The 47,727-nt window shown below is 60.6% G+C and carries 43 protein-coding genes and 2 pseudogenes; 31 read left to right on the top strand and 14 right to left on the bottom strand.

Translation table 11 applies throughout. The features are described from left to right. The 6 genes and pseudogenes from ACFVSJ_RS23620 to ACFVSJ_RS23595 form a co-directional block, all read right to left on the bottom strand. Window positions 1-185 (bottom strand): annotated as a pseudogene (locus ACFVSJ_RS23620) (glucose-6-phosphate isomerase); the annotation flags it as partial. 91 nt (window positions 186-276) lie between these two features. Further along, the gene (locus ACFVSJ_RS23615) at window positions 277-618 is read right to left on the bottom strand and encodes a hypothetical protein (RefSeq protein WP_387439553.1); all 342 of its coding nucleotides are present in this window, start codon (window positions 616-618) and stop codon (window positions 277-279) included. Window positions 619-759: 141 nt separating this feature from the next. Then, window positions 760-1,977 carry an MFS transporter gene (locus ACFVSJ_RS23610; protein ID WP_387439552.1) on the bottom strand — a complete coding sequence of 406 codons (1,218 nt, stop codon included), beginning with the start codon at window positions 1,975-1,977 and terminating at the stop codon, window positions 760-762. A gap of 313 nt (window positions 1,978-2,290) precedes the next feature. Next, window positions 2,291-3,058 (bottom strand): SDR family NAD(P)-dependent oxidoreductase, encoded by a 768-nt coding sequence (locus tag ACFVSJ_RS23605; RefSeq protein ID WP_387439551.1) that lies wholly within the window; start codon window positions 3,056-3,058, stop codon window positions 2,291-2,293. Continuing rightward, complete coding sequence (locus ACFVSJ_RS23600) at window positions 3,055-4,842, bottom strand: NAD(P)-binding protein (protein ID WP_387439550.1); 1,788 nt, start codon at window positions 4,840-4,842, stop codon at window positions 3,055-3,057. The genes ACFVSJ_RS23605 and ACFVSJ_RS23600 overlap by 4 nt, the downstream gene beginning before the upstream one ends. Further along, window positions 4,835-5,773, bottom strand: coding sequence for a dihydrodipicolinate synthase family protein (locus ACFVSJ_RS23595; RefSeq protein WP_387439549.1), 939 nt, complete (start codon window positions 5,771-5,773; stop codon window positions 4,835-4,837). Before ACFVSJ_RS23595 ends, ACFVSJ_RS23600 begins: the two co-directional genes overlap by 8 nt. Before the next feature lie 108 nt (window positions 5,774-5,881). Here ACFVSJ_RS23595 and ACFVSJ_RS23590 point away from each other — a divergent pair, with 108 nt between their 5' ends. Continuing rightward, complete coding sequence (locus ACFVSJ_RS23590) at window positions 5,882-6,751, top strand: LysR family transcriptional regulator (RefSeq protein ID WP_387439548.1); 870 nt, start codon at window positions 5,882-5,884, stop codon at window positions 6,749-6,751. 49 nt (window positions 6,752-6,800) lie between these two features. Here the strand turns inward: ACFVSJ_RS23590 and ACFVSJ_RS23585 are convergent, their stop codons facing one another. Continuing rightward, complete coding sequence (locus tag ACFVSJ_RS23585; protein ID WP_387439547.1) at window positions 6,801-7,100, bottom strand: YciI family protein; 300 nt, start codon at window positions 7,098-7,100, stop codon at window positions 6,801-6,803. Window positions 7,101-7,406: 306 nt separating this feature from the next. Here ACFVSJ_RS23585 and ACFVSJ_RS23580 point away from each other — a divergent pair, with 306 nt between their 5' ends. The 10 genes from ACFVSJ_RS23580 to ACFVSJ_RS23535 all read left to right on the top strand — a co-directional run bounded on the left by ACFVSJ_RS23580 (window position 7,407) and on the right by ACFVSJ_RS23535 (window position 18,947). After that, on the top strand, window positions 7,407-8,864 hold the full coding sequence (locus tag ACFVSJ_RS23580) for an aldehyde dehydrogenase family protein (RefSeq protein ID WP_387439546.1): 1,458 nt from the start codon (window positions 7,407-7,409) through the stop codon (window positions 8,862-8,864). 89 nt (window positions 8,865-8,953) lie between these two features. Further along, window positions 8,954-9,301 (top strand): cupin domain-containing protein, encoded by a 348-nt coding sequence (locus ACFVSJ_RS23575; protein WP_387439545.1) that lies wholly within the window; start codon window positions 8,954-8,956, stop codon window positions 9,299-9,301. Between the two features lie 16 nt (window positions 9,302-9,317). Then, on the top strand, window positions 9,318-10,646 hold the full coding sequence (locus ACFVSJ_RS23570) for a flavin monoamine oxidase family protein (RefSeq protein WP_387439544.1): 1,329 nt from the start codon (window positions 9,318-9,320) through the stop codon (window positions 10,644-10,646). Window positions 10,647-10,687: 41 nt separating this feature from the next. Then, window positions 10,688-12,190 carry an APC family permease gene (locus ACFVSJ_RS23565; RefSeq protein ID WP_387439543.1) on the top strand — a complete coding sequence of 501 codons (1,503 nt, stop codon included), beginning with the start codon at window positions 10,688-10,690 and terminating at the stop codon, window positions 12,188-12,190. Between the two features lie 774 nt (window positions 12,191-12,964). Then, window positions 12,965-13,735, top strand: coding sequence for an SDR family NAD(P)-dependent oxidoreductase (locus tag ACFVSJ_RS23560; RefSeq protein WP_387439542.1), 771 nt, complete (start codon window positions 12,965-12,967; stop codon window positions 13,733-13,735). A gap of 594 nt (window positions 13,736-14,329) precedes the next feature. Then, window positions 14,330-15,484, top strand: coding sequence for a PucR family transcriptional regulator (locus ACFVSJ_RS23555; RefSeq protein WP_387439541.1), 1,155 nt, complete (start codon window positions 14,330-14,332; stop codon window positions 15,482-15,484). Between the two features lie 16 nt (window positions 15,485-15,500). Then, complete coding sequence (locus tag ACFVSJ_RS23550) at window positions 15,501-16,238, top strand: VOC family protein (protein ID WP_387439540.1); 738 nt, start codon at window positions 15,501-15,503, stop codon at window positions 16,236-16,238. A 110-nt stretch (window positions 16,239-16,348) separates the two neighbouring features. Beyond that, entirely contained in the window at window positions 16,349-17,551 is a 1,203-nt protein-coding gene (locus ACFVSJ_RS23545; RefSeq protein WP_387439539.1) for an aromatic ring-hydroxylating dioxygenase subunit alpha, read from the top strand. Next, window positions 17,541-18,500, top strand: coding sequence for a PDR/VanB family oxidoreductase (locus ACFVSJ_RS23540; protein WP_387439538.1), 960 nt, complete (start codon window positions 17,541-17,543; stop codon window positions 18,498-18,500). Before ACFVSJ_RS23545 ends, ACFVSJ_RS23540 begins: the two co-directional genes overlap by 11 nt. A 147-nt stretch (window positions 18,501-18,647) precedes the next feature. Then, window positions 18,648-18,947, top strand: coding sequence for an antibiotic biosynthesis monooxygenase family protein (locus tag ACFVSJ_RS23535; RefSeq protein WP_387439537.1), 300 nt, complete (start codon window positions 18,648-18,650; stop codon window positions 18,945-18,947). 155 nt (window positions 18,948-19,102) lie between these two features. Here ACFVSJ_RS23535 and ACFVSJ_RS23530 read toward each other — a convergent pair whose 3' ends face one another. From ACFVSJ_RS23530 to ACFVSJ_RS23515, 4 genes are all read right to left on the bottom strand, one after another. Continuing rightward, a complete protein-coding gene (locus tag ACFVSJ_RS23530; RefSeq protein WP_387439536.1) occupies window positions 19,103-19,849 on the bottom strand; it encodes an SDR family NAD(P)-dependent oxidoreductase in 747 nt (248 codons plus the stop codon). Window positions 19,850-20,487: 638 nt separating this feature from the next. Beyond that, the gene (locus tag ACFVSJ_RS23525; RefSeq protein ID WP_387439535.1) at window positions 20,488-20,955 is read right to left on the bottom strand and encodes a hypothetical protein; all 468 of its coding nucleotides are present in this window, start codon (window positions 20,953-20,955) and stop codon (window positions 20,488-20,490) included. A gap of 366 nt (window positions 20,956-21,321) precedes the next feature. Then, complete coding sequence (locus ACFVSJ_RS23520; protein WP_387439534.1) at window positions 21,322-22,080, bottom strand: hypothetical protein; 759 nt, start codon at window positions 22,078-22,080, stop codon at window positions 21,322-21,324. 664 nt (window positions 22,081-22,744) lie between these two features. Further along, window positions 22,745-23,356: a hypothetical protein gene (locus ACFVSJ_RS23515; RefSeq protein ID WP_387439533.1), complete on the bottom strand. Its 612-nt coding sequence runs from the start codon at window positions 23,354-23,356 to the stop codon at window positions 22,745-22,747. Window positions 23,357-23,719: 363 nt separating this feature from the next. Between ACFVSJ_RS23515 and ACFVSJ_RS23510 the strand changes: the two genes are divergently transcribed. After that, on the top strand, window positions 23,720-24,280 hold the full coding sequence (locus ACFVSJ_RS23510) for a DUF2511 domain-containing protein (protein WP_387439532.1): 561 nt from the start codon (window positions 23,720-23,722) through the stop codon (window positions 24,278-24,280). Between the two features lie 306 nt (window positions 24,281-24,586). Here the strand turns inward: ACFVSJ_RS23510 and ACFVSJ_RS23505 are convergent, their stop codons facing one another. Further along, window positions 24,587-24,952 (bottom strand): hypothetical protein, encoded by a 366-nt coding sequence (locus tag ACFVSJ_RS23505; RefSeq protein WP_387439531.1) that lies wholly within the window; start codon window positions 24,950-24,952, stop codon window positions 24,587-24,589. 164 nt (window positions 24,953-25,116) lie between these two features. On the opposite strand from ACFVSJ_RS23505, the gene ACFVSJ_RS23500 reads away from it, so the two are divergent. Continuing rightward, on the top strand, window positions 25,117-26,331 hold the full coding sequence (locus ACFVSJ_RS23500; RefSeq protein ID WP_387439530.1) for a hypothetical protein: 1,215 nt from the start codon (window positions 25,117-25,119) through the stop codon (window positions 26,329-26,331). A 17-nt stretch (window positions 26,332-26,348) separates the two neighbouring features. Then, window positions 26,349-27,698 (top strand): DUF4041 domain-containing protein, encoded by a 1,350-nt coding sequence (locus ACFVSJ_RS23495; RefSeq protein ID WP_387439529.1) that lies wholly within the window; start codon window positions 26,349-26,351, stop codon window positions 27,696-27,698. A gap of 133 nt (window positions 27,699-27,831) precedes the next feature. On the opposite strand, the gene ACFVSJ_RS23490 is transcribed toward ACFVSJ_RS23495, so the two are convergent. Continuing rightward, on the bottom strand, window positions 27,832-29,001 hold the full coding sequence (locus tag ACFVSJ_RS23490; protein WP_387439528.1) for a hypothetical protein: 1,170 nt from the start codon (window positions 28,999-29,001) through the stop codon (window positions 27,832-27,834). Window positions 29,002-29,341: 340 nt separating this feature from the next. Here ACFVSJ_RS23490 and ACFVSJ_RS23485 point away from each other — a divergent pair, with 340 nt between their 5' ends. The 11 genes and pseudogenes from ACFVSJ_RS23485 to ACFVSJ_RS23435 all read left to right on the top strand — a co-directional run bounded on the left by ACFVSJ_RS23485 (window position 29,342) and on the right by ACFVSJ_RS23435 (window position 40,921). Next, window positions 29,342-30,145 (top strand): hydroxypyruvate isomerase family protein, encoded by an 804-nt coding sequence (locus tag ACFVSJ_RS23485; RefSeq protein WP_387439527.1) that lies wholly within the window; start codon window positions 29,342-29,344, stop codon window positions 30,143-30,145. A gap of 113 nt (window positions 30,146-30,258) precedes the next feature. Then, window positions 30,259-31,146: pseudogene (locus tag ACFVSJ_RS23480) on the top strand (2-hydroxy-3-oxopropionate reductase); the annotation flags it as partial. 119 nt (window positions 31,147-31,265) lie between these two features. Continuing rightward, on the top strand, window positions 31,266-33,041 hold the full coding sequence (gene gcl / locus ACFVSJ_RS23475; protein WP_387439526.1) for a glyoxylate carboligase: 1,776 nt from the start codon (window positions 31,266-31,268) through the stop codon (window positions 33,039-33,041). A gap of 43 nt (window positions 33,042-33,084) precedes the next feature. Then, window positions 33,085-34,254, top strand: coding sequence for a glycerate kinase (locus ACFVSJ_RS23470; protein WP_387439525.1), 1,170 nt, complete (start codon window positions 33,085-33,087; stop codon window positions 34,252-34,254). Then, window positions 34,247-35,596, top strand: a complete 1,350-nt coding sequence (gene allB, locus ACFVSJ_RS23465) for an allantoinase AllB (RefSeq protein WP_387439524.1) — start codon at window positions 34,247-34,249, stop codon at window positions 35,594-35,596. Before ACFVSJ_RS23470 ends, allB begins: the two co-directional genes overlap by 8 nt. A gap of 11 nt (window positions 35,597-35,607) precedes the next feature. Next, window positions 35,608-36,363 (top strand): winged helix-turn-helix domain-containing protein, encoded by a 756-nt coding sequence (locus ACFVSJ_RS23460; protein ID WP_387439523.1) that lies wholly within the window; start codon window positions 35,608-35,610, stop codon window positions 36,361-36,363. 79 nt (window positions 36,364-36,442) lie between these two features. Continuing rightward, window positions 36,443-36,910, top strand: a complete 468-nt coding sequence (gene bcp, locus ACFVSJ_RS23455) for a thioredoxin-dependent thiol peroxidase (RefSeq protein WP_387439522.1) — start codon at window positions 36,443-36,445, stop codon at window positions 36,908-36,910. Between the two features lie 180 nt (window positions 36,911-37,090). Beyond that, window positions 37,091-38,206, top strand: a complete 1,116-nt coding sequence (locus tag ACFVSJ_RS23450; RefSeq protein WP_387439521.1) for a PP2C family protein-serine/threonine phosphatase — start codon at window positions 37,091-37,093, stop codon at window positions 38,204-38,206. Window positions 38,207-38,225: 19 nt separating this feature from the next. Beyond that, window positions 38,226-40,193 (top strand): glycosyltransferase family 2 protein, encoded by a 1,968-nt coding sequence (locus ACFVSJ_RS23445; protein WP_387439520.1) that lies wholly within the window; start codon window positions 38,226-38,228, stop codon window positions 40,191-40,193. Next, window positions 40,177-40,509: an STAS domain-containing protein gene (locus tag ACFVSJ_RS23440; RefSeq protein WP_387439554.1), complete on the top strand. Its 333-nt coding sequence runs from the start codon at window positions 40,177-40,179 to the stop codon at window positions 40,507-40,509. Before ACFVSJ_RS23445 ends, ACFVSJ_RS23440 begins: the two co-directional genes overlap by 17 nt. Continuing rightward, entirely contained in the window at window positions 40,502-40,921 is a 420-nt protein-coding gene (locus ACFVSJ_RS23435) for an ATP-binding protein (protein WP_387439519.1), read from the top strand. Before ACFVSJ_RS23440 ends, ACFVSJ_RS23435 begins: the two co-directional genes overlap by 8 nt. A 102-nt stretch (window positions 40,922-41,023) precedes the next feature. Here the strand turns inward: ACFVSJ_RS23435 and ACFVSJ_RS23430 are convergent, their stop codons facing one another. Next, on the bottom strand, window positions 41,024-42,118 hold the full coding sequence (locus ACFVSJ_RS23430) for a pyridoxal-phosphate-dependent aminotransferase family protein (protein WP_387439518.1): 1,095 nt from the start codon (window positions 42,116-42,118) through the stop codon (window positions 41,024-41,026). Window positions 42,119-42,295: 177 nt separating this feature from the next. On the opposite strand from ACFVSJ_RS23430, the gene ACFVSJ_RS23425 reads away from it, so the two are divergent. The 6 genes from ACFVSJ_RS23425 to purM all read left to right on the top strand — a co-directional run bounded on the left by ACFVSJ_RS23425 (window position 42,296) and on the right by purM (window position 47,503). Further along, window positions 42,296-43,126 (top strand): phosphatase PAP2 family protein, encoded by an 831-nt coding sequence (locus tag ACFVSJ_RS23425; RefSeq protein ID WP_387439517.1) that lies wholly within the window; start codon window positions 42,296-42,298, stop codon window positions 43,124-43,126. Window positions 43,127-43,279: 153 nt separating this feature from the next. Then, window positions 43,280-43,801 carry a 2-oxo-4-hydroxy-4-carboxy-5-ureidoimidazoline decarboxylase gene (gene uraD, locus ACFVSJ_RS23420; protein ID WP_387439516.1) on the top strand — a complete coding sequence of 174 codons (522 nt, stop codon included), beginning with the start codon at window positions 43,280-43,282 and terminating at the stop codon, window positions 43,799-43,801. After that, the gene (gene uraH, locus ACFVSJ_RS23415) at window positions 43,798-44,139 is read left to right on the top strand and encodes a hydroxyisourate hydrolase (RefSeq protein WP_387439515.1); all 342 of its coding nucleotides are present in this window, start codon (window positions 43,798-43,800) and stop codon (window positions 44,137-44,139) included. The genes uraD and uraH overlap by 4 nt, the downstream gene beginning before the upstream one ends. An 81-nt stretch (window positions 44,140-44,220) precedes the next feature. Next, window positions 44,221-44,583: a hypothetical protein gene (locus ACFVSJ_RS23410; protein WP_387439514.1), complete on the top strand. Its 363-nt coding sequence runs from the start codon at window positions 44,221-44,223 to the stop codon at window positions 44,581-44,583. Between the two features lie 146 nt (window positions 44,584-44,729). Then, entirely contained in the window at window positions 44,730-46,358 is a 1,629-nt protein-coding gene (gene purF, locus ACFVSJ_RS23405) for an amidophosphoribosyltransferase (RefSeq protein WP_387439513.1), read from the top strand. Further along, a complete protein-coding gene (gene purM / locus ACFVSJ_RS23400) occupies window positions 46,355-47,503 on the top strand; it encodes a phosphoribosylformylglycinamidine cyclo-ligase (RefSeq protein WP_387439512.1) in 1,149 nt (382 codons plus the stop codon). Before purF ends, purM begins: the two co-directional genes overlap by 4 nt. The last annotated feature ends 224 nt before the right edge of the window (window positions 47,504-47,727 follow it).

The raw sequence follows: 47,727 nt of genomic DNA, 5'->3' as shown, positions 1-47,727 counted from the left end.
TGGGAGACGGCCGGAGCCTCTACCCAACCCAGGCGGATAGCGGATTCAGACTCGGCGTCCGGACCCCACAGCGTGTGGTCCTTGGCGAAAATCCGGCTCGCGATCTTGTCTTCGACCAGGCTGTCAAGATGCTGGGCGATGGCCTCTTGGGCGGCACCGCTGGCGTCAAAGCTGATTGTGCTCATTGTTTCTGGGGCTCCTAGGCGTTCGCGCCGAGATTGTCGATGAAACGGATTCATGCTTAGCGAGCCGTCTGTAACCACTCTTGCGTGGTTTTCAGACGGGCTGATCGGATCGTCGCGTTCCCTCTCGCGGTCCAAGCACGACAGGAGTTGCAAGACATGTGAGCGGGAAAACTCCCATTCCTGGGACACGTGAGGGTCTTTCCCACTTGTAGTCAATCCAGATCTCATAGCCCTCTGCGCGCTCGACCATGGTGCGTGTGTTCACACCATCAACAGCGAGCCACAGGATCGAGTTGTCGTTTGTAACCGCATCGACGACGCCGTACCGGACGAATTCGTTGTGGAGGCGGACCTCGACGACTTCGCCTACCAGGGGAAGCCAGTCGTGCTGAATATGGAAGCTCATTTTTCTCCGCTTGGATTTATTGCTCATTCCGATGAGGCACTGTCGTGCCAGCTGGTCACCGTGGCCAACAAGCCGCGGTTGAACTTAGACGATTGGCGAGCGGCCTTCCCGAATTTGAGGCTGGGGTTATCAGGTCTGAAAGCCCATGGACGAGGGATGTTGTTCGGGTCATCGTCCGATGTGGACGTGCCCTCGTCTTGCTGCGACGCTGTAAAGCCAGATGCTGATGAGTGAGAGGACGGATGCGTAGACAGAAAATGCCCAAAGCATATTCTGCTGTTGCGCCCATATCAGGATGTAGGAAGAGGTACCTCCGAAGAGAGCGACTCCAAGGCCGTAGGCGACAGCCATGCCCGTTGTTCTGCAACCAGGAGGCATGAGCGTTGAGATGATGAAATTGAAGAGCGTTTGATTCAGGGCGACCGAGCCCCCTCCAATGAGCATCACCGCAGCGAACGTCAAGATTCCGGGTTCGTTGTACAAACCGATCAGGAACACTGCTGGCACCAGACTAAGACGCACGATCGTGAAGACTTTGAGGTTTCCGTATCTGTCGCACAGGGCGCCCACGTAGGTGCCTGCCACCACCATGAGGATGCCGAGCATTGTAGTAACGGCAAAGATGTGCGTTGGGTCCTCACTGTAGGCAGCACGTGCGAGGCCCGGCAGGCCTACGGTCCAGGCGTAATTGGCCACTTGGGTTCCTGCAACCACAAAGAGGATGGCAAGGAAACCGAGGCGGCTTTTCCAAACCTGCTTCCAGACATCTGCGGTTGTGGAAGGTACATCTCCCTCACGGCTGCCAGCACCGGTGTCGGGCAAGGAACGACGAAGGTAGATGACGAAAATTCCCGCAAGACCCCCGACGAGGAAAGGTATTCGCCAGCCCCATTCAGCCATTGCGTCGCCCCCCACGCTGGCACTCACAATGAAGGAAACAAGGGAGGCAAGCATGATTCCGGCCTGCAGGATTGAGCCGGAGACGATGGTCGTGAATCGGCCTTCCTGCCCAGGTGTGGCCATCTCGACCGCGGCAGAATTTCCCACAGCCTGTTCGATGCCGGTGGACAGTCCCTGAATCAGGCGCGCGCAGACCAATACGACTGCCGCCCATACTCCGATCTGCTCGTAGGTGGGCAGCAGACCCATTAGTAGGCTGCTGCCAGAAATGGCGGCTATGGAAATCAGCAGGATCTTCTTGTGGCCAATACGGTCAGCTACTGGACCAACCAAAATTCCAGCCAGAGGCCTGGCGATAAATCCCACGGCAAAAACCATCAGGGCCGACAAAGTGGAGGCCACCGGGTCGGCCCCCGGGAAGAAGTGTGGGGCCAGCAGCGCAGCCATCAGCCCGTAAACGGTGAAGTCAAACCATTCCAGTGCCATGCCACCGCCGAGGGCGAGGGCGTTGCGTTTGTTGACTTTACCTGCGGAGGCGGCTGTCCTGGTGTTGGTTGCCCTTGTTGTATTTTGGCTCGTCATTGTGCCTCTTCATATCGTGCGATTTTGGGAAAGCAGGGGGGCCCGCGTCGTAGACGTTCTCGGTCGCAAGCTCTGCGCTGGTCCGGGCCACGACCAGGCATGCGCCGTTGGCGTCGGCCGGTGCCTGTCCGGACGGGCTACAGGAACGTCGTCGTTGTTCGCGTGGCAACTGATGGATACCGCACCGGTTCCGAATCAGGACCTCCTGGGCAGGAGGCTAGATCGTTTGACCGCCGTCGATATACCACGACTGTCCGGTTACGAAACTGGCCGCGTCGGACGCCAGGAATCCAACAGCGTTGGCGATGTCGCGGGGTTGTGCAAGCCTGCCCAACGGAATCCCGGTACGGAATACGCTCAGGTCTCCTTCGATCTGGCGTTCCGGGCCGACACCGAGGCGTGCCCATTGTTCACGCTGCATATCGGTTTCTGTAGATCCCGGGTTGACCGTATTCACTCTGACGCCACGCCCTGCCACTTCCAGCGCGAGCGACTGTGCCATCATTTGGGTTGCGGCTTTGGATGCGCAGTAGGCTCCAAGATCCAGCCGTGGTTTGGTGGCGCAGTTGGATGTGATGATGATGATCGAACCGCCGGTTTCATGAGCGATCATTTTCCGGGCGGCAGCGGCGCTGCACAGGTACGCAGCCCGTGAGTTCACCGCGAACTGTTTGTCCCAAAGACTGATATCACCTGAGAGCAGTTCGCCCGGATTACAGACGCCCGCATTGTTCACGAAGATGTCAAGACCGCCCAATTTGCGCGAGGCGTCCCCGATGGCTTCATCGACCGAAACAGGATCAGTAAGGTCGGCGGCAACACTGTAGCCGCCTAGTTCATTTGCAGTTCGAGCCGCCGACTCGGCGTCTATGTCGATGATTGCAACTTTCGCGCCCTGAGCGACGAGGTGTGTCGCGATGGATTTACCGATGCCTCGTCCGGCACCAGTGATTATGGCAGTCTTGCCGATGAGAGATGTAGTCACTTTTGTGCTCCGATATTTCGTTCAAATTGAAGAGTGTCTGTGTTTACGCTGACGGCAGGGTTCAACGCTGCTTCGAATGCGCTGGCTATCGCTTCGCGCGCCTTACCTGCTTTCGCGGCGTCTCCGATGATCGTGATCCGGTCGCTGGGAAGTCCTGCTCTGCCCAGTACACGCATGAGGGAATTGCCTCGTCCGACCCGGAACTTGTAGTAGAAAAAGTCGCGGACTCCGGGTTGGCTGAAGACCCTTTTGACGATTGTCGACTTCATGAGGCGGGTGTTCAGAACCTTCTCTACAAGCCCGCCCACTCCGCTCCGATACCGGGCGCCAGCAGCGATGACGATGAGATCGGCGTCGAGGAGAAGGTTGATTCTCGCTTGGGCAGATTTGCCTAGATGGAATCTCACCCCTGCCCGCCTGCATTCGCTTTCCAAGTTGGAGATATAGGCAGCAAAACTGGGTTCAGCGGCCTCAACCTCATTGAAGATGGGCGCCTTGCCGGTCAGAAGAAAATTTCCGCCGACCCGGGGTCGTTTGTCCAGCACGCTGACTGTGTTGCCGGCAGCGGTCAGCGCCGCGTAGGAGAGTCCAGCCGGGCCGGCTCCGATCACGACGATTTTCTTGCCGGTCGTTGTGGCTCCTGCCGCGAATTCCAGTTCCCGTCCAGTTGTGGGGTTCACGACGCAGGAGAGGTTGTCACCGCCGCGCATGTTATTGACGCAGTGGTTGCAGGAAAGACAGCTTCGTACAGGCTTGCCGGACGCGGCTTTGTTCACCCATTCTGCATCCGCCAGAAGCGGGCGGCCGATGGCAATCATGTCCAGCTTTCCATCTTCAATGGCCTGGCCGGCTATCTCCGGGTTTCCCAGTCTGCCGACACCGATGACGGGGACATTGACACGAGATTTGATCTCGGCTGCCATGTCCAAAAACACCCCTTCTTTGTATTTCATGGGGGGAATCATGATTTCAGCACCGGGTTCGGACCGGTAGTGTCCAGCTGTGACGCTGACCGCGTCGGCGCCAGCATCTACAGCCCATTCCGCGACGGCATAGGCATCTTCGGTGCGCAGACCACCAGCGTAGAAATCGTCTGCTCCAAGGCGATAAATCACCGGCAGGCCTGGAACAGACTTTTTGATTCCTTCGATGATCCGCATACCGAACCGAGCGCGGTTCTTCAGTGAGCCGCCGTATTCGTCCGTTCGGACGTTCTCCGTCGGTGAAAGGAACTGTGAGATAAGGTAGCCGTGGGCGCCGTGAAGTTCGACCATGTCGAAACCGGCCCTTTGTGCACGTTCGGCTGCCCGTACGAATGCCTCGATTGTTTCTTCGAGACGTTCCAGGGTCATCGCCTCCGGATGCGCTATTTCCTTTTCAATTTCAAACACGACCGTCGCCACGGACGATGGCGCCACTGGCTGTACGTTGGAGACTGCCCGCCGTGCCCTGCTGCCCCCATGGCCCAGCTGGATTGACGCTCTGGCACCCTCATCGTGGATGGCCTTCACGATCGTTTCCAACCCGGGCAGGTACTTATCGTCGTAAATTCCCAGCTCGTGGAATCGGTGCCTTCCGGCGACCTCCGGGGCAGCCATCTCGACCGTGACCAACCCGACGCCGCCGCGCGCGCGGGCCTGATAGTAAGCAACAGTGGCAGAAGTAGCAAAGCCCGCGTTCGTAGAGTAGCGAGTGGTCATGGGCGGCATAACCACCCTGTTCCTGATCTCTACGCCGCCGATGGAGATCGGCGCAAACAGCGCCGACTTCAGCATGTCAGGCATGGAGGAGTCCAGACTCAGCCATGGCTACCTGCAGCGCTGCCTTTTCCGTGTCGCTCAGGGGCTGAAGAGGGGAACGGACGTGGGCTTCGTCGATGTTGCCCATCAGGGCAAGGATGTTCTTCATCCGGTTATGCCCATCCAGGAACGGCTCGGTGTAGCACGCTTCGGCCAGTGGCCAAATCCGGTTCCACACAATGCGGGCTTCTGCGAGGTCCAGGCTATTGATTGCCTCCCAGAGTTGGACATGCAGAGCGGCAGCGATGCTGCCATGTCCGGAAAGAATGCCGTCTGCTCCTACACATAGCGAGCTAAACAAGGATCGGCTAAAGCTGGACAACACCGACACGTCCCTATCGAGGGACTTAAGGGCGCGCCAGGTCCGTTCGTAAATGACTATGTCGTTGGACCATTCCTTGACGGCGGCAACCGTGTCGATTTCTGAGCAAAGCTGTGTAATGCCATCCACGGTGAAGCGCAGGGGGGAGAAGTGAGGGTACAAAAATGCAATCAGGGGCAGGTCGGTCACGGAAGCGATTTCGGCGAAATGCGCCCTTGCCATCTCAGGCCGCTGATACCCGCCACCATCCAAAACAGCAGAGGGGAATACAAGGAGGCCGTCAGCGCCGGCACGGTCTGCCCTGACCGCTGCCGCAGCGGCCTTTCGTGATCCGTCCTCGTAGATTCCGGCAAAAACCGGCACCCTCCCGCTGGTCTCCTCAAGCACAATGTCCAACTGCCGTGCGCGTTCGTCATCCGTCAGTGTTGCTGTCTCTGATGCGTGGGCGTTGGTTGTAAGTCCGGAGATTCCGGGGACATCCAGTAGGGTACGCAGATGCTTCCTGAGGTTGGTCTCATCCAACTGACCATCGGCCGTAAACGGCTGCAGGTGCGCCGGAATGACGCCGGTAAGCGTAAGGGGTGAGCGTGTCATTTGGATTCCTCTGGTAGCGGACGAGTTCTGTGGTCATTCACGTTACGGACGCCCCAAAGCGCTGTGAAATGCCTCTTTTGCATCCCTTATGCGTGATACGTATAAGGGATGGACCTTGAAAACCGGCTTTACAGCGTGGAGTTCCGCCACCTCAGGGCATTGGTCGCTGTCGCGGCAGAGCTGAACTTCACGCGGGCAGCCGAACGCCTGCAAACAACGCAGCCGTCCCTGAGTCGAACCATCGCCGGCTTCGAGCACATTTTGGGGACCGTTCTCGTTCGACGCGATCGTCAATCCGTAAGCCTGACCCCTGCCGGAACACGCCTGCTCCCTTACGCCCAGCTGGCGCTGCGGGCTCTCGAAGAAGGCGCCGATGCCGTAACCGGAGCCCCATTGATTCTGCGCATCTGTTTCGCAGGCGTCTTGGCCGAGATCACGGGACCCGCTGTGAGGGCGTTCGAAGGCCTGCATCCGGGGATCCAAGTGGACATTCGGCGCTATGACGACCCGATGGCGCGGCTTGAGGAGGGGCGCTGCCATCTCGCGTTTCTTTTGGGGGCACCGAAGAGCCCGACACTGGAATCTTTAGTTCTGACTGAAGAAGCCAGAATGGTCGCACTTCCGAGAGGACACCGGCTGGCGGCCCAGGAGACCATTGCCCTGAACGAACTTTCCCGCGAGACGTTGGTGATCAATGTTCTAGCCGGCACTACGAGCGTCAACCTGTGGGATGAGTCCAACATGCCGACCAGGATTGTGCGTGTCAGGAACATCGACGAATGGATGGAAGCAATCGCGATCGGCAGGGGTATCGGAGTGACGCCGGCCTCGACCGCCAGGTTTTACAGCCACCCTCAAATTGCGTTTCGTACCTTGTCGGATGCTCCGATGGTGCCCGTGGTTTTGGCTTGGCGGCGAGGAGACCCGCACCCGAACATCCCGGAGTTCATTGAGGCTGTCCGGTCGTCGCTAGTGTGAAAGAGAGCGCCGCGGGACGGTCCCCTTGACCGAGCCGGCAGCCTACGATTCAGACAGGGTGACGGTATCGGGCAAGAGCCGATGACGTTTTCGTGGCAAGGAATTCGGTCACCGAATACTCGGCAACGGCATTGATCAAAAATGGATCCTTTTCCAGGATATCCATGATCTCGGCACGTGTGCCGGCCGCCAGGATGACCCCTCCAGTCCAAGGCTCTTTGCGCCCAGAGGCCAGGAAGAACCCGGACTCATACTGGCCTTGTAGAAAATCTCGATGGTCATCCAGGTGCCGTTCAACCATTGTCAGATCCACCACGTAGTTCAGGTCGATGACAAAAAGACTACTCATCCGGTTGACCGTACCAGAGCGCTTTTCGACCTATTGGACATCCTGGGACGGTTCTCGGTGACAGGACTTCACAACCATGCGTCGCCTTCTCAGCTAGAAGCTCGATCATGAATAGATGACCCCGGATCACAGCCCAGCTTCTCTTCGCGGTCGGTAGCTCTAGCCCTGGTGCGGGTTCAGAGACCAGCGATGAAGTGTACGGTTCCCGAACAGTTACGGCCCCGGGTCTTGTTGGACGATATCTCCATGCCCGTTCAGTGCGATCGGACACACAGCACATCAGTACTCAATGGAGAGGGAGCTCAAATGACGCTCCAGACGGATCCCGAATTGACCACGATCGAGTTGTCCACCAGGACCTTCAAACAGCTAATTGACGGACAGTTGCTCGAGGGCGCCTCGTGCCAGCCCGTCGTCAACCCGGCAACGGGAGAACCTTTCGCCGTTGCACCCGTGGCAAGCCAGGGCCAAGCGAATGAAGCATGCCTCGCTGCGGAGCGAGCCTATGTGGGGTGGCAAAAGACTGCCTACGGAGACCGCACCCACATTCTTGAGCAGATTGCGGTTCGGATCGAAGAACGCCGCCAGGAAATCGCCCACATCATTACCCTCGAGAACGGAAAGCCGATCGCAGAGGCTGAAGGTGATGTCGACGCTGCTGTGACGTGGCTTCGGTACTTCAACAGTCTCCGACTTGATCCGGAAGTGCTCCGCGAGGATGAGCACACGCGCATTGAGATCCACCGCAAGCCGTTGGGAGTGGTCCTTGGCATCATTCCGTGGAACTTTCCGTTCTTCCAAACCATCTACAAGCTGGCACCGGCCCTTCTGGCCGGAAACACCATTGTCATCAAGCCTGCACCGACTACGCCACTCAACGCGATGCTCGTTGCAGAGATCGTCCACGATCTCGTGCCGGCAGGTGTGGTCAACGTGGTCGGCGATAACGGGGATCTTGGCCCGTTCCTCAGCGCCCACCCATCCTTCGCGAAGATTTCCTTCACCGGATCCACGGCCGTTGGCCGAAAAATCCTGGCCAGCGGTGACACCGTAAAGCGGGTGGTCTTGGAACTAGGCGGCAACGATGCTGCGGTGGTACTCGACGACGCCGATATTCCCGCCGTCGCAAAGGGAATTTTCGAGAAAGCTTTCTGGAACACCGGCCAGGTTTGCATCAACATCAAGCGAATCTATGTTCACTCTTCCCAGTACGACCAGTTCTGCAGCGAACTTGCCCGGCACGCGGCAAACGCAAAGATCGGCCCCGGAGTCAATCGGGACACTGAGTTCGGGCCGCTTCAAAACGCGCGCCAACTCCACGCCGCCAAGGCAGCCCTGGAGGTCGCCGCGCGCGACGGGAAGATCATCGCCGGCGGCAACGTGATTGATCGGCCGGGTTACTTTGTCGAACTTACTGTCGTTCGCGACATCGACGAAACCAGTCCATTGGTCGCAGACGAAACCTTCGCCCCTATCCGGAGCGTCCTCAAGTACGACGACCTGGACGAAGTCATTGAACGGGCCAACAGCACGAACTACGGATTGGGCAATTCTGTCTGGGGCAGTGACGTGGCGCGCGCAACGACCATCGCGAGGCAGTTGGAGAGCGGAACCGTGTGGGTTAACACCCACTCGGCCGTAGCACCCGATGTACCTTTCGGCGGTCGCAAGCAGTCCGGTCTTGGTGTCGAATTCGGGATCGACGGTCTTCTGGAGTTCACCGACAGCTCCGTGATCCACATCGCCAAGAGTTCCCTCGCATAACTGAACCAACTGCATGAAACGCAGTCTTTCGATGGTCATCTGGTCAAAGGAAGCACCGCGAATCAAAATAATAAGAAAGGCAAACGCAGATGATTGAGCTATCGGTCTCGACAGAAGACCTCACTCCCCCGGAGGACTATCCCCTGGAAAATGTGCTTTACGGCACTCCGGCTGGAAAGGTCCAATGGCTTCGGCAATCAACTCAGGGTGAAGGCCAACTCTATGTCGGCATCTTCACCTGTGACCCCTGCGGGGTCGAGGATGAACTCCTTGGTGATGAATCCGTCTACATGCTAGAAGGCCGCATGACAGTTGAAGTCATTGGTGGTGAATCGGTCTCCCTGAGCGCCGGCGATGTTGCCTCCTTCCCGAAGGGCACCAAGACCGTTGTACACGTCCACGAGCCGATCAAGAAATTCTTTGTAATCAGCGGATAAAGGTAGAAGAAAGAAAATGAGCAACAACTCTTACGACGTTATCGTCATCGGCGGCGGATTCGCAGGTGTCACCGCCTCACGCGAACTGGGCCGACAAGGCTACAAGGTGGCACTCCTCGAAGGCCGCGATCGCCTTGGTGGGCGCACCTGGTACAAGGATGACGCTCTTCCGGGCTACTCCTTGGAACTCGGCGGTACGTGGGTGCACTGGTTCCAACCCCATGTCTACTCCGAGATCACCCGATACGGCCTTGAGCTTGTCGAAACCATCGGTGTGTCAGCGCCGGAGCTGGCCGCAACGGTATCCGGCGGCAAGCAGAGCATTCGGAAATTCGACGAAGTAGGCGACAACATCAACTCCGTCATGGAGAAGGTTGTTGAAGGAGCCCGGGACGTTTTCGAGCAGCCGTTCCGTCCTTTCCTGCACCCGGAAGCCTTGGCAGAGGTCGACAAGCTGTCCATCCAGGACCGCATCGACTCCCTGGATATCTCCCAAGAGGACAAGGACCTTGCCAATGGGCTCTGGGGGGCTATGGGTTCAGCACCGTGCAGCGAAGTCGGCGTGGTGGCGGCCATGCGCTGGTATGCCCTGAGCGATTTCAACATCCAGACCATGTTTGATGCCGTAGGCCGGTACAAGTTCAAGAAGGGAACTCGCTCGCTGATTGATGCGATCGCCGGCGACTCACTCGCAGACGTCAGGCTCAGCACTGCCGTTGCATCCGTCGAACAGAACGAAGACGGCGTCCGCGTCGTAACCCGCGACGGCGAAGTCCTTACCGCCTCGGGTGTGGTCGTAGCAGTTCCCGTCAACACGCTCGGAGCCATCAAGTTCACCCCCGAACTCTCAGAAGGCAAACAAGCAGTCAGTGTGGAACGCCAGGCTGGACGTGGATCCAAGGTTTGGGTTCGGGTTCGGGGAGATCTTCCCAAGCCGTTCTTCGCCGTCGCCCCGGACAACCACCTGATCAACTACGTCGTCACGGACAAGATCCTCGAGGACGGCCAGATCCTGATCGCTTTCGGTCCCGACGGGGCCAACACAGACGCTGCGGACGCCGACATGGTTCGCACCGAGCTTGGCAAAATCTTCGGCGACCTTGAGATCGTCGAGACCGTGGGGCACAACTGGGCGAACGACGAATTCGCGCAGGGCACCTGGGCCATGTTCCGCCCGGGGCAGACAGTCGAGCATCTCACCGAGCTTCAACAGGCGGAAGGCCGCGTCTACTTCGCAGGGTCCGACATCGCCAACGGCTGGAACGGGTTTATCGATGGTGCCATCGAGTCCGGTATCCGCGCCGGCCGTCAGATCAGCGCCGAGCTGCTGAAGCAGCAAATCTAAGGCGTATCCGCCTCAGAAACAGCACATAGAAAGACTACAAAATGATCGAGATCGACACCGTCGTCGGTACCGAGCGCCGACGTCTCGCCAAGACTCTGACTTGGCGAGACGGTATGGCGCTTGCAATGACTTTGCCCACGGGCCTGTTCGTAACCTTCGGATACCTCATGGGTGTCGTAGGTGCCTGGACTGCCATCACCGTGTGGTGCGTAGGAGCGGTCATCAGCCTGCTCCAGTGCTTTGTTTTCGCCGAGATGGCAGCGATGTTTCCTCGCGATTCGGGTGGCGTTGCACGCTACGCGATTGAGGGGTGGAAGAAGTACTTCGCGCCATTGGGTGCAATAGCTGCCTTCGGTTACTGGATTGGGTGGTCGCTGTCGATCTCGATGGCATCTGTGGTTCTCGGTGAACTGATTGTAGATACATGGTTCCCTGACAACGGGATCAGTTTCAGCGTCCTGGGAAACCCTTTGGGACTTGAGCATCTCATCGCCCTTGGAGCCATGGCTTTCGCTTGGGCGTTCAACTACTACGGGCTCAAGTTTGGCTCTGCCGTCAACAAGTTCCTGGGCTTGTTTGTCATCATCGGTCTTGCTGCAGTGACAGTTGGATGCCTCGTAAGCCCAGCGATGAGTTGGTCCGCCAACAACATGACTTGGTACGTAAACGGCGACTGGCGCACAGTAGTAGTCGTGCTGTACGTGACGGCCTGGGCGGTTTACGCCAGCGAAATCGTGGCCTCCTTTGCTCCCGAGTACAAAAACACCTCCAGCGATACCTCCAAGGCCATGACACGCATTTCGCTGTTCATGATCGTTTTGTTCTGTGTCGTTCCAACCGTCCTCGCCGGTACCCTCGGCGAGGACGGGGTGCGGGACAACCCGGTCACCTATGTATCAGTAGCCTTCGGACAGGCTTTCGGCGGCGCCAGCTGGATCGGCACCCTCGTGATCGGCTCCGCCCTGCTCATCGCCATCATCTCCACAACAGCTGACGGTGGCCGGGCCCTCTTCGGCCTTGCAGAAGAGGGCATGACGATCAAGCAACTGCACTGGGTCAACCGATGGGGCGTACCCGGACGGTCGCTGACCTTGGACGTAGTGCTCAACGCCACCGTCATGGTTCTCGTGGGAGAACCTGTGAGCATCTTGTTGGCCAGTAATCTCGGCTACCTGCTTTCGATAATCCTCGGGCTATCTGCCTTCCTTCTGCTACGCAAAGACAGACCAAACTGGCCACGTCCCATCCGTCGAGGACGAATTTGGATTCCCGTGGTCGCGGTGCTGGTGGCATTCAATGTATTTATCACCGTAGTTGGTGTCCTCAACCCAGAGCTTCTGGGCTATGGCGATATCCGTGACACCCTGGTTGCTGTTGCCATCCTGTTGCTTTCGGTCCTGCTCTACGTCTACAGGCGCGTTGTGCAGGACAAGAAGCCAATGGTTTGGCGTCTGCCCTCCCCAGCTGTGCCCGACGGGGAAGATGCAATCGCACTCGAAGAGGAAATGCGCCAAGTAGAAGCAGAGCGTGCGCGCCGGCGTTAGACCGGCAACTCACAACCTGTACTTAGAAAGAGCGGCCTGACCTGGCATTGGTTGAACCTCCGCATCTAGACGCGGCTGCTTCAACATATCTATGGTCAGGCCGCTCTTGAATATTCAGCTTCAAAAGCCCGAGGACGAGCCGAAGGACAAGTGGCTGGAGGTTGCCTGATTGGAAGCTGCCCGGATGCAAACCAGGCCTCCAACAAGCGCCCACGGAGGGCTCGACCAAGCGAAGACGCAGACTAATCGAAACGCCTGCGGGTCCAAAACCCTCAATGCGGAGCAACCGCAAAATCTAAAGACAACAGTTAAGACCCCAGACGAGGGCTGGAGATTTCCGGAAACTCCTAAGCATGAAGGGCTTCGACGATGCCACGATCCGGCCGAGACCACGGCACCTACTGGCTTCCACGTACAGCCAGCTGAAGAAACTTCGTTCAAGTAAGAGGTGGGACCTCCGGAGTCCTTGGTCCGAAAAGGAAACCTCAAACAACAAGCTCACCTCCGAGACATCGGTGCGCCAGGACGCAAAAAAGACTCCGGGCTCTTACTCGCCAGACGACGATAGCTGGAACCCAATAATCCTCTACCCAATGCCCTGACGCAGCTGGAGAAACCCCAGCGTGTCAGTTTTTCGCTCCAAAGCTGAAACCGCGATCATCGGCTATCCAAATCCGATTCCCACCAGATGCTCGAGCGAGTAGAGGCAGGCAACTCCAGCCGTCAAACAAGTCCACTAAAACAAAACAACAAACTAACGAAGAGGGAAAAAATATGGTCTCCACCAAAAAACTGGCCGGCCGACGCGTGATCGTCACGGGGGGAACCAGAGGAATTGGACGGGCATGCGCGGAGCATTTCGCCCGAGCCGGTGACCGGGTCCTTGTCTGTTCCAGGAGCGCCTCTGAGGCGGCAGCCGTGGCATTGGAACTGAACCAGTACGGAGGATCCGTCGAGGGCGTTGTAGCCGATCTTGCTGACCCAGAAGTAGGGGCCCAAGTGGTGGGTAGGTGCGTAGAGCTGTTTGGCGGCGTAGACGCCCTTGTAAACAACGCAGCAATTTTCGAGGCAACTCCCGTCATCGACGTCACGGCAGAAGATTGGGACTCGACGATGCATATAAACCTCCGCGGGCCGGCACTGATGTCGGCCGCCGCGGCCCGGGTGATGAAGGAATCAGGTAGCGGGTGCATCGTTAATGTCGCCTCAATCAATGGACTAGCGCCCGAGGCGAATTTCGCCGCCTACAATGCCTCCAAGGCAGGTTTGATATCCCTCACCAGGACAACCGCGATTGAGCTTGCCGATTCAGGGATCCGGGTTAACTGCATAGCCCCCGGCATAATTCAAACGCCCATGGTAGAACCATGGATAGCGGGCCTTTCTGATGATGTCGTGGCGCGCTGGGCACCAATGCGCCGATTTGGGCGGCCCGAGGAGATCGCCAGCGTTGTTGACTTCTTGATCTCCGACGCTTCCGCCTATGTGACCGGGGAAACCCTCACGGTAGACGGCGGCACCCTGGCACGGCAACCGCTCCTATAACTCGACACGCCAACGGCATCGAACAAATCCCCACGATTGCGTACTGCTTGAGCAAGCTGCATTCCCACGACCTAAGGATGGCTGGCCAGGCTCCAGCGCCCTCACACTTAACAGACCGGTGGCGCCAATGCCCGCGCGCACCGGCCATACTACCAACAACAGACGACGACCGGCACGGAGTCCCAAATGACGCAAACACCGAGACAAGACCCCACCGATTCGGAACTTGTCCTGACTGCCAAGTTCCGTCAGATCAACAGGAAGACCGGCTCCGCGGCCGTGGCAGCGACGTCAAGACAGGAGCCTATGGAAAGGCCCTTCGGGATCGCTCACCTGCGCCGCAACGGCTCAGCGTTTACGGTCTGCGGAACAGACGCACAGACCTGGCCGAACTTTCATCAGTTGGCAATGTCAGAAGCAGAAGCGCTTTGTCCTGATTGCGCCAGTGCGTCCCGTTGACTGCTGCTTCTTCGGAAACAACCGGTTGAACTCGGCCGGCCCCCATAATTGCCCTGCTGATGAGGGAGCCCTACGAAGTCACCCTAGAAATAGTCCCAGGCAGGAGCCATCCATCCGGAAGGTATGATTCGAGTCATGACGGCGGCCGATTCAGATTTTGCCGACCACCGGGCACTTGCCGACGCGCTCACTGCCGAACGCCCTCTTCACGCCTTGGTGAGGGCCCTGCATCGCATCTCCTCCGCGCCGGTTGCAGTGATCGACCGGCGCGGAGGCGTATTGGTGAGCATGCCCGAACGCGCAGAATGGTTGGCGGAAGAACTCGTTGCCGTGTCCCCGCCTACGGATGCCCCCGTTGCTGGTTGCATCCTCCGCTCCATCGAATTGGAAGGGGAACCAGTCGCCGTACTGGTAATGCAGGGACACGGGGCAACACCAGAACTTTTGTCATTTGCTGCATCCTTGGCGGGCATTGAACTTTCACGCCGCCATGCAGCCCTCAGCGGCCGGAGGGAACTTCTCGGACAGGTCCTGGAAGACGTCTTTGCCGGATATCTGGGCGACCAGGAAGGTGTCAGACGACTACTTCTTCACGGGTTGGATGTCGCAAAGCCCCACGAGGTCATCGTCGGGTCTGCGGATGGCTCCCCCCGGCGCCTGCGCTCTTACCCGTGGAATCTGCATACGCTGCTCACCCAACAAAACGATCCCTACCTGCGAACGATCGTGGACGATAGGGTGGTTTTGGTCGTCCCGGAACAAGCTGGCCTTTTCGTGGCCAAGCTTTGTCACGAACATCTGGCCAGCATTGGAACTAACGCACGCGTTGGCATCAGCACGCCCCGCATTGGCGTTAGGGGGCTCAGACTTGGTTACTTTGAAGCACGCAACGCCCTAGCCGAAGGTTCCGGCGTCCACGTTCACCGAAGCCGGGATCTGCCAACAGCATTGTTGATTGCTAGTCTTGAGGCGGGGGCACCGCTGGGCGACTTGTCAGCCGAAGCACTGGCGCCGCTTTTGGAATACGACCAAAAGAACGACACGTCGTTAGTGGACTCGCTCCGCTGCTACCTCGGAAAAGATGGCGATATGAGCGCGACAGCGGCTGAGCTATTCGTACACAGAAATACCCTTCGCAACAGACTGCGGCTTGTCGAGGAACTTACAGGGCGAGACGTCTCTTTGCCGAGTAACTTCGCGCATTTCTGGTTGGCCACCTCGGGGCTGGACATAACCACGAGCGCCAGCCTGTCATCACTCTTCGAAAGAAGCACGGTGAGGGATGTCTAGAAGCATCCACGTTGCCATGGAAACCGTACTGTTCGTGGGTAAGAACTATAGCGCTACACGAATGTTCTTTGACCTGATAATGAACTTGCGGCCGACCGATTCAGGGTCACAGCCGAGGGTTCTCTTCGCTCCGCCAGTTGAAACCGCCACACCTGATTCGGGCGTTTGGGTTCCTTGCTTTGGCAGCACCAACACGACAGGTCTGAGACGCCAAGTTCTGGGCTTCGGGGCAGAGCTGGTTTCAAACCTTATAGTGGACGGTCGCGAGCTGCATTTATATGCGGCCCCTGATGACGGCCTGTTTGCACTTACTGACCTAGCCGAAGTGAAGCCACAGCCGGAGCTCCCAGGAGCTGTAGCGTTCGTTGATCTATACACCCCAGAAGCCGCTAAGGCCGCTAGCTATTACGCCAACGCGCTATCCTGCCGTGTCATTCACGAAACGATTCCTACCCCCGGCGATTACCGATTCCTGGTTTCGGGTCAGGAACCCGTCGCTGGCATAGTCGACATGCTGGATGTCCTTCCCACGGTGGTTGCACCCCACTGGATCCCATACTGGCGGGTGGTTGATATGGAGGCTGAGGTTGCGCGATTGAGTGATCTCGGGGCTCGCGTACGTGTTCCGGTCACGGATTCCGCGTTAGGTCCGTTCGCCCTTCTTGCAGATCCTTTCGGCGTTACTTTCGGATTACAAACTCCCCTTTCAGACAATCTGCTCGTGGAGCACGGCAAAGTCCAGACAGGAATGTAAGCGCGCACAGGCAAACCGGATATCGCAGTGCGCATGCCTATGTTCCAACGGACGGCCCCAAAATAGCGTTAACCATTGTCAGTTTGAGCTATCGACAATGGAGACGAGACGTGACCAATTCACTGCCCCCGGCACCCCTCACCAAATCCGACTTGGACATCGTTCTGGAGGAGCGGCTTTCCGACGCCCGAACCTTGCCAGCGGATGCATACCTGTCCCAGGACATCCTCGACTGGGAACGCAAGCACCTTCTGGAGTCGGCCTGGGTTTGCGTCGGCCGTAGCAGTGATGTCGCAAAAGCCGGCGATCAGAAGGCCGTCAGGGTCGGCACTCAGGGCATCCTGCTGACCCGTGACGATGCAGGCTCCCTGCATGCCTTTTACAATGCGTGCAGGCACCGCGGCCATGAACTGCTGCCCGTTGGTGCATGCACTAACAAAAAGCTCGTCCAATGCCCCTACCACGCATGGGTTTTCGGCCTCAATGGTGAGCTCCGATCTGCCACCCAGTTCATGGACACGGAAAACTTCAACAAAGAAGAGTGGCCTTTGATTGAAGTACGCTCTGTCGAGTGGTTCGGATGGATTTTCATCAACGCTTCCGGGGATGCCCCCGAGTTCAGCGAGTGGGTAGGCAACCTGACAGAGGTAGTCGCACCTTGGGACCCGACCGACATGGTAGTAGGTGAGTCACACAACTACACTCTCAAGACCAACTGGAAGACGGTCATTGAGAACTACCTTGAGTGCTACCACTGCCCCTCCATCCACCCTGAACTTTGCCGAGTGGCTCCTCCTGAATCCGCCATGGGGCTGCACCAGACCGGGATGTGGCTCGGCGGTGGTCTGGAGTTCCGGGATGAAGCCGACACAAACAGCCTCGATGGCCGCAGCGGTGGCGACCGCATCGCCGGAATCGACGACGAACAAGCACGCTGGACGCTCTACTTCATGCTCGCCCCAAACCTGCTCCTGACGCTGCAGCCAGACTACGTCATGACGCACCGCCTCGTTCCGCTCTCCCCCGGCGAGACCTGGGTGGAATGTAGCTGGTACTTCCCACGCGAAGTCGCTGAGCGTCCTGGATTTGATCCGTCGTTTGCCGCGGACTTCTGGGATATCACCAACAAGCAGGACTTCGGTGCCTGCGAGTCCGTTTACCAGGGCATGTTGACGGACGGCTACCGCCCCGGTCCGTTCGACGAACGCGAGGACGGCGTCCGGGCGTTCCAGGCACAGCTCGCAACGGCATACCTGACAGGTCGGTGGGAAAAGCCGCTGCAAATCAGCCTTGGCGCGGATCATGTCGTCTGAGACGGAGCTCTCTCTTGAGATCACAGCGGGCACCCTTGTGGCCGCTGGTGTGCGGTCGCTGCGCCTTGAGCGCAGCGACCGCGCTCCCCTCCCCGGCTGGGAAGCCGGAGCTCATCTCGAATTCGCACTGTCCAACGGACTGATTCGTCACTACTCGCTTTGCAGCAACCCTAACGAAACGGGCTTCTACGAAGTCGCGGTGTTATTGGCCCCTGAAAGTCGCGGAGGGTCAACACATATGCACCATGACCTTCAAGTCGGCGACGTTGTGAGTGTCCGCGGCCCCCGAAACAATTTCCCCTTCTCGGTTGGATCCGGCGAGCGAGTGCTGTTTGTCGCGGGCGGAATCGGCATCACTCCCATGCTGCCCATGATCCGGAAGGCGCATGAAGAAAACATCGATTGGAAGCTCGTCTACGGTGGGCGGTCACGCGATTCGATGGCGTATCTTGACCAGCTCCAAAAGTATGGTTCAAGGGTCCAAATAGTCCCGCAAGACGAAGCAGGTCGAATCGATCTTCCTGCGCTCCTTGGCTCACCCAGGATAGACACAAAAATCTTCTGCTGCGGGCCGTCAGGACTCCTGGACACCGTTCAAGAGCTCTGCAGTAAGTGGCCAGCTGGGTCTCTGCACCTGGAAAGATTCGCTGCCGGAGCGCCAACCGAGAGCACGGACGATACCAGTGCCTTCACTGTGGTGGCAGAGCGCAGCGGCAAAACCTGTACGGTTGCTGCCGATGAATCGATCACCGACGCCTTGGTACGCATCGGAATCAATGTGCCCACTTCCTGCAGGGAAGGCATCTGCGGGACCTGTGAGACCAAAGTACTCGCCGGCACGCCCGACCACAGGGACTTCCTGCTTGGAGACGCTGACCGCGAATCCGGTACCACGATGTTGACCTGCGTTTCGAGAGCCAAAACCCCAGAACTCGTCCTCGACCTCTAGCGTTGATCACTCGCACCATGGAAGGAAGCGGTGGGACGTCTCTGACCACCGCCCAGTTCGCAATTGCCGGACCGCAGGGGGCCGTGCCACCGGCACAGCGGTATGAGTAAGAACCAATACAACCTCGCTGACGGAAGGAGTAGTTGCTTGATCCAGGAAATCGTAACGCTTACCACCACCCCGGGTTCCGAAGCGGCTTTTGAAGCAGCTGCTGTCAAAGCCGTTCCCCTTTTCAAAAGGGCACACGGCGCACTTAGCTGGCGTCTGGACCGGACAATCGAAAGTCCCAACGAATACACACTCATCGTGAGATGGGAGACCCTTGAAGACCACGTCGTGAGCTTCCGGGAATCTGCGGGATTCCAGCAGTGGCGTGAACTTGTCTCACCCCACCTCACTGCACCCCCGCGGGTGAAACACACCCAACACACGTACCTCGGCTTCTAAGCCAGGTACCTCTAGCCGATCGTGCCAGGAGGGACGGCACTGCTCACCTGGTACGGTCAACCGCGGCAGTGGCCTCTCACAGCGAGGCCACTGCCGTATTTAGAGTCTCATTCCCATCAGGCGGTCCCCTTGCTTGGCGAGTCGGAGTTGTTCTCCTAGGGGCGGGCCGTAATGCCCCCATCGACCATCAGTGACGTCCCAGTGATGAAGCTCGCGTCGTCGCCGGCTAGAAACGCGACGGCGGCTGCGATTTCTCGCGGTTCGGCGATGCGCCCGATCGGGTGCTGGGACGGAATAGTCGGATCTAGTTCGACATCTGCCATGCCCATAGGGGTGTTGACCCAGCCGGGGCAGACGGAATTCACTCGGATCCCGTCGCCCGCGTGTTCGAGGGCAAGCGACTTCGTCAAACCCTCAACCGCATGTTTACTGACGTTGTAGGAAGCGGCTCCGGCGAAGCCTACGTGGCCGAGGATGGAGGATGTATTAACGATTGCACCGCCATCACCAGACTCGAGCATCAGGCGAATGGCATGCTTAGACATTAAGAACGCTCCATCGACGTTTACGGCCATAACCCGGCGCCAGTCGTCAAGCTTGGTACTCACCACGAAACTCTCCTCAGCGATTCCGGCGTTGTTGAAGAGGACGTCAAGCCTGCCATACTGCGTCTTGACTTGGGCGAAGAGTCTTTCAACTTCCTTTTCCGCAGTTACCGATGCCTGAAGGAAAGCCACGTCATAACCCGCGTCCCGAAGCTGATGTGCTGTTGTTTCTCCGGCTTGCCTATTTATGTCGACGGCGACCACGGATGCTCCCTCTTCAGCAAATCGCTCCGCGGCAGCACGACCGATACCGGATGCGGCGCCTGTGATAAGCACAACCTTTGACTCAAACCTCATGAAGATTCTCCCTCCAAGCGACTTTGCTTGTCTGCTAGCCAGAACGTCTATTCGCTCCGCGCGGATACCTGCGGACGAACGCTGGTCACAGTCAACCTATGTTGCGCCTATCTCACGTAAGTGTCCGGAATTCGGCCATTGCGAAGGTACCTCGCAAGACGCCTAAGTCGGTCAAGGAACTTAGCCGCCTCGGGTCTCTAGTCAGATTCCGTCGACTCCATGGTCCTGATATGGGTTTTCGCAACCTGAGGCCAGAATTCCGCGAAGCTGCAGCTCGGCGTTGTTCAGTCAGGCTTACCCGGGTTCACTTTAGCTTGGTCCCAAAGCTCCCTCTCACCGAAGGGAGGAGATCCAGTAATGCTGAGAATGTCAGCGTGAGACACATTGTTGGGAATCCACTGGTCCCGCAAACTGCAGAGAGGTCGGGACTCGCCAGAATTGTTTCTTTGGGTCCCATAAAGGGATCCATTGATAAGACTAGAGGATCCGTTGGTCGCAACCCGGTAGGAGGAAGCTCAGCGCCCAATACTGCCCGATGAGCTTCAACTTGAGAGTCGGAACTCGTGCTGCAGCGGCCGCCTGAATGAGCATCACGACTCCCTCGCTGCGGGAGGCCAAGGGCACGCTCCTTGGCGCCGCTAGGGAACAATCTCCGCAGTTACGGCTCTCAACCAGCCGTCTGTGGTCTCGCCCTTGATGGTGGCTTCACCCATTTCCACCACCATGTGGACCTTTTGGCCGTCACGCCAGCTGGTTGTTGCCTTCTTGTCGATGAATATCATGAGATCGTTGGCGCCACCTTTAGCCTTCAGATAGACGTTGAATTCACCAAAGGCTCCGGTCATCCAGTACTCCGACGTGACAAGCTCACCGGTTAGCTCGAAAGGGTCTCCAACCTTCATACTGCCCATCTTGGCTGAATTGAGCTTGTCCAGCAGTTCATCGGCGGTGATCGGCGAAGGTACATCAGGCGCAGCCGCAGCTTGCGGAGTGGCTGACTGAGAGGGGGCTTCCTGGGCCGAATCAAGGGCTTGCTGCGAGGCAGTTTGCGTTGGTACTGCTTCAACGGGAGTAGTCGGCTTTTCTCCGCCTTCAAAGGCACCCATGACAAGAGCGACAATGATGAGGGCACCAATGACCCCACCTCCGATTGCGAGCATCTTCCATGGAACCGGGCGTTGAGGTTTACGGAAGGTCAACTCCGTGCGGAGCGTGCCCTGCGTTTGACCGACAAACTCCTAGCCCTCCTGCTCCAGCTTGGCCTTGGTCCGGGCCTCCATCCCGCGAACCGTCTTCACGATCCTGGTCATGTACTTCACATCTGTTGCTGTCGTCATGCTGTTCCCCCGAGCTCGGCCGTTCGCGCATCGAACTCCTCAGGAGAGCATAGGGCGGCTGGCCCCAGTCTCCAATTCCAGACATACAACCAATCCCCAAGACCCGAGACAGCGGCACTTAGTTCAGCGCAGTCGTCAGGGCAGCGTGTTGTCCCACCTGTCTCGCCAGTTGCCATACAACCCGTAGGCCAGATTTCTGGAAGGATCGTGCCAGTGCCTTCCCATGATTGGCAGAACGGGGAGTCGGTCCTCGTCGTATGTTTGAACGGACGTGGCTGTGCTGTTGGGTTCCAGACCGCTCAGCTGCCTGCTTGCTTCCAGTCTCGGCTGCAGTTGTGGAGCTGCCACACAATCTGGCCTTGGAAGCGCTCTTCTCTGGCTTTTGTCCAACTCCACACTGAGGGCAATTATCTTGAGATCGTGTGGGCCCCTTTCGATCCGGGTGAGGTCCAGCAACGCGTTCTCCCGCCAGTACAGCCGGAGCAGCCTGCCACCGCCAGGAAATTTCGTGCCATCCGCCATGATCAGGGCGTAGCCTGCTTCAACCATCAACTGAAGCCTGGCGACTTCGAGTTCTGAGGGCGTCGCCGTCCGACCGTACACCTGAGCGAGGGCGGTCCATGTGTGGAGCATCGCATCGATTACGTAATCCTCTTCGACTGCTTCCCGTTCATTAGAGTTGCTGAGCTCCAAGATGTCCATGACGAGGCCGTTGGGCATCGTCGCAGAGTGGCCCAGACCGTGACGCAGGAAGACATCAACCCGTCCTGCCGTGATCCCGTATGCCCTGAGCCACGCCAGCGTCGCTGGTGATGGCGTGGCAGACTGCCTGCGTTCCTTGATGAACGTGGCCGCAGCCCATTCGATGAAAGGCGCATATTGGTGTTTTTTCATGAGTATCTCCTGAACTGGGGATGTCTGCGACGCCTCGAATGGGCGAAAAGAGAAAAAGAAAAGGACCGTCCCACGGACGGTCCTTCGAAAGAAAGGTTCTGCTGTATCTGATGTGGCGTGTCGGGCTTGGCTTTCCTTTCCGTGCTTACGAAAAAAGACACCTGCGATTGCAGGGGTCTGGGCTTGTTGAGTCAGTGTCTTCGCTAGTCGTTACCAACTCAACTAACGCAGGAGGTTGCCCCGAGAATTTGTGAGTGGCCCGTGACTGGAATTCGTATCAGCCCCAACGCTAAGGGCCTTGTCAGGCACGCGCGTCTGCACGGTGAGTGAGAAACAACTACGAAATCTAGCAGTTGTTGAAAACACCTGCCGGCTCTTGCCATGTGCGCGCCAACGCAAAAGACCTCTGCAGCTGCAGAGGTCTTTGTTGATATGTACCTCATTATCCGTCGACTTCCGTGACACATACAAATCGACCGTCGGGGCGCCAGTGTCACGAAGAACTCCCCCGGCCTTCCCTGACTGTGGACTATACGTGACCATGTCAAGGGTTTTTGGCTACGCCTGCCTACGAGTAGATCCAGCGGCCATCACATACCGATCGGTGGGGATGTGGTAGATGAGCAAGTCCATGTGATTCCGAGGTCGGGCTCGCTATATATCTTCAGTAGCAGGACATTGAGTCCACGCGGAATGACGCACCCTGACCTGACAGGTCTGTGAAGTCGAGCTGAGCTTGTTCGCCTGGTGCCAGCGCCCCTGTTGTGCGTGCACCGTTGTACACAGACACGCCATTAGCCGAGATGAATGACGCTCGCACGCCAATCCCTCTCGGACATCCCCCGGTCTTGTTGTTGGTCACGACCATGTAGGTACACCCGTACCGAGTGGATGGGCAGAGGTAATCTTCATTTGGAGTGGCAAAGTATAGGTAGTCCGCAACGTAAGTCCAGCCTTGTTTCTCCATGGCTATCCGGTCTGCTTTGGCCCTTTCAGCCTCAGCCTTGGCCAGTGACGCGGCTGCCTCCTTCTGGGCCTGCGCTCTTTTGGCGGCTTCTGCTGCGGCTGACTGGCTTGCTGCTGCCCTGGATGACGCCGCAGCACTGGCTCGTGATTCCTGTGCTGCGGCGGCGGAACCTTGAATGCCGAAAAAGATGAACGCCCCAAGAGCAGAGGCGATAGCCAGTGATCCAATGACGATTAACGTGATGATCAGGGCCTTGGGAGTGCTGGGAGGCTGTGGCGCAGATGGCATGTCGGGATAGGGATAAGTCATTTGAAGGTGCCCCCAGTTCGAACGGTGATTTGGCTGAATTCTAGCTGCTGGTCGGGATGCGCCCTTCTACATGGACGTAAACAGTGTCCGATTGCAGCGAACGGACACTGTCGACGGCACCAGCACACGGACCCCGGAGTCGAGGGAGAAGCATCTTTGAAAAAGCCAGCGTATAGCGCGCGCCTGCGCCTATACGGTGAAGCCATGGGGAATTTTCAGGGTTTATGTCTCAGTTCACTTGCAGTGGCTCTTCTGATCGCCGGCTGTGCCGCGTCGGCTGATGTGAACTCCTCGGCATCCGCGGGTGCTTCTTTACCCTCGCCCTCGTCCAGCCCACTAATCACGCTCACCGACACTGAGAGAGTGACGAAGGCTGAGGCGGCCGCAAAGGCTGAGCTGCCCGACGCGCCCATATGGGAAGGCATGACCTTCGCAGGCGTCGTGGTCAACGAAACTGAAGTCTGCGTCGACCGCACCTGGGCACCCGGAGGAGGAATCGATAAGAAAGGTGGCAACGCCGGATACGTCATTGTGAGCTTCCCCGATGAAACAGTGGGCTCGCCCGGGACCGGTCTGTGTGCCGAATATGCGTCGAAGGAACCCAAACAACCCGCCACAGTCGATGTCCCGGATGCGCTGGTCAATAATCCTGGACTGCTCGTCAGCACCAAATTTGGCGACAAATGGCCCCTGACAGTGACCTACGTCGTCGCGCGTTGTGAACGGATCACGGTGTCAGGACGTACGCTGCAGGTAGCTACATTAGAAGCGCCTGATGGCAAGAAATACGCAGCCAACGGCACGGCAAAGGACCACGGCGGATATCTAGGAGCAGAGCCGATCTGGGCACCAGATCCCAACGTCCCCGGCCTCAGAATCGATCTCTCCCCCGTCACCGACGCTGCCCTCAAACTCTGCGGCTGAGCGTGTGGTGCCTGAGCCTATGATCACGCGCCTAGAAATTAATGTTTCCGGCATCCAGGGCATCTCTTATATCGGCGTGCACAGCCTTCCGGCGTTCCGGATGTTCCCATAACCGAGCCTCTCGAACAGTTAGAAGTACTTGTGACCGTCAGGGAGCGAAGGACTACGTCGTCCCACCGCGTCCAACTAGTTTTCCCAGCTCCTTGGGTTTCAACCGCATTCTCGTAATCCTGTGTCCTGTCTCGGCTTCTATGTGCACGGCCTTCTTACTGTCCAGCGAGGCACCGAGATAGGTGGAAACCTCGCTCACAGCATCAGTACCTGGGCCTTCTCTCCTGGTGCCAGGGTTGTCGGGAATTGCGTATCGCGAACGGTGGGATTAATACTCGACAGGGCAGAACCGTCTGCGAGTACTAAACGCAGGGACTGGAGAACAGTGGCTCCGGATCTGCCTTGGTTCGTGGCCTCAAGATAGAGGAACATCTTGTCGTCCTGCCCGGCACCGAACAGGTACCCACGAACTGCCCGCAGCCTGAGCCTGGCATCATCTCGAAACCTGAACCACAAGGTTGCTCCCAGCGAGCCAAGGGAGATAACGATCGCGAGGACAGGAAGCGCTGCGGACCACCAGGACTGACCGACGACTTCCACTTGTGTGACATCCATGCTCATAACCCACCCCTAGAGGCTGCTTCTTATTCACATAAACCACCATTTCTGTCCCTTATTGGTCGTTTCTCGAAGTTCGGGCAAAGGACGTCGTACGCCCTTGATATGGTGAACGAAAATTCAGTGAAAGGTTGGTAATGGGGCGTCGTCGGGGATTCTTCGCGGAAATGCAACATCAGGCACGGCTGGCTGAACAGCGACAGCGCGCCGCGGTCCGTGAGCAGACGGCAGCAGCCCGGCGGGCAGAGCAGGCCGTTAAGGCGGAACAACGGGCAAATGCCGCGGTCCAGCGCGCTTCGGAGGCTGAGCGGAAGCGTTTGGAGAAGGAAGCTGCCGATGCTCACATCGCTGCCAAGCAGGCTGAAGTGGAGCAACTGAATGCCGAGCTTTTTGCGGTGTACGACCAAGTCGATTCTCTTCTGGAGGCAACTCTCGAGGTTGACGACTACGTGGATCTTGAATCACTCCGGCAGACGGCCAAGCATCCTCCCTTTGATCGGTCACTCGAGGTTCCGACGCCTCCCCCCGTTGTCCTCTTGGATCCCGAAGAGCCGGTGTTTCGGCCTCCTGCTCCCCCGACCGGATTGTTTGGCCGGAAGAAGAAGCTGGCTGAAGCGCAGGCCCAGGCTGAAGCGGAGTACGCAGCTGCCCGTGGTGCTTGGGAGGTAGAGATGAAGCAACTGCCCGAGCGCCGTCGTCAACTTGCGGAGCGTCACGCGGCAGTCGAGACGAAAAGGCAGGAGCAACTTGCGCAGGCGCGCAAGGTCTACGAGGCCGAGTGCACCGGTCGCGAATCGGAAGTCGCCGAACACAATGCCTCCCTGGATCAGCTGATCGCGGGTTTGGGTTATGGCGTCGTCGATGCCGTGCAAGAGTACGTTGGAATCGTGCTCTCCAACTCCGTGTACCCCGAGGCTTTCGAGGTGGAGCACGAATCCGCGTTCGATCCTGCAACTGCTGAACTTGCCTTGCGAACGCTCGTGCCGGGCCCGGACAGTGTTCCAACGATCAAGTCTTACAAGTACGTCAAGGCATCGGATGAAATCACGCCGGTTGCATTGTCTCAGAAGGACTCAAAGGACCGGTATGCCGGCGCTGTGCACCAAGTCGCGCTCCGTACACTGCACGAGGTTTTTGAAGCCGACCGGCGCGGACTGATCCAGAGCATCTCACTGGAAGTGGGAACGAATACCATCAACCCGGCGACAGGCCGTGACACCTACATTCCGTTCGTGGCTGTAGCCGTCCCACGTGACGTCTTCGCCGACATTGATCTTTCAGCCGTCGTGCCGTCCGCCACGCTGGAGCATCTTGGGGCCTCGGTCTCGAAGAATCCGCTGGGTCTGGTTCCTGCCAATGTATCCGGAGTGCGTACGTCCTAATGACGGCTGAGCAAACAATGATTTTCAATCCCCCGCCCGGGTGGCCCAAGCCCCCGCTGTCGTGGCGCCCTCCGGCCGGTTGGACGCCCGATCCAGCCTGGCCGGCCCCACCCGACGGCTGGCAGTTATGGCTACCCGCCAACACTGACGGGGATGACCTAACTCAAACCCCACCAGCGGCGGGCGACCAGCAAGACCAACCGGTCGTTCCCACGTCCGGCGGTCAGTCTTCCGAATCAGCCAGGATCGCGTTCCTCGAGGCAGAAAACAGCCTTCTGAAGCAACGTCTTGAACAGGCCCCGACTGCCGCAGCGTCGTATGTTGAACTCAACGACGGACTGGTCCTTCAAGAGGTCGGCATCTACCGCTATCATCACCCACTCGAGAACGCAGCCTCCTACCGGGACCGGCTAAGTGAGATCGAAACACGCATCGCCGACTTGGTACGGGCCGGTGGCGCCATCATCAAGTCCAACATGTTCACCTTCGACAACTCCTTGGCCAAGGGCCGACGGATGACCGAGGACCTGGCGAAACTCATGCTCAGGGCATACAACGCCGAAGCTGACAACAGCATCAGGTCACTCAAACTCGGCAACGTCATCACCGCCAAACGGCGTCTGGAAGCGTCACGAGTGGCCATCGCCAAGCTCGGCGCGCTCATGGAAATGCACATCAGCGATGAATTCCATGACCTCCGGCTCGAAGAGATTGAGCTTACGGCCGACTGGCTGATGAAGAAGCAGGAAGAAAAAGAAGCCCAACGTGAAGAGCGCGCACGCCTACGTGAAGAACAACGCGTCGAAAGGGAACTCGCCGAGGAACGCTCCCGGCTGGACAAAGAACGTTCACACCTTCTCAATGCCCTTGCGGCCCTCGGCGCCTCCGGCCAACACGACGAAGAACTGGAACAGCGTCTAAGAGAAGTCGACGAGGCCATCGCGCAGAACGACTTCCGTGCGGCCAATATCAGGGCCGGGTACATCTACGTGATCTCAAACCGAGGAGCCTTCGGCGAAGGAGTCGTGAAGATCGGCCTCACACGCAGGCTGGAGCCGGAACAACGCGTAGCCGAACTCAGTGGTGCATCCGTACCCTTCCGATTCGACATCCACACCCTGTACTTCTCCGAAGATGCAGTCACCCTTGAGAGCGAACTCCACAAACACTTCGCCGCCCGTGCCCTGAACCAGTCCAACCTCCGGAAAGAGTTCTTCTTCGCTACACCAGCCGAGGTACGCGATGTCCTGGAGCATAAGATCGGCAACCTGCTCGAATTCACAGAGCATGCTGACGCAACCGAATACTTCCAGTCTGTCGGTTACTGGCCCCAACGAGGCAACAACCAACTCACCGAGCAGAACTGAGCACTACCCCTCCCAATGGGGAGCGCAGCACCTTCAAAAGGCCGATAACAACGCATATGTCGGCAAGTCTTAATCGGGGACGGCGTCTCTCGATCTGATGCGTCGTCCTCGCGAATCCGAGACAATGCTTGGCTCACCAGTCCCGTGCGTCTTCTACTCCCGACAAAAGGGCCAGCCGCTCGGCCTCAAGAGGACGACCCAGCTCCAACTCGAACTCATCCATAACGCAGGCAAGCGCGGCGAACAGTTCCTCGCGCTCCTCTGTCTCAATGAAGGGGGATCGTCCGTCAAGCCGGTTGAAGCCGCTAGCGTAAGTACGCCCAACGTCCTCCAGCCGTCCCAAGGTGGTCTCGTCTGGCTCGGCAGAGAGTGCTTCGAACACCTCGCTTCGTGTCTTCTTGAATTGCGCCACAACTTTCTTGAACCGACCAGAACTAATGTGCTCGCGTCCGTCCCAGTCACGAAGCGGGTTCTCAAGATTCTCTTGAACCCATTCAGGCTTGCGTGCCTTGGTGATGCTGACACTTGTGCCGTTAGCCGCCTCAGACCGCCACCGTCTCCGCATCGCAGAGGCGTACTCATGAGGGACGCTGTCTAGGTAGAGGTACTCGAGGTTGGGAATTTCGATAGGAAGCAAGCAGTCGGACTTTGTCATGCCGAACAGGTTGGAGATAAAGAGGTCCCGGAGCTGGCCGAGTTTGTTGAGCATTCCAGCGTTCGTGACCTGTCCGAGGTTGCCGCCGATGGTCAGCCTCGTCAAGTTGGGGAAGGTGGACACTATCCGAAGACAGTCCACTTCCGACAAACCGGTTGACTTCAGGCTGCGCACATCACTTTGAACGGGTGCTCCGTCTGCGAGGGCATTAGCCAGGTCCGCGGGGGTCATTTCAAGTTCCCCTGGTTCGTTCCAATCACGCTCGCCCCTGTCCCAAGCGCGTTGCCGGGCCAGCTGATAACCAACTGTCCAAATGCTGGTGTAGCTATTCGACGGTTGCTCGTGAATCAGCGGCAAGCTGCCGAGGACGTGAAAACTCCGGGGAAGCACCCAGTCGCAATTGATGTAGGACAACCGGCCATTCCAGGAGTTGTGCGTCAGTACGAGCGGCTCAATAACGCCCAAGTCGACCGTTGACGATGGCTCTGGACCTGACCAATTCAGGTCCAGGACACCAACCTTTTTCCAATGAGCATCGATACTCGTGATTTGGGCGGCCACCCATTCGCCAAGAAGATCGTTCCGTCCAACGACGATGTCTCCGACGCTCAGGGGACGAGGCGGGCCGCCTGTCGTTGTATGTGACACAAGGCCAATCCTACGGACAACCTTGGCGCGGAGTAGGTATACGAAGACCGCACCGGCCCACTCTTCCCCCGAACCATCAACCCGTAATTGTGCAAAGCCTCTTTGCACAATTCGTACGAAGAACAGCCCAACAGTGAAGCAACCCGCACTGGGCACCACATGTCTCTGGTATCCCAAACCCCCACCTCCCCACCCACCCCCTTGACTCGCACCCCCACCTTCCCTAAACTTTTCATAAAGCAGAATCTAATTTCCACAAAGCGGAAACAAACGCCAGGCACCAAGGCCAAGTCGAAGCACAGGGAAGATAGATCAAAGCACCTCCTCGGAAGGACCTACGATGACGTACACAGTGAACTGCTCCATCCTCCTGACGGAGCTGCCCTTGCTCGAGCGCCCCGCAGCCGCGAAGGCAGCAGGTTTTGACGCCGTCGAGTTCTGGTGGCCCTTCGCCAGTTCGGTTCCCACAGACAAAGAAACCACCGAGTTCGAAACCGCCATCAAGGACGCCGGCGTTCAGCTCACGGGCCTGAACTTCAACGCCGGCAACATGCCTGGCGGCGATCGCGGCCTGGTTTCCTGGCCAGCACGCGCCACCGAATTCCAGGACAACATCGACGTTGTCGCCGGCATCGGAGAGCGCCTCGGCTGCAAGGCATTCAACGCCCTCTACGGCAACCGCATCGACGGCGAATCGCCCGAGAAGCAGGACGCCATTGGTGCCGAGAACCTCGCAACCGCAGCGGCCGGCGTCGCACGCATTGGCGGAACTGTCCTCCTCGAGCCGGTGAGCGGCGCACCCAAGTACCCGCTCCTCACGGCCGAAGACGCACTCAAGGTCATCGCCCGCGTCAAGGCAGAATCCGGTGCACAGAACATCAAGCTCCTCGCCGACCTCTACCACCTGGCAGTCAACGGCGACGACGTCGAATCCGTCATCGAGAACCACGCCAAGGACTTCGGCCACATCCAGATCGCCGACAACCCTGGCCGCGGCGCACCCGGAACGGGCACGCTCCCCCTCGGCGAGTGGATCGCCCGCAGCCGCGAACTCGGCTACGAGGGCTACATAGGTTTGGAATACAAGGAACCGCAGGAGACGGCATTCAGCTGGGCCATCCGCCAGCGCGCCAACGCCAACTAAGCACCCAGCTCAACTAGGTCGCAGATCAGGTCGCTACGAGCGCTGAGAACGACGCGAACTGCGACCCAGTTGGGTAAGCACACCTGAGTTAACACACAGACTTCCCCAGAAAGAGAACCACAATGAGCAACGTTGCAGTCATCGGACTCGGAATCATGGGCCTCCCCATGGCCATCAACCTCGTCAAGGCAGGCCACACGGTCACCGGTTTCAACCGCAGCCAGGACAAGATCGAGAAGCTCGTCTCCGAAGGTGGCCAGGGCGCCAGCAGCATCGCGGACGCAGTCAAGGACGCCGACGTCGTCATCACCATGGTGCCGGACTCCCCCGATGTTGAGGGTGTAGTCAGCGGCAAGGACGGCGTCTTCGCCAACGCCAAGCAGGGCACCTTGTGGATCGACGCTTCCAGCATCCGCCCGGACGTCGCCAAGCGCCTCTCCGACGAAGCCCGTGAAGCAGGCATCCGCCCCCTCGACGCCCCGGTATCCGGCGGCGAACAGGGCGCCATCGACGCCGTCCTGTCCATCATGGTCGGCGGCGACGCAGCAGACTTCGAGGCAGCACAGGATGTCCTCAACGCAGTGGGCAAGACCATCGTCCACGTCGGCCCGTCCGGCTCCGGCCAGACCGTCAAGGCAGCCAACCAGCTCATCGTCGCCGTCAACATCCAGGTCCTCGGCGAGGCCATCGCCTTCCTCGAGGCCTACGGCGTCAACACCGACGCAGCACTAAAGGTCCTCGGCGGCGGCCTGGCCGGCTCCAAGGTCCTGGACCAGAAGGGCCAGAAGATGCTGGACCGCAACTTCGACCCCGGCTTCCGCCTCGCCCTCCACCACAAGGACCTCGGCATCGTCACCTCCGCAGCCCGCGAAGCCAACGTCGCCGTCCCGCTCGGCGCCGTCGTCGCGCAGCTCGTCGCCGCAACCGTCAACCAGGGCGACGGCGGCCTGGACCACTCGGGCCTCTTCAAGCAGGTCCTCCAGCTCAGCGGCCGCAACTAAGCCTCTAAGCACCAAAAACTAGGGAACCCGCCGTCGTACATAAACGACGGCGGCTCCCTCACCACACCCTTTTTCCGCCCCCCAACGCGGGGCGAACCCAAGATTTCAAGGAGTACACCATGGCTAAGATGCGCACCGTTGACGCGGCAGTCGCCATCCTGGAAAAGGAAGGCGCCACCGAGGCTTTCGGCCTGCCAGGCGCAGCGATCAACCCCTTCTACTCGGCAATGCGTGCCCACGGCGGCATCCGCCACACGCTGGCCCGCCACGTTGAAGGCGCCAGCCACATGGCTGACGGCTACAGCCGCGCAGCTGATGGCAACATCGGCATCTGCATCGGCACGTCGGGCCCCGCAGGCACGGACATGATCACCGGACTGTACGCAGCCCAAGCAGACTCGATCCCCATGCTCTGCATCACGGGTCAGGCACCCGTTGCCAAGCTGCACAAGGAAGACTTCCAGGCCGTGGACATCGAGTCCATCGCCAAGCCGTTGACCAAGTTCGCCATGACCATCCTGGAGCCCGGCCAGGTTCCGGGCGCCTTCCAGAAGGCCTTCCAGCTGATGCGTTCGGGTCGTCCGGGCCCGGTTCTGTTGGACCTGCCCATCGACGTTCAGATGGCCGAGATCGAGTTCGACATCGATGCCTACGAGCCCCTGCCCATCGAGAAGCCCAAGGCTTCCCGCAAGCAACTGGAAAAGGCGCTGGACCTGCTGACCGCATCCCAGCACCCGCTGATCGTTGCCGGTGGCGGCATCATCAACGCCGGCGCCTCGGCTCAGTTGGTTGAACTGGCCGAGATCCTGAACGTTCCGGTTATCCCCACGCTGATGGGCTGGGGCGCCATCCCGGACGACCACCAGCTGATGGCCGGCATGGTTGGCCTGCAGACTTCGCACCGCTACGGCAACGAGACGTTCCTGCAGAGCGACTTCGTGATCGGCATCGGCAACCGTTGGGCCAACCGCCACACCGGCGGCTTGGACACCTACACGGCCGGCCGTAAGTTCGTGCACATCGACATCGAGCCGACGCAGATCGGTCGCGTTTTCTCTCCGGACTTGGGCATCGCGTCCGACGCCGGGGCGGCGCTGGACGGTCTGTTGGAGCTGGCTCGCGAACGCCAGGCAGCAAAGACCCTGCCGGACTACTCGGGTTGGGTTGCCGAGTGCCAGGAGCGCAAGGGCTCCCTGCACCGCAAGACCAACTTCGACAACGTGCCCATCAAGCCGCAGCGCGTGTACCAGGAGATGAACAAGGCCTTCGGCCGCGACACCACCTACGTGTCCACCATTGGTCTCTCGCAGATCGCCGGCGCACAGATGCTGCACGTGTTCGGTGCCCGCAAGTGGATCAACGCAGGCCAGGCCGGCCCCCTGGGTTGGACGGCTCCCGCCGCCCTCGGCGTGGTTCGTGGAACCCCGGATGCCACCGTTGTTGCCCTGTCCGGTGACTACGACTTCCAGTTCATGATCGAGGAACTGGCCGTGGGCGCACAGTTCAACCTGCCTTACATCCACGTTGTGGTGAACAACTCCTACCTGGGCCTGATCCGTCAGTCCCAGCGCGGTTTCAACATGGAACAGAACGTTTCCCTGGCCTTCGAGAACATCAACTCCCCGGAGACCAACGGCTACGGCGTGGACCACATCAAGGTTGCCGAGGGCTTGGGCTGCAAGGCCGTCCGCGTTGAGGACCCGAACGACCTGCCTGCCGCTTTCGACAAGGCCAAGGCACTGATGGGCGAGTTCAAGGTTCCCGTGGTTGTTGAAGTGATCCTGGAAAAGATCACCAACATCTCCATGGGCGTTGAGATCAACGCCGTGAACGAGTTCGAAGAGCTGGCCGAATCGGCCGAGGACGCCCCCACCGCGATCCTGGCCAAGGCCTAACAGCCGCCAACGGCTGAAGAGAAACAGTAAAGGAGGCACCGGAATGCGTGTGGTCATCGCCCCGGACAAATTCAAGGGCTCGCTGTCCGCGCCCGACGTCGCAGAGCACTTGGCAACAGGCCTGCTGGCGGGCTTCGGCAACAGCGGCATCGAGACAACACGCATACCGGTGGCCGACGGCGGCGAAGGAACCATCGACGCCGCCATCGGTTCCGGCTTCACCCGCAGGACCGCCACCGTCACTGGCCCACTCGGCGAACCCGTGAAAGCGGATTTCGCCATCAAGGGCCAGGAAGCCGTGATCGAAATGGCTGCCGCTTCCGGTTTGGCCCTCCTCCCGGAAGGCCCCACGAGCGAAACCGCGAAAGCAGCCACCAGCATCGGCACGGGTGAACTCATCCGCGCCGCGCTGGATCTCGGTTGCCGCAAGATCATCCTTGGCGTGGGCGGCAGCGCCAACACCGACGCCGGGGCAGGCGTCCTGCAGGGCCTCGGCGCCGTGTTCCTGGACAAGGACGGCAACGAACTCCCCGGCGGCGGTGCCGCCCTCGCCAACCTGGACAGCATCGACTTCGCCAACTTCGACGTCCGGATCGAGGCCACAGAGTTCGTGTTGGCGTCCGACGTCGACAATCCGCTTTTGGGGGCCAGCGGAGCCCCAGCCATCTTCGGCCCGCAAAAAGGCGCGACGCCGGACGACATCACCGAACTGGACGCGGCAGCAAGCCACTTCGTGGACGTGCTGAGCCAAACTACGGGCATCGAAGCCAAGCACTCAGCGAAGGCTCCGGGCGCTGGCGCGGCGGGCGGTGTTGGCTACATTGCCATCGCGGCACTGAAGGCTGAGCGGCGGCCGGGTATCGACGTCGTGCTTGAATTCACTGACCTCGAACAGAGGCTGAAGGGCGCCGACCTGGTGATCACCGGCGAAGGCAGCCTGGATGAGCAAAGCCTGCTCGGCAAGACCCCCATGGGCGTCTCCCGGGCAGCACAAAAAGCCGGGGTACCCGTGATCGCAGTCTGCGGCCGGAGTACCCTGAGCCGGGAACAACTCACGGATGCCGGATTCCACACGGTCCACGCACTGACGGACCTGGAAAAAGACGTCCAGAAATGTATCGCTGAAGCAGGTCCGTTGCTTGAACAATTAGGAAAGCACATAGGCGTGTACCTGGCAGAACGGACCGAAAACAAGGAGTACCTCAATGTCTGAAGCATTCGGCGCCTATGACCTCGTTATCCGGGGCCAGCGCATCCTGACCACGGCCGGCATCGCTCCGCGCGAGGTTGGCATCCGCGACGGCGTGATCGTCGCCATCGAACCCCTGGGCAACGGCCTGACGGGCTCAGAGGTCATTCACCTCGCCGACGACGAGACCCTGATCCCCGGCCTCGTGGACACCCACGTCCACGTCAACGAGCCCGGCCGCACCGAGTGGGAGGGCTTCGCGTCTGCCACCCGCGCAGCCGCGGCCGGCGGTGTCACCACCATCATCGACATGCCGCTCAACAGCATCCCGCCCACCACCAGCGTGGACGGCCTGGAGCAGAAGCGCGTGGTGGCCAAGGACCAGGCGTTCGTGGACGTCGGATTCTGGGGCGGTGCCATCCCGGGCAACAAGAGCGACCTCCGCCCGCTGCACGACGAGGGCGTGTTCGGCTTCAAGTGCTTCCTCCTCCACTCCGGCGTGGACGAGTTCCCGCACCTGGATGCTGACGAGATGGAAGAGGACATGAAGGAACTCAAGTCCTTCGACTCCCTCATGATCGTCCACGCAGAGGACTCCCACGCGATCGACCGCGCCCCGCACCCCGGCGGCGACCACTACGAGACCTTCCTCGCTTCCCGCCCCCGCGGTGCGGAGAACAAGGCCATCGCCGAGGTCATCGAGCGCGCCCGCTGGACCGGCGCCCGCGCCCATATCCTGCACCTCTCCTCCTCCGACGCGCTGCCCATGATCGCTTCGGCAAAGCGCGACGGCGTCAACCTCACCGTTGAGACGTGCCCGCACTACCTGACGCTCATGGCCGAGGAAATCCCGGACGGCGCTACTGCGTACAAGTGCTGCCCGCCCATCCGTGAGGCCTCCAACCGCGAGCTGCTCTGGAAGGGCCTGCAGGACGGCACCATCGACTGCATCGTCTCCGACCACTCTCCCTCCACCCTTGACCTCAAGGACCTGGAAAACGGCGACTTCGCTGTAGCCTGGGGCGGCGTCTCTTCCCTCCAGCTGGGCCTGTCCCTGATCTGGACCGAGGCACGCCACCGCGGCATCTCCCTGGAGCAGGTTGTGGCCTGGATGTCGGAGAAGCCCGCTGCGCTTGCCCGCCTGCACAACAAGGGCCAGCTCGCCCTCGGCTACGACGCCGACTTCTCGATCTTCGCCCACGACGACGCCTACGTGGTGGACGTCAAGAAGCTCAAGCACAAGAATCCGATCACCCCCTACGACGGACGCCCGCTCTCCGGCGTCGTCCGCAAGACGTACCTGCGGGGCTCGGAAATCGACTTCCAGAACCCCAGCGGCAAGCTGATCCGCCGCGGTAACGTTTAGGACCAACCGCCATGGCAGTCAATGCCTACGGTCCGCCGCCCGCACGGTTCCCCCGGCTCTCCAGCACAGGAGCGCCGGGGGCCGCGCGGCGCCAGGGCCTCACCACGCCGGGACTCACTGCCCACGGCTTGGCCCTTTGGGTCAACCCCGCCGAGGGCGATCCCGTGGACCCCGAAATTTGGGAACGTGCAGCACGATTGGTGCTGGCACGGGCCATGAAACTTGCCCCGGAGGCGGAAGTCCGCATCTGGCCCGCCATCGGGGCAGAACACTCCGGCGTCGGCGATACTTCCTGGGGCGGCACTCCGCAGGAAACCGCCGACGCCGGTAACCACCTTTCCCGGCCAGCCTCGGTATCGCTCGCGGACGCCCTGCAGGACGCGTCGGCCACCGCCCAAGCCGGCGACAGCACCGCCGTCGAGCCCGTAACGTTGGCGGCCCGGCGCAGCCAACTTGCGATCGACCTCGCCGCTGAAGTAGTCCTGCTCGACGGCGAGCCCGTTGCCTTTACCGGCATGGAATACAAGCTGTTGCGCTACCTCGTGGTGAACTGCTCCCGGGCCATCAGCCGTGAAGAATTGCAACGCTTCCTGGAGTCATTTGACCTGCCGGGCGCGGCTTTTCGCTCGATCGACGTTTATGTTGGAAGGGTGCGGCGGAAGCTTGGCTCCGCCCGTTACACCGTCTCCACCGTCCGTGGTGGTGGCTACCAGTTCGTGCCCGGCCCTTATGCCACTGTGCGCGGACCTGCGGAATACAGCATCTGACTTCGCTGTTCTACATCTCGAATCCGCTTTTTTGAATGACCAAACGCCGGTGCACACCGGTTGAATGTAAAGGATCGCCATGACCCAGAAACTCCTCGTCGGAACGCAGGCACCGGACTTCGCGCTTCTCGACGCCGACGGCAACAAGGTCTCGCTGTCCGACTATCGCGGACGCAACGTCATCGTCTACTTCTACCCGCAGGCAGCCACCCCCGGCTGCACCACCGAAGCCTGCGACTTCCGTGACAACCTCGCCAGCCTGCAGGGCAAGGGCTACGAAGTCCTGGGGATCTCCCCCGACGCCCCTGAAGCCCTCAAGGGATTCACCGGCGACTTCGCTCTGACCTTCCCACTTCTCTCCGACGAAGACCACTCCGTGGCACTGGCCTACGGCGCCTGGGGCGAGAAGCTGGTCAACGGCGAAATCGTCGAAGGCCTGGTCCGCTCCACGGTGGTCCTGGACGGCGAAGGCAAGGTCAAGCTCACCCAGTACCAGGTCAAGGCCCAAGGCCACGTCCAGGCGCTCCGCGAAGAACTCGGCGTCTAGGACCCTCTCTCACCAAAGCGCCCTTTCCCCCGGACCCTCTCCCACGAAACGGCCCTTTCGGGAGATCGCTCTCTCACCTAACTGAACAACATTTGTAACGCCCGCTCACTCCCTGTGAGCGGGCGTTCATGTTGGTTGACTAAACGTGACAAAACCCCCTGCACGTTAGTTAATGGAGCCATGGTCTCAACCTCGCCCCAGCGTCATGCCGTAGTCGTCGAAGATGACGAGGACATCCGTGGCCTCCTCGTGGTTGTCCTTGAGCAACTCGACTTCATCGTCACGGAAGCTGCTGACGGAATCTCCGGAGTCGAGGCCGTAAAGAACACCAACGCCGAACTGATCACCCTGGACATCAACCTCCCGGATATCGACGGCATGGAAGTCTGCCGCAGGGTCAGGGAATTCTCCGACGCCTACGTGCTGATGCTCACCGCCCGCGCCGACGAATTGGACCGCCTCACAGGCCTGGACACCGGTGCCGACGACTACCTCACCAAACCCTTCAGCCCCAAGGAACTCCAGGCCCGCATCAGGGCCCTCTTCCGCCGCGCACGCACCCCCGCCCAGCCCACGGAAGACCCGCGCCAAACCGACGAACTGGCGCGCGCCGCCGTCGTACAAAAGAGCCTTCTGCCGCAAGAGACGGTGCGGCTGGATGATTACGACGTCGCTGGCGCCTTCCGCCCGTCGCGCAGTGTCGGCGGGGACTTCTACGACTGGTACCAGACCGCCGACGGCATGCACCTCACCTTCGCGGACGCCATGGGCAAGGGCATGGGCGCGGCGCTGATCGCGGCGACCGTGCGGGCGGTGATGCGCTCGGTCGCGGACACGCCCGCTATCGATGCCGCTTTCAACTCCGCCGGTGCCACCATTGCCTCGGACCTGGACCAGTCCGGCTCGTTCGTGACCATGTTCCACGCGCGCCTGGAGAGTGCTTCGGGCCTGCTCAGCTATATCGACGCCGGTCATGGACTTGGGCTGCATATCCCGGCCCAGGGCGCCGCCCGCCGACTGGTCTCAGCGGGTCCGCCGGTGGGAATCCTGGAGGACCAGACCTGGCCTGCCGCGGAGATCCAGCTCGAACCCGGTGACTCGCTGGTGATCGTCAGCGACGGCGTCCTCGATGCCCACGACTCGCTGGAGGACTTCATCAGGAACGTGGAGAAGGCCGCACGCAACGAGCCCACAGCCGAACTTACCTGCGCTGCACTGCTGGAACTCGCTCCGGCCGCCACAGCGGAAGACGACGTGACCGCCGTCGTGGTTCGACGAAAGCCGACCGGACACTAAAAGCCACCAAAGGGGGATCGTGACTCGTTTCTGGACTCGTTTGATCGTTGTCCTCACCGTCATTCTTGGCGTGAACTACGTTGCCTGGCGGTGGCTGGCTTCGCTGAATTGGGAGGCTTGGTGGATTGCCGTTCCGTTGGTGATCGCCGAGACGTACAGCCTCATCGACGTGATGCTGTTCGGGCTGACGGTGTGGAACCTCAAGATCCGCAAGCCACCGCCCCCGGCTCCCGCCGACGCCACGGTTGACGTCTTCATCACCACCTACAACGAGCCGTTCGATCTGGTCATGACCACGGCGCTGGCGGCCAAAGCCATCCGCTGGCCGCACAGCACCTGGATTCTCGACGACGGCAACCGGCCCGAGATGCGCGAACTCGCCGAAGCGAACGGCATCGGTTACGTGACGCGCACTGCCGACTGGACGCCGGATATGCCCCGCCACGCCAAAGCCGGAAACCTGAACAACGCGCTTATGCTCACCTCGGGCGAGTACTTGTTGATCCTCGACGCCGACCAGATCCCCGAGCCGGACATCCTGGACAAGACGCTGGGCTACTTCAACGACGACCGGGTGGCGCTGGTCCAGACGCCGCAGTACTTCATCAACGTCCCCGCCGACGATCCCCTGGGCAGCCAGGCTCCCCTGTTCTACGGACCCATCCAGCAGGGCAAGGACGGCTGGAACGCGGCGTTCTTCTGCGGGTCCAACGCCATCCTGCGCCGCGAGGCCCTCATGCAGCTGGGCTTGGTGGGCTACGTGAAGGCCACGGAGCAGAGCATCAAGCGGGCACTGGCTGCTTCCAAGCAAGCCATCAAGAAGGCCCGCCGCTCCCCCGAAGCAGAAAACCCGTTGGTGGAGCAGATGCTCAACGAGGTGGAAGCTGCCACCAACACCGCCCAACAGGAACTCGAAGCCCGGGTTTCCCTCAGCGAGATCACGTACCGCGTCCGTCGCAAGGTGGATGAAGCCGTTCGCACGCTCGTCGCTGCCGACTTTTCTGCGCTGCAGGCCGACCTCGAAGAAATCGCCGCGATGGAACTCGCCCACGTCGGCGAAGGCGGCGTGACCACCGTGGCGAGCGACGCCGTCGACCGTATGTCCGGACGCGACTGGTCCCCGCTGGGTGCGCTCGAATCCGTCCACGCGGTCCTGGACGCCATCTCCGTGGAACGCACCGACGAAGCCCAACCCGTCATGCCGCTGGCCACCATATCCGTCACCGAGGACATGGCGACGGCGATGCGCCTGCACGGGCTCGGCTGGAAGAGCGTCTACCACCACGAAATCCTCGCGAATGGCCTGGCGCCCGAGGACCTCAAGACCATGCTCACCCAACGCCTCCGCTGGGCCCAGGGCACCATGCAAGTCCTCCTGCGTGAGAACCCGCTGGTGCAGCGCGGCCTCTCGTGGGGCCAACGGCTCATGTACTTCTCCACCATGTGGACGTATCTGAGCGGTTTCGCGGCAGTGGTGTACTTCGCCGCTCCGATCATCTACCTGATCCTGGGCATACTCCCGGTGAGCAGCCTGAGCTTCGACTTTTTCATCCGCTTCATCCCGTTCATGGTGGTGAACCAACTGCTGTTCCTCGTGGCCGGCCATGGAATCCCCACCTGGCGCGGGCAGCAGTACAGCCTCGCGCTGTTCCCCACCTGGATCAAGTCATGCACGACGGCGGCACGCAACGTTTGGTTCGGCCGTCCCCTCGGGTTTGCGGTCACCCCCAAAGCCCGCCAGAGCGGCGGACCGAGTTGGAGCCTCATCCGTCCGCAGATCATAGTGGCCGTCCTGCTGGCCATCGCCTTGGTGGTAGGCGTTGCCCGCCTGCTGACAGGCCTTGCGGAACCACTCGGCACGCTTGTCAACGTTTTCTGGGTGGCGTTCGACCTTGTGGTCCTGAGCGTGCTGGTCAAGGCAGTTTTGTACAAGGGCTTCGTGCCTGAAGTTCTCGAGGAGAGGAATGGCGATGCAGTTCAGCTATGAGGTCAAGGACAACTACGCGGAAGTGAAGGGCGTGGGCCGCCTCAACATGGTGGCGGCGCCCAAGCTTCGCGAAGTGGTCAACGAAGTCGTGGCCGGTGGTTCCAGCCGCGTGGTGGTTAACCTCGCCGAGACCGACTTCATGGATTCGTCGGGCCTCGGCGCCCTCATCGGTTGCCTGAAGGCCGCCCGCCAGGCCGGCGGCGATCTCCGCATCGCCGGGGTCCAGCCACAGGTGAAGATGGTGCTGGAGCTGACCAACATGGACAGGGTCCTCACGGCCTACCCCACGGCAGAGGCGGCGTTTGGCGATGACTGACGTCATCGCCCGGCGGGGATATCACGGCCTGTCCAACGACGAAGCCATCGAGGCAATCCACAACGAACTCGATGCCCTCTGGGACGACGCCTCCTTTGTGCCTGACATGGACAGGATGACGTTCGCGACGGCGGTCATCGAAGCTGCGGCGAACATCGTCCAGCACGCCGAACCCGTCGCCGAGGAGCCCGTTGAGATCGACGTGGAGATTGGGGTCTGGCCCTCCCGGCTCGTGGCCCGCGTGAGTGCTCACCATGCGCGCGAACCGTTCGCCGACGATATGCAGGCATCCATGCCGGATTCCGACGCCGAGTCCGGACGTGGGCTCGCCCTCATCGAAGCTTTGGTGACCACCGTGACGTTCGAACGCCAGGACGGCACCAACATCTGGACCCTCACCCGCGACACGTGACGGTGAGAGAGCATCCGCCTCAAGCCGGCGTGTCCTGAGAGAGCGTCCGGGGTTTCCGACGCTCTCTCACTTAAACGCACCTTCCCGGGAACGCTCTCTCACCTATGCCTTGGCGATCGCCTCTTTCAACGCGCCCAGCACCAGGGTCACCGACGCACTGTTGGCATTCGGGCCCATCATGCCGATGCGCCACACGGTGTCCGCGAACTCACCCACGCCGGAACCGATCTCCATGCTGAAGTGCTCCAAAAGGTACGCGCGGACGGCAGGTGAGTTGACGCCGTCGGGCACTTTCACCGTGGTGAGGCTCGGCAAGCGGGCACCTTCGGCCGCGAACAGTTCAAGGCCCATCTCCTGCAAGCCGTCCTGCAGGGCAGCGCCGGCGGCGCGGTGCCGGGCCTGGACGGCATCCAGTCCCTCGGCGAGGATGCGGCCCAACGCAGCCTCAAGGCCAGCGATCATCGTGACCGGCGCCGTGTGGTGGTACGTGCGTGCGCCCGAAGCGGCGCCCACGTAACCGCCAAGAAGCCCAATATCGAGGTACCAAGAGCGAGGGTCCTTGACGCGGCGCTCGAACGCCCAATCCGACACCGTGAAGGGTGAAAGCCCGGGCGGCACGCCGAGGCACTTCTGGGTACCGGCGTATCCGACGTCGATCCCCCAGTTGTCTGCCAGGAGTTCGAGTCCGCCGATGGACGTCACGGCATCGGTGATCAGCAGCGCATCACCTTTGCCTGCGCCGAGGGCGGCGATGTCGGAGAGGACGCCCACAGACGTCTCCGCGTGGACGGCCGCGATCACCTTGGGGTTGGGGTGCGCGGACAGCACCCGGTCCGCGTCCACGGGCTGGCCCCACGCGTGGTCCACCCGCACCACCGTTGCACCGCAGCGCCGGGCAACCTCGCACATCCGTGCCCCGAAGAGGCCGTTGACGGCGATGACCGCCACATCGCCCTCGGCCACCGTATTCACGAAAGCGGCTTCCATGCCGCCGGAGCCGGTGGCACTCAGGGGAAGGGTCCGAGCGTTTTCGGTACCCCATACCGTTCGAAGACCGTCGCACACGCGATCAAGCCGCTCAATAAACACCGGGTCCAAGTGGCCCAACACAGGCCATGACAGTGCGGCCATGGCTTCGGGGTAACAGTTGCTCGGGCCGGGGCCGAACAGGAATCTGGAGGTCAGGATGTCTGGCATGGGAACACTCCTTCAACGGGGTTGAGGTCATTCTGCCGCACAAGACGTTTGCGCGGCCCGCTCTGCGTGCCAAAACGCGCTCAGAGGGCGCAGAGCGGGCCTCACAACGCAAGCTCCAAGGCGCAACTGCTAAGGTTACTCACCATTGTTGAAGCCGTTGCGAACAAGGGGACGAGAGTGACGACTGAAGGTAAAGAGTCGCCGGAGCAGGGCGTCCGCGGCGAAGTGCAGCAGGACCGGTACGTTGCCGGCCAGGATCTCACTCGGTGGAAGTCGCCGGCAGGACGGCTCTTGGCCGCCGGGGCCCAGCGAATCACCAAGTTCCTTGGCCCCTACGCAGCGCTGGTCATCACCCTGGCTGTTGGACTGGCAGTGGCGGTGGCCCTGGCCTGGACGTTCGGCGAGGTCTACGAATCGGTCATCGAAGCAGACGGGGTCGCCGGCCTGGACCACCCAGTGCTGGAAGCGGCCAAGTCCGTGAGATCCCCGGCCCTGGACACCATCACCACGGCCTACACAAACATTGGCGGCACGGTGGGCATGCCCATCATTGCCGTGGGGATCATGATTTTCCTGGCCGTCAAGAGGAGATCCTGGACCCCGGTGATCCTGATGCTCGCCGCCGGGCTGGGATCGCTCCTCATGACTGTCCTGGGCAAGCCCCTCTTTGGCCGCACCCGCCCGGACCTCAGCGACGCCATTCCCCCGTTCGAGCACTCGGCGTCCTTCCCCAGCGGCCATTCCCTGAACTCGATCGTCATCGCGGGCATCGTGGCCTACCTGATCATCCTTCGCGTCAAAACCGCCAAGGGAAGGTTCATCACCATCGCCCTGGCAACAGTCTTTGCCCTCACCATGGGCCTGAGCCGCGTCTATCTTGGCCACCACTGGCTCACGGATGTTTTGGCGGCTTGGGCCCTGGGCGTCGCCTGGTTGTCACTGGTCATTACGGCCCACCGCTTGTACCTCACCACCCGGACACGGCGTCAGCACGAGGTAGTCTCTTGACACCGGGCCAGCCACTCGGCTTCACTTATTACGTATGCTGAAATAACAGTTCCATGATGCGGAAGCAAGGAGCAACGCTTCCTCCAGCCACCAGCCGGGGTTCCGCATAGCCCACACCATGGATGCCAGCATTTGCACGAGGATGAAACAAGCATGGAGCTTGCAGTATTCAACAGTGTTGACCGCGACGAGGCCATCAAGGTCCTGACCCCTTGCCTGGACATCAGCCGCTGGGTGGAGACAATCGTTGATGCCCGCCCGTTCGCAAGCGTCGACGGATTGCTCAAAAAGGCCAACAACGCCGCCGAGCCGTTCAGCCCCGAAGAGGTAGAGTCAGCCCTCGCCCACCACCCCCGGATCGGCGAACGGCCCAAGGCCCAGACCACCGAAGCTGCCATGTCGCGTTCGGAGCAGGCCGGCGTGGACCCGGGCGACAACGAGGTCACAACGGCACTCGCCGACGGCAACCGCGCCTACGAAGAGAAGTTCGGCCGCGTCTTCCTGATCCGCGCAGCCGGACGCAGCGCACAGGAAATCCTGGCGACCCTCCAGGAGCGCCTCACCCACACACCCGAACAAGAAGACACGATCGTGGCTGAACAGCTCAGGGAGATCGCACTGCTGCGCCTCTCAGGACTGGTCAGCGAAGGAGTCGGCGAAGGAGCCAACGCATGAGCGTTTCACAAGTCACCACCCACATCCTCGACACCGGTTCCGGCCGCCCGGCGGCGGGTGTCGCCGTCGTACTCTACGTCCGCGAAGGCGAGGACTGGACGGTCGTCGGCAAGGGCGAAACCGACGCCGACGGCCGCATCAAGAACCTCGGACCCGAGCGGATTCCGGGCGGCGCCTACCGCCTCAACTTCGCCACCGGCGCCTACTACGAGGGCCTCGGCACCGAGACCTTCTTCCCGGAAGTGGACCTGAACTTCACGGTCTCCGACGCCGGCGAGCACTATCACGTGCCCCTCCTCCTGAGCCCATTCGCGTTCTCCACATACCGCGGCAGCTGACCAAGTCTGCCGCCATGAAGCCCTCCGGCCTGCGCCGGAGGGCGTTCTTGTACCCAAAGCCGGAACGGTAGGCTGGAAGGCATGGCTCCAGAGGAAACACCGACACCCGCCCTTGGCGATCAAAACCGTAACGAACCGCCCGCACGCCGCGACATCACCGTGCGACGCGCACCAAAGTTCGTTCCGTTCATGATCCTCGGAGCCATCGTCGGCGCAATCGTTGCGGCCATCATCGCGTACGGCCGCCCCGCCGATCCCGAGTTCGACGCCAGCACCGTCTTCGGATTCTTCCTGGTGGCCTGCGCTGCCGGCGGCGTCATCCTCTTCTCCATCCTGGCCCTGGTTCTGGACCGCGTGAGCGTCAGGCGCTCGCGCCGGGCAGTGGTGGAAGCCGTGCCGGATTCGGTACCGGACGAGGGTCCAGAGCACGACGGCGGACGCTGACTTTCGCGGGTTCCGCACCGGTTGTGGTGGGGAGCCGATGTGAGACGCACCGCATTTTGGGCGTGTCGACGGCGTTTCGCGCCCGTTCAAGGGTCACAAAACCGGAGCGGGAACTTACCACGGCCACAACATGAGACAATCGACCAGTGGCACGTGGCGACGGAAAACTTTCTCATGATCTTCTTCCCGGCGAAAAGGGCCCCCAGGACGCTTGTGGCGTCTTCGGGGTTTGGGCTCCCGGTGAAGAAGTAGCAAAACTCACCTATTACGGGCTGTATGCGCTGCAGCACCGCGGACAAGAATCGGCTGGTATCGCTACCAGTGACGGCAAGCGCATCAACGTCTACAAGGACATGGGCCTTGTGTCCCAGGTCTTTGACGAGACCACCCTCAACACCCTCACCGGGCACCTGGCCGTTGGCCACTGCCGGTACTCCACCACCGGTGCAAGCCACTGGGCCAACGCACAGCCCACCCTGGGCGCCACCGCTACAGGCACGGTGGCCCTGGCCCACAACGGCAACCTGACCAACACCGCTGAGCTTCGCGAGATGATCCTCCAGCGCAACAACGGCCAGCTCACCGGTGAAATGAAGCAGGGCAACACCTCGGACACCGCGTTGGTGACCGCGCTCCTTGAGGGCGAAGAGGGCAAGACCCTGGAGCAGACCGCACTGGAGCTGCTCCCCAAGATCAAGGGTGGTTTCTGCTTCGTCTTCATGGATGAAGGAACCCTCTACGCAGCCCGCGATACTTACGGCATCCGCCCGCTCTGCCTCGGCCGCCTTGACCGCGGCTGGGTGGTTGCCTCCGAGCAGGCCGGCCTTGCCACCGTTGGCGCCAGCTTCATCCGCGAAATCGAGCCCGGCGAATTCATCGCGATCGATGAGGAAGGCGTCCGCTCCCAGCGCTTCGCCGATGCCACTCCGGCCGGCTGCGTCTTCGAATACGTCTACCTGGCCCGTCCGGACGCTGCCATCGCAGGCCGCTCCGTGTACGAGTCCCGCGTCGAAATGGGCCGCCAGTTGGCCCGCGAAAACACGCACGAGGCTGACCTCGTCATCCCGGTCCCCGAGTCCGGCACCCCCGCAGCTGTTGGCTACGCCGAACAGTCCGGCATCCCGTTCGCACACGGCTTCGTCAAGAACGCCTACGTGGGCCGCACGTTCATCCAGCCGTCCCAGACCCTGCGTCAGCTCGGCATCCGCCTCAAGCTCAACGCCCTGGAGTCCGTCATCCGCGGCAAGCGCATTGTGGTGGTGGATGACTCGATCGTCCGCGGCAACACCCAGCGCGCCATCGTCCGGATGCTCCGGGAAGCCGGTGCGAAGGAAGTCCACGTCAAGATCTCCTCGCCGCCGGTCCAGTGGCCCTGCTTCTACGGCATCGACTTCGCCTCCCGCGCGGAACTCATCGCCAACGGGGCAACCATCGAGGAAATCTCGCAGGCCATCGGCGCCGACTCGCTGGCGTACATCTCCGAGGACGGCATGATCGGGGCAACACAACAGCCGCGCGAACGCCTCTGCACCGCCTGCTTCACCGGCAAGTACCCCATCGAACTGCCGCACGCGGACAAGCTGGGCAAGAACCTGCTTGAGCGCACGGACCTCGGTGGACTGGCCCCCGCGCCCGCCGACTCGCCTGAAGACTCCGAGGATCCGGCCGAGAAGCCCGGAGCCACGGGATGCGATCCCGGACCGGACGCCGAATTCGAGAACCTCCTGACCGACGCTGATCGTTTGACCGACGCCGAAAAGAAAGAGTCTGTATGACCTCCGCATCCCCCGCCGCTGAGAACAACTCCGGTATCACCTACGCCTCCGCGGGTGTTGACGTCGAAGCGGGCGACCGCGCAGTCGAGCTCATGAAGGACGCCGTCAAGGCGACGCACAACAGCTCGGTGATTGGCGGCGTCGGCGGTTTCGCAGGCCTGTACGACGTCTCCAAGCTGCTCACCTACAAGAAGCCGCTCCTCGCCACGTCCACCGACGGCGTGGGCACCAAGGTTGCCATCGCCCAGGCCATGGACATCCACGACACCATTGGTTTCGACCTGGTGGGCATGGTTGTGGACGACATCGTGGTGGTTGGCGCAGAGCCCCTCTACATGACGGACTACATCGCTTGCGGCAAGGTTGTTCCGGAGCGCATCGCGGACATCGTCCGTGGCATCGCCTCCGCCTGCTCCGTTGCCGGAACCGCCCTGGTGGGTGGCGAAACCGCGGAGCACCCCGGCCTGCTGGGTGAGCACGAGTACGACGTCGCAGGCGCTGCGACAGGTGTGGTCGAGGCTGACGCATTGCTCGGACCGGACCGCGTCCGTGCAGGCGACGTCGTGATCGGCATGGCCTCTTCCGGCCTGCACTCCAACGGCTACTCGCTGGTCCGCCGCGTCATCAACCACGCCGGTTGGGCACTGGACCGCCAGGTTTCCGAACTCGGCCGCACGCTGGGTGAGGAACTCCTGGAGCCGACCCGCGTCTACGCCGCCGACTGCCTGGACCTGGCCCGCACGTTCCCGGTTTCCGCCGGGGCGGCTGTTCACGGCTTCAGCCACGTCACCGGTGGTGGCCTCGCCGCCAACCTGGCACGCGTCCTCCCGCAGGGCCTCGTTGCCACGGTTGACCGCAACACCTGGGAACTGCCCGCGATCTTCAAGCTGGTTTCCGAGCTGGGCAACGTCCCGCTGGCCGACCTGGAGCGCACGCTGAACCTCGGCGTGGGCATGGTGGCCATCGTTTCCGCCGAAGCCGCAGACGCAGCCGTGGCCCGCCTCAACGAGCGCGGGCTGCCGTCGTGGGTCATGGGTACGGTTGCAGCCGACTCCGACTCGATCGACAAGACCGGCCCGGATTACGTCCAAGGCGCCAAGGGCGTCGACGGCGGCGCAGTCCGTTTGGTGAATGCCTACGCCTAGTCTCTTACTGGCTCAAGCGGACGGCCCGGCAGTTGCTTCCAACTGCCGGGCCGTTCCGCTTCTCCCGGGCCGTTCCGCTTCTCCCGGGCCGTTCTGTGTCTCCGTCACGTTCCGCGCCTCCCGCACGTCCCCAACTAATATGTAGTTTCTTTTGTCAATGGGCGTGGGGAAGCGGCCTCGGTTTGGGTCCGGGGTCGCTTCCTTTTTGGTCCGGGAGTTCTCTG

Origin of the sequence: Paenarthrobacter sp. NPDC058040 (assembly GCF_042885775.1) — a bacterium.
Lineage (GTDB): Bacteria > Actinomycetota > Actinomycetes > Actinomycetales > Micrococcaceae > Arthrobacter.
Note: the sequence above shows the minus strand (reverse complement) of the source record. Positions and strands in the feature narration are given on the sequence as shown.

Coding starts and splice junctions, on each gene's coding strand:
- ACFVSJ_RS23615 (WP_387439553.1), bottom strand. CDS start 618: ATGAGCAATAAATCCAAGCGGAGAAAAATGAGCTTCCATATTCAGCAC.
- ACFVSJ_RS23610 (WP_387439552.1), bottom strand. CDS start 1,977: ATGGCACTGGAATGGTTTGACTTCACCGTTTACGGGCTGATGGCTGCG.
- ACFVSJ_RS23600 (WP_387439550.1), bottom strand. CDS start 4,842: ATGCCTGACATGCTGAAGTCGGCGCTGTTTGCGCCGATCTCCATCGGC.
- ACFVSJ_RS23595 (WP_387439549.1), bottom strand. CDS start 5,773: ATGACACGCTCACCCCTTACGCTTACCGGCGTCATTCCGGCGCACCTG.
- ACFVSJ_RS23590 (WP_387439548.1), top strand. CDS start 5,882: ATGGACCTTGAAAACCGGCTTTACAGCGTGGAGTTCCGCCACCTCAGG.
- ACFVSJ_RS23585 (WP_387439547.1), bottom strand. CDS start 7,100: ATGAGTAGTCTTTTTGTCATCGACCTGAACTACGTGGTGGATCTGACA.
- ACFVSJ_RS23580 (WP_387439546.1), top strand. CDS start 7,407: ATGACGCTCCAGACGGATCCCGAATTGACCACGATCGAGTTGTCCACC.
- ACFVSJ_RS23575 (WP_387439545.1), top strand. CDS start 8,954: ATGATTGAGCTATCGGTCTCGACAGAAGACCTCACTCCCCCGGAGGAC.
- ACFVSJ_RS23570 (WP_387439544.1), top strand. CDS start 9,318: ATGAGCAACAACTCTTACGACGTTATCGTCATCGGCGGCGGATTCGCA.
- ACFVSJ_RS23565 (WP_387439543.1), top strand. CDS start 10,688: ATGATCGAGATCGACACCGTCGTCGGTACCGAGCGCCGACGTCTCGCC.
- ACFVSJ_RS23560 (WP_387439542.1), top strand. CDS start 12,965: ATGGTCTCCACCAAAAAACTGGCCGGCCGACGCGTGATCGTCACGGGG.
- ACFVSJ_RS23555 (WP_387439541.1), top strand. CDS start 14,330: ATGACGGCGGCCGATTCAGATTTTGCCGACCACCGGGCACTTGCCGAC.
- ACFVSJ_RS23550 (WP_387439540.1), top strand. CDS start 15,501: ATGGAAACCGTACTGTTCGTGGGTAAGAACTATAGCGCTACACGAATG.
- ACFVSJ_RS23540 (WP_387439538.1), top strand. CDS start 17,541: ATGTCGTCTGAGACGGAGCTCTCTCTTGAGATCACAGCGGGCACCCTT.
- ACFVSJ_RS23530 (WP_387439536.1), bottom strand. CDS start 19,849: ATGAGGTTTGAGTCAAAGGTTGTGCTTATCACAGGCGCCGCATCCGGT.
- ACFVSJ_RS23525 (WP_387439535.1), bottom strand. CDS start 20,955: ATGGGTGCCTTTGAAGGCGGAGAAAAGCCGACTACTCCCGTTGAAGCA.
- ACFVSJ_RS23520 (WP_387439534.1), bottom strand. CDS start 22,080: ATGAAAAAACACCAATATGCGCCTTTCATCGAATGGGCTGCGGCCACG.
- ACFVSJ_RS23515 (WP_387439533.1), bottom strand. CDS start 23,356: ATGACTTATCCCTATCCCGACATGCCATCTGCGCCACAGCCTCCCAGC.
- ACFVSJ_RS23505 (WP_387439531.1), bottom strand. CDS start 24,952: ATGAGCATGGATGTCACACAAGTGGAAGTCGTCGGTCAGTCCTGGTGG.
- ACFVSJ_RS23500 (WP_387439530.1), top strand. CDS start 25,117: ATGCAACATCAGGCACGGCTGGCTGAACAGCGACAGCGCGCCGCGGTC.
- ACFVSJ_RS23495 (WP_387439529.1), top strand. CDS start 26,349: ATGATTTTCAATCCCCCGCCCGGGTGGCCCAAGCCCCCGCTGTCGTGG.
- ACFVSJ_RS23485 (WP_387439527.1), top strand. CDS start 29,342: ATGACGTACACAGTGAACTGCTCCATCCTCCTGACGGAGCTGCCCTTG.
- gcl (WP_387439526.1), top strand. CDS start 31,266: ATGGCTAAGATGCGCACCGTTGACGCGGCAGTCGCCATCCTGGAAAAG.
- ACFVSJ_RS23470 (WP_387439525.1), top strand. CDS start 33,085: ATGCGTGTGGTCATCGCCCCGGACAAATTCAAGGGCTCGCTGTCCGCG.
- allB (WP_387439524.1), top strand. CDS start 34,247: ATGTCTGAAGCATTCGGCGCCTATGACCTCGTTATCCGGGGCCAGCGC.
- ACFVSJ_RS23460 (WP_387439523.1), top strand. CDS start 35,608: ATGGCAGTCAATGCCTACGGTCCGCCGCCCGCACGGTTCCCCCGGCTC.
- bcp (WP_387439522.1), top strand. CDS start 36,443: ATGACCCAGAAACTCCTCGTCGGAACGCAGGCACCGGACTTCGCGCTT.
- ACFVSJ_RS23450 (WP_387439521.1), top strand. CDS start 37,091: ATGGTCTCAACCTCGCCCCAGCGTCATGCCGTAGTCGTCGAAGATGAC.
- ACFVSJ_RS23440 (WP_387439554.1), top strand. CDS start 40,177: ATGCAGTTCAGCTATGAGGTCAAGGACAACTACGCGGAAGTGAAGGGC.
- ACFVSJ_RS23435 (WP_387439519.1), top strand. CDS start 40,502: ATGACTGACGTCATCGCCCGGCGGGGATATCACGGCCTGTCCAACGAC.
- ACFVSJ_RS23430 (WP_387439518.1), bottom strand. CDS start 42,118: ATGCCAGACATCCTGACCTCCAGATTCCTGTTCGGCCCCGGCCCGAGC.
- uraD (WP_387439516.1), top strand. CDS start 43,280: ATGGAGCTTGCAGTATTCAACAGTGTTGACCGCGACGAGGCCATCAAG.
- uraH (WP_387439515.1), top strand. CDS start 43,798: ATGAGCGTTTCACAAGTCACCACCCACATCCTCGACACCGGTTCCGGC.
- ACFVSJ_RS23410 (WP_387439514.1), top strand. CDS start 44,221: ATGGCTCCAGAGGAAACACCGACACCCGCCCTTGGCGATCAAAACCGT.
- purM (WP_387439512.1), top strand. CDS start 46,355: ATGACCTCCGCATCCCCCGCCGCTGAGAACAACTCCGGTATCACCTAC.